Here is a 44,927-nt window from a genome sequence, read left to right as displayed (position 1 = left end):
GTGAGGGGTGAGACGGGTGTTTTGGTGCATGTTCATGTTTCAGTATTCTCCTGGAAATACTGTAAACAACGCTACTAATTTCTACAAATCAGACGATCAACCCAAATAAAAAAGCCCGTCGGGAATGGCGGGTACGAGATTTGGCCGGAGTTGAAAAGGAAAGCCCCACGCAGGAACGTGGGGCAGGGTTGAGGCACGAGGCCTGCAACAAAAGGAGTGAATATGATAGACCAAAAACAGACACAGTGCAAGAAGATAATTAATTGCGCAAAGGTGTATGAAGCACGGTTGAAAGTCTTGGCTTATATGCAAGCAGAAGATGTCAAAAAAACGCAGGAAGCGTTGAATAAGTGGGCTGAAATTGTGAAACCGCCGCCATGCCGTGCAAGATTTGCTGATACGCTGTATCAGGCGGTGCTGGCAAGCGGCCTGTATTGTCCAATACGCGCTTAATCGTCGCCCCATCTATCACTTCAAGAGCGTACAAGTCGCCGCCTAGTGTTTTACGCGGATAAATGCACTGCGCATCAATGACAAACAAATCTTCCAGCAAGATGCGCAGCCAGTCCGCCCATGTATGCTCTTTGTCAGGCGACTGAAAGAACGCAATAGCTTCATCAATCTTTCTGTCTTTGCGCTGCGATTCGTTGTTTGCCGTTGACTCAACGTCGCGCTTTTGGATTATCCATTTCAGGCATTCCATTTGGTCTTTACGTGTCTCGATGACTAAGCGCAACACATCGTAGTTATCGGCAAGGGCGCGTAATTGTGCAAAGCCTATTGCCTCGCGTTCGCGCGGCTTGGAATGCCCAACATTGTAGAACGGCTCATAATCGAACCGCCGCCCCTCTGCCTGCTGTGCAACAGGGGCTAAAGGCTCGCCCACATCAAACCACCCGTCCGCGTTGCCGGTAAAGGCGTAACGGACACCAGCGGCAACGCGGGCAATAAAGCCTTGTGATAAAGGTGTCTTTTTACTCATTTATTTGCCTCGACCTGCGAACGCAGGTAATCAATCATGCCAGTTCGGGTGTCTAGTAGCTCGCCAAACGCGCGGCTTAAACAGTCGATTTGGTCGTCATGCTGACCGTTTGGAAACATTCGCATTTCTGAAATCAGCGCGTCTGTATCCCATGTGCCATCATCCAACACCATCACATTACCGATGTTGACCTGTGCCGCGAATGGCTCGGCTCGTGTTACCTTGTCGCCCGACTCAGGGCTGGCAGATACAGAAAAACCCGCCAATTGACGGGTCAGATATAGTGTTTGCGATTTACCGGCCTGTCCAGGGTCTTGAGGGATAGATATTTTTGTTTTCACGCCGTCTTTTTGCGCCGTGTTTTTCAAAATTCTGTCTCGCTCATCTGCGCCGTACTGACCGCGCACGACGTTGGCGATGATATACCGCCCATCTTCTGTTACGCCAAGCCTGCCGCCTGCCGTATAGTCGCCATCGTTCGCAGTGGACGCTAAGTCCCATCCGCGCACCCATCTGATATTTCCAGCGGGCAGGGCTTTCACAAATTGCAGATTGTCAGGCTTAAACGTGCCACCATCAGGCGGCGCTGGACGTTGCAAATACTGCCCGGCAAAGACATACGGCGCGGCTTGTTCCATTCGGCGCAGTGTTTCAATATCGTGCTTTTCAGGCCACAACGCCGTACCGTCGTCTTGAATAGCTGGCAGACAAAGGTGTTCCCACTCTTCGCCATTACCACCATCAAGCAGCCAACCTGCCAAGTCATTCTCGTGCAACCGTTGCATAATGAGAATAATCGGCGTTTCAGGGCTATTCTTCCGTGATTCGACTGTGTTTTGAAACCAGTCTATGATATTTTGCCGTCTGACCTCGCTTCGTGCTTCGTCTGCTTTATGCGGATCGTCAATGATGATACAACCACCGAAGCCGTCCCGATGTTTGCCAGCACCGAAACCGGTAATCGTACCGCCTGCGCCTATTGCGTACATCACACCACCTTCGGTTGTCTTCCAATGGCTACTGCTTTCGCTTTCAAGCTCCACATTCGGGAAAATTGCCCGATATTCCTCATGCTGCACCAAGTTCCTAATCTGCACGGAGTTATTGACCGCCAGTGTCGCAGAGTAGCTCGCATGAATAAACTCGCAATCAGGCACTCGTCCCATTGCCCATGCAATGAAGTTCACAACCGCAATCTCGGTTTTTGAGTAACGCGGCGGAATATTGATAATCAGGCGTTTCGTTTCGCCGTTGAAAACACGTTCTAGGGCGTTACAGATTAGGGCGTGATGATTCGCTCGCTGCCAAATATAGCCACGTCTTTGATAAAACATCCAGCGTGTAAACATATACAAGCTGCCGTATGATTCCTGGGGTATTTGTCAAAAGCGTGGGTAAGTGGTTTCACACCAACGATGAGAGCTGCACCCAATACATCCTACTGCGCACCATGAAAGAGTTGCCGGTGGGGTTACGCTGGAAAACGATGGAAAACGATTTCATCCTCATGACCCGCGAGCTACTGGATGAGATGACTACGCAGATGGTATTGGATGAGCAGGCCGACTTTGCCAACGCCGAACGCCATAAAGCCGCCATGTTAAAGGCCGAAAATCCGCTGGAATACGATTATTCGGACGGCTGGACAGCTAACTACGAGCAGCCCGCCGCCGAGCTGGAGGAGGCGTAATCATGAAACCACGATACTACCTAGCTCTCTATAAAGGCCATCGGGGCGGCTCCGGCTGGCGCGTATGGTGTGCTCGAGCCACCGACTGGCTGACCCGCATTCTCACTCGTGGCCAATACAGCCACGCCGAGATTGCCTACGGCCCAGTCGAAGGCGGCGGGTACGACTGTATTTCATCTTCCGTGCGCGACGGCGGTGTGCGCGCCAAAACGATGCTGCTGCCCGCTGATAAGTGGTTTTACTCCGAGTGGTACGCCGCCGCATTGGGGCTGCCCGACTGCTGGCGCTGGTCGCCCAATGACCTTGCCGCCATCGTGTCTGTCCTAAAAAGGCAGGCATGAAAAATCTCGCCACGCAGGCGGGGAATAAGAAAGATGAGACGGCGACGCGGCAGGTGCGGGAACACACGCAGCGAACTGCCCGCCTATCTCGACCTCGTGGCCGAACTGCACCTGCCCGGCTGGGAGTGTTTTGCAGACAGCCAAACCTTTACTGTGAGCAGCACCATCAACCGTAATTCGAGCTACGACGACCACCTGATTTATAAGTTCTGTCGACAAGCGGCAAAGCAGTAGAAAACAAACAGGTCAACGAGTATTCCATTAAAGGCTACTCTGGCACCGAAACCAATAAAGAAAACGGCAGCGTGACTGCCAAAGCCAGTATCAAATTCATCGATACACCAAAGACGGTTCAAACGTTGATGTGAATGCCAACCTGAACGTCAACTACGCTGATGAAAACAAAAAAGAATCTACCGCCGTCAAAGGCGATATGAATGCGACCAATGTTGTCATCAACGCCAAAGACTCTGCTGAAATCGCATCCAACATTACTGCCAACAACAACGTCAACATTACCGCAGGCAACGGCGTAACCTTCACCGAGTCAGCCAATACTGCCTCCAACCAAGGTACAGCCGTTAATGTCGGTATCGGCGCTGGTACGACAATCAATGTTGAAACCGGTGTTGCCGTTCCTCACGTCAATGGCTCTGTCGGCGTCAACAAAACCGATAACGCTTCTTCTACCGCCACAGGCGCGAATGTAGCGGCCGGCAATGACATTAAAATCAATGCCAACAACGGTGACGTCAACCTGCACGGTACCAACCTGGTATCCAACAACTCCGTTGAAGTAGAAGGCAACAAAGTCAATACTTCCGGCGCAATCAGCAGCGTTAACGAAAAAAACCTGACCGTCAATGTCAACGGCAGCTACGCTTCAGGTAAACCTGACGGCGGCATCAACGCCAAAGGTAAAAACGAAGCCAACGTAACCAATACGGCAAACACCATCCAAAGCGACAATGTTGTTATTACTACCGGCTCTCCAACCGGTTTGAGCGTCAACAATACGACCATCAACGGTAATAATGTTGCGCACTACTATGACGACAGTAAAGCTCCTGCGGCGAACCGTTATACCTATCGTCCTCGCCAACCAAGCTACGCCAAACGCCGTTTGCGCTACTAAGATGCGCTATTGAAGTCATTTAATAGCCCTTAAGGCATGCCGTCTGAAAACAGAAAGTTTTCAGACGGCATTTTTATCATCAATGCAAAACAACACACTATCTCTGTTATGATAATGCCTCGCTAATATTATTCCGTTCCAACCATGTCTTCCCCCCTTCCTTTTGACGCGCTCACACTTTCCATCGACGGTACCAACCTCATCGAAGCTTCTGCCGGTACGGGTAAAACCTACGGCATTGCCGCGCTCTTTACCCGACTGATTGTTTTAGAAAAAAAAGACATCGAGAAAATTCTGGTCGTTACCTTTACCAAAGCGGCGACGGCAGAACTGAAAACCCGTTTGCGCGCACGTTTGGACGAAGTGTTGCAGGTTTTGAACGAAATTCAAACTTTGGGCGGTAAGCCGGAACATATTTCAGACGGCCTGAACACATATTACGACAAAGAGAAAAAATCTCCCGATGACTTTCTCAATCGTTTGATTCCTTTGGCTTTAGGCGAGCAAGACGGACAGGAAAGCTGCCATCGCCTGATTCTCCGCCTCAAAGCCACGCTGAGCCAGTTTGACAACGCATCGATTTACACTATCCACGGCTTCTGTCAGCGCGTTTTGCGCGATTACGCGTTTTTGTGCGGCGCGCCTTTGGATGTCGAGCTGTCGGACGACTCGCGCGAGAGGCTGCTGATTCCTGCGCAGGACTTTTGGCGGCAGAAAGTGGCAACCGATACCACATTGGCACAATTGGTTTTTGACCGAAAATGCACGCCTGAAGAAATGCTTGCCGAAATCAAAAGCTATACCGGCCGCCCCTATCTGAAATTCAGACGGCCTGAAGGCAGTTTGAAAGAAGCCCAAGCCAACCTTCAAGAAACATGGCAAAAAGTTTGCGGTCAGTTGGAAGACTTGGAAAAAGCGTTTTGGACAATCTTGCCCAAACTTAATGGCCAGACCTACAAAAGAAATACCTTTGAAAATGTTTTTATCGATTTAAAAACAAACGCCGAATCCAGTCATCTGCCCCGCCTGAGCAAACAAACGCTAGGGAAATTAAGCCTCTTCAGTATCGACACGCTCAACAGCAAACTGAAAAAAGAATATAAAGCCGATGCCGATGCGCCGGAAATTGTCCAGCTGCAAGCCTTGGCCAATCTCGGTCGTGATTTGCAAGCAATGGAAAGCGCGGAAGAAGCGGTCTTCATCTGCCTGCAACTCGATCTCCTTTCCTACATCAACCAATCTATTGCCGAACAAAAAAAATCACGCCGCGAGCGCGTGTTTGACGATTTGCTGCTGGATGTCCATCAGGCATTGACCATCCATGAACACGGCAACGCATTGGCAAAAGTGGCGGCGGCAAACTGGGAAATCGCGCTGATTGACGAATTCCAAGATACCGACCCGCTGCAATATGAAATTTTCCGCCAAATTTTTATCGAACAAGGCTGCCCGCTGTTTCTCGTTGGCGACCCCAAACAGGCGATTTACAGCTTTCGCGGTGCGGACATTTACGCCTATCTGCAAGCCGCGCAAGATGCGGACCGGCATTACACCCTCGCCGTCAACTACCGCAGCCATGCCAAGCTGATCAACGGCATCAGCGCCTTGTTCAAACAAAAAAAACATCCATTCGTGTTGGAAAACATCGATTACAGCGATGTCTCCGCCAGCCGCGCCGCAAGCCGGCTGTCGCCACACTGCCCCGCCATCCAAGTGCGCTGGCTCAATACGGACGACCAAACCGGCAAAGAGATTTTGCGCGGCCGTGCCGCCGAATATTGCGCCGATGAAATTGCCTTTGCGCTCAATGAAGCAGCCGAAGGCCGTCTGAACTTCAAAGGCCGCGCGCTGGAATCCGGCGATATTGCCGTCTTGGTGCGCACCAACAACGAAGCAGCAATGATTGCCGGAAAACTGAAACAGCGCCGTATCCAAAGCGTGTTGCTGTCGCGCCAGTCCGTTTTCGATTCCGCCGAGGCAGACTCGCTGTCCGCGCTGATCGGCTTTTGGCTCAACCCAAGGCAAACCGACTGGCTTCGCTTTGTCTTGACCGGAGTTTTGTTCGGCTATACCGCCAAAGAAATTTACGAACTCAACCACAACGAACACCAGCTGCTGAAATGGCTGGAGTCATCTGCCGAGGCCATGGAAAAATGGCGGAAAGGCGGCATTTTTGCCGCCATGCAGCAGTTTGCCACCCTACATGACATTGAAACACGCCTGCTCAAAGGCGGCAACGAACGCAGCCTGACCAACTACTACCAAATTCTGGAGCTTTTGGCCGAAGAAGACAGCCAAAGCCGTAACCCTGCCGCCCTGCATAAATGGTTAAACGAGCAAATCAGCCGTGCGCGCAGCGGCCATTTCCCGTCAGACGCACAAACCATCCGTCTTGAAAGCGACGAAAAATTGGTCAAAATCGTTACCATGCACGCGTCGAAAGGTTTGCAATATCCTTTGGTGTACTGCCCCTTCGCATGGGATACCAAAGACAATTCCAAAGAAAACTGGAAAATCCTACATACTGAAAGCCATGAAACCGAGCTGCTGGCCAAATCACAAACCTCAGAAGCAGAACTAAGCCACCTTGCCGACGAAAAGACGGCAGAAGATTTGCGTCTGCTCTATGTCGCACTTACCCGCGCCGAAGAACAGCTCAACATCTACGCCGCCGCCAACAAAAACTGTACGCCAAACAATCCTTTTGCCTATCTGCTCGAAGGTTTGCCAGATGCCGACCGCGAAAGCGTCAGCCAAAGCTATAAAAGCGCGACAGACGTTGTGGAAATGCTCAAAACCAACTGGCAACGCTTTATCAAGAACGCACCTGAAAATACGGAGTTTGCCTTCACGGAAGAAGCCCCGCCGGAAACCATCTACCAATACAGCCGCCAGCAAGACCAAGCTTTTGGCGCACATAGCATCAAACGCCGCGATTTTGACTTTATCCGCCACACCAGCTTTACCGGTTTGAGCAGACACACCAAGTCAACCGACGAACAACACGAGCCTTTGCAACCTGCCATCGACCCGGCAGAAAGCGCAGACCGTGCCATGCCGTCTGAAAACCTGCCGTCCCCACTTTCAGACGGCCTTGATATCCACCATTTCCCCCGCGGCACCAATGCCGGCGTATGTTTGCATGAAATGTTGGAAAAACTCGACTTCGCCGCCTCTGCCGAGAGCCAATCCGAAATGATTGCCGAAGTTTTACAACGCCACAGCTTTGAAGACAAATGGTTGCCAACGGTAAGTACCATGCTCGACACCTGCCGCCTGACGCCTTTAATCGGCGAGAGCCTGTCGCAGATTCCGCCGACCCGACGCCTGCCCGAAATGGGGTTTACCCTGTACATGGACGATTTCAAACTGGACAACTTGCGCCGTTGGTTTGCCTCAAGCGAAGCAAACCTGCCGACCGAATGCGTCCAAGCCGCGCAACTGCTTGATTTCCATGATTTGCAAGGCTATTTAAACGGCTTTATCGATATGGTTTGTCAAGATTCAGACGGCAATGTCGTTTTAATCGACTACAAATCCAACTATTTGGGCAACGATACAAGCGCGTACACGCAACAAGCGATGAACGAATCCGTGGCGCATCATCACTACTACCTGCAAGCCCTGATCTACGCCGTTGCCATTGCGCGCTACTATGCCCTGCGCGGCAAGCCGTTGACCAAAATCGCCATCCGCTACCTCTTCCTACGCGGCATGGACGGCTCGGAACGAGGCATTTGGAAATGGGACATCGATACCGCCCTGCTTTCCACTTTTGTTGAACGAAAAACAAATTCTTGATAAATCATTTTGTTAAACCGTCAAAAAGGCTGTCTGAAACGTTTTCAGACGGCCTGTTTAAACGGCTGCCGGTATGGTTATGGAACGATATTGTCCTGCGCGCAATCTTCAAACGGAAAGAATGCTTTTCTATTTCTTTATAACCAAAGCGTCTGCTGCTGGTTTTTCGGCAGCAAATGACTCACGCCGATACCGATCAGGCGGAAGGCGTCTTCGCGTTGCGGCGGTATGCGTTGCAACAAAGTATGCGCCGCCTGAAGCAGCGAGGTGCTGTCGGGCAAGACGGAAGAATACGTCAGCGAACGCGTGATAATGCGGAAATCGTGGGTTTTGAGTTTGAGGGTAACGCCTTTGGCTTCGACGTTTTTGCGTTCGATTTGCCGCCAAAGGTCTTCGGCAAGGTGCGGTAAATGGCTAGAAACCTGCGCCAAAGACAAATCTTCGGGCAAGGTGATTTCGGTTGAGATTTGCAGGCGTTCGCGTTCGGCTTTGACCGGCCGCTCGTCGATACCGCGTGCCAAATCGTAAAGGCGGTAGCCGTAACGGCCGAAATGGTTTAAAAGTTCGCCGCGCTCAAAACGGCGTAAATCGCCGGCGGTCTGCATACCGAGGGTATTCATCTTTTTCAGCGTGACTTTGCCAACACCGGGAATCTTACCCAACGGCAGGCTCTCCAAAAACACCATGATTTTTTGCGGCGGCAGCACAAACTGCCCGTTCGGCTTGCGCCAGTCGGAAGCAATTTTGGCCAAAAACTTATTGGGTGCGATGCCTGCGGAGGCTGTCAAACCGGTTTCTTCAAAAATTTCGGCACGAATGCGTTTGGCTACCTCGCTGGCGTACGGGATATTTTCAAAATTTCGGGTAACATCCAAATAGGCTTCATCCAAAGACAAAGGCTCGATCAAATCGGTATAACGCCGAAACACAGCATGAATCTGCGCCGAAACTTGGCGGTACAAATCGAAATGCGGCGGCACAAACACCGCCTGCGGACACAGCCTTTTCGCCGTCGCCACCGACATGGCCGAGTGCAAACCGAATTTGCGTGCTTCATAAGAAGCGGCACAAATAACCGACCGCGTACCGTCCCACGCCACAACGACGGGCAGCCCTTTCAGGTGCGGCTGCTCGCGCAGTTCTACCGAAGCGTAGAATGCGTCCATATCGATATGGATGATTTTGCGTTGAGACATGGGAAAAGGTGGATAAGAAAAAGGCTTATTGTAACAAAAGGCCGTCTGAAGTTTCAGACGGCCTCTATGTTTAAGCCTTATTTTTTACTGGAAAGCTGGTCAAACAATCCACCATCGGCAAAGAATTTTTTCATGATTTCTTCCCACGATCCAAATTTCTCATTCGGATTAAACGTCTCAATTTCAGGGAAGTCGGCTTTGTGTTTCGCCAAGACTTCGGCATTGCGCGGACGCAGGTAAAGATTGGCGGCCAATTCTTGGGCCGGTTCGCTCCAGAGGTTTTGCAGATAGGCTTCGGCAGTGGCGCGTGTGCCTTTTTTGTCGACTACGCTGTCCACGACGGCAACCGGCGCTTCGGAAAGAATGGTGTAGCTTGGATAAACGATTTCAAACTGGTCTTGGGTCAGCTTTTTGCTGACATAGTTGGCTTCATTTTCAAAGGTAACCAAGACATCACCGATATTGCGTTGGCTGAAGGTCGTTGTTGCTGCGCGGCCGCCGTTTTCAAACACAGGCGTGTTTTTCAGCAATGCGGCCACAAAATCTTTGGTTTTGCCTTCATCGCCGTTATTGACTTTCAAACCATAACCGTACGCACCCAAAAATGCGTAGCGGCCGTTGCCGGTGGTTTTCGGGTTGGCCAAAACGATTTGCACGCCGTCTTTAGCCAAATCGCCCCAGTCTTGGATGTGTTTCGGATTACCTTTACGTACCAAGAAAACGACGTTGCTGGTATAAGGTACGGCATTGTCCGGCAGGCGTGTATTCCAATCAGCTTTGACCAAACCTTTTTTCACCAAAAGCTCGATATCGGAAGTCTGGTTCATGGTCACCACATCGGCAGCCAAACCGTTAGCGACAGCCAAAGCCTGCTTGCTGGAGCCGCCGTGCGACTGTTGGACTTCAACCGTCTGCCCGCCGTTTTTTGCGGCAAACTCTTTGACAAATAAAGGATTGTATTCTTTATAAAAATCGCGGGCGACATCGTAGGAGACGTTCAGCAATTTGACTTCGCCCCCCTTACCTCCGGCAGCTTGAGAGGCATTGTCGGCGGATTGTTCGGTTTTTGGCGAGCACGCGCTCAAAGCCAGCGCGGCGGTCAAAGCGGCAAAAGAAAGCGTACGGATATTCATGGTCGGCTCCTGTTAAAAATATGGGAGCACTTTATCGGGATTGGATGCAAACTGGAAATAATGTTTGCTTTCGCGTTTATCAGTTTTGGTTATATACAATCCGGGCGGAAATCGGGAAAAAATGCCCACTCAAATACACATTACAATAAATTTCATATACATCAATCAGATAAAGATTAAAGCAGCTATTTATACAGGATAAACATACGTTGCAAACAGCATTACCCAATACGTCAGGCCGTCTGAAAACCCAATATAAATAATTATTTATAATTAAAAAATCTAATCCTTTTTATTTACAAAAAATACAAATAAGAGTAATGTTTCTACTCGCCAAAATACAAGGCCTTTCATTCAACAACAAAAATGGAGTATAGAAACTATGAAACAATGGATGCTTTTAGGATTGCTGGGATTGGGCGCAGTGGCGCAGGCGCACGATGTTTGGGTGGCCGCACCGACACATCAGCCTGCCGGCCAAATCCTGCATGCGGATTTAGGTTACAGCCATGACTTCCCCAATGTCGAAAAAATCGCCGACGACCGCGTGCATATTTTCAAACCACTGCAATTGACCGGCAGCTCAAAGAAAACCGTTGATTTGGTAAATAAAGGCGAAAACTATCAATACGTTTCCAAAGCCGCATTGCCTGAAGGCTCCTACTGGGTCAGCGCAACCTACAAACCGACTTTCTGGTCGAAAAACCAAGACGGCTGGAAACAGCAAAACTTGAAACAGCTGGCCGGCGCAACCTATTGCGAACAGGCGCAAATGTTCGGCAAAAGCTTTGTCCAAGTGGGCAACGGCGCAGTTGATGAAGCTGTATTGACCCGCCCTATCGGCCAAGATCTGGAACTGGTTCCGCTGAAAAATCCGAACGAAGTCCAAGCCGGCGGTATTTTGCCGGTCAAAGTCCTGTACAAAGGCGAGCCTTTGGTTAAAGCCACCGTTACCGCCAGCTCGGACACTTTGGCCGAAATGGACTTGGAATCAACCCATGACCACCGCGAGCCTCAAGGCTTCTCCGGCAAAACCGATAAAAACGGCGTGGTCAATGTGATTACGTTGATTGACGGCTTGTGGAAAATCAAAGTGGTGAACGAGACCGATTACAGCGATAAAAGCGTATGCCAGCAGGACAAAGCTTATGCAACGCTGATCGTACCTGTCGGCACCAAACGCGCGGCTGCACGCCATGCCCTCCATCATCAACACTAACAGCCATTAACAAAAGGCCGTCTGAACTTTCAGACGGCCTTAATTTATTCCCATTCATAACCCAAATTTCTAAAAAAACGGGAGTATGTTTCCAATCTATCCTCATTCAATTGGGCAAACCGGACACGATTGCAGCCGGTCAAGACCACATTTCCCATCCAGTGCGCCCCAAAGACGCGCTCTAAAGGGACATTCCTCATTTGATTGATAAACGGTACTTCTAAAGAAAATTGCGTAGCAATATTCGGAGGCGCAAATTTCAAACCCAAGTCCTGCAATCTATAACGGTGTTGCGCCGTCAAAAACATATCTTCATGGTGCAGCTTTACCAGCCATTCCATATCGGCAATTTTTTCGTCTTTCGGCGGCAACGGCGGTCGGATTTCTACATTTAAGCCCAATTGTCGCGGCATGGCTAAAAGCCGTCTGCTGCGCAGGCTGAAACCACCGTTCTGCGGCTCGTCCAAATTCGGAGAAGTCTGAATCAGATGTTGTTTGGCCAAATATTGGTCGGTTCCCTTCAGGAAAAACTGCCCGTCGGCTTCGGTTTCCAACAAAATCGGCAAAGGTGCACCGATATAGTCATATTCCCGATAGGCATCCTGCCAGTTTTGACCGTTCAACACCCAGCCGTCATTTTGAACAATCAAACAATAATCCGTATCGATGTAATACATCAGTTGGTACAAAACAAACAAATTGTATTCCAGATAACCGAATTTCCGGCAAGGCTGATGTCGGATATTTTCCGGCAAACCTTGCGGACAGCTCGGGCTGATCAGCAATCCACGGCTGCCGGGCAATTCGGCACAGCTGCGGATAATGGCATACATCGTGCCCTCGGTATAAGAATCTGCGCCGGTAATACCAACCACGGTAATGTCAGTAAAACTCATTAATATATTCCCTTGTTTCAGACGGCCTTTGAGTTATTTACGACGCCTTATTGCAGATATCTTTCAAGCGATATAAGGCATCCAAGGCTTCGCGCGGCGTGAGGTTGTCGGGCTGAATTTGCGCCAAAGCTTCAGCCAATTCATTGTTCTGCAAATTATCGACAGGCTCAACTTCTTGTTCTTTCCCTTCCTCTTCAGTCCCATTTTCAGACGGCATGGCGCTGAAAATATCCAACTGCGGACGGTTGGCGGCAGCTTGGTTTTCCAAATCGTTTAAATGCTTTTGAGCCGCTTTCAAAGCACGGTTGGGCAGACCTGCGAGTTTGGCGACGGCGATACCGTAGCTTTTGCTGGCAGGGCCGGGTTCGATGTGGTGGAGGAAGACGATGTCTTGTCCTTGTTCGAGCGCGGAAAGGTGCATGTTGACTGCCGTTGCGTGGGCTTCGGGCAGTTTGGTCAGTTCGAAATAGTGGGTGGCGAAGAGGCTGAAGGATTTGTTTTTTTGCAGCAGGTGTTCGGCGATGGCGTGCGCGAGGGCGAGGCCGTCGAAGGTGGAGGTGCCGCGTCCGACTTCGTCCATGAGGACGAGGGATTGGTCGGTGGCGTGGTGGAGGATGTAGGCGGTTTCGCTCATTTCGACCATGAAGGTAGAGCGGTTGGAGGCGAGGTCGTCGGAGGCGCCGATGCGGGTGAAGATTTGGTCGATGGGTCCGATTTGGGCGGCATCGGCGGGGACGAAGCTGCCGGTGTGCGCCATGAGGACGATGTGGGCGACTTGGCGCATGTAGGTGGATTTGCCGCCCATGTTGGGGCCGGTCAGGAGCATGAGGCGGTGTTTGTGGTCGAGGCGGGTGTGGTTGGCGGTGAAGTGGCGCACTTGTTGCTCGACGACGGGATGGCGGCCTTTTTCGATATGGATGACGGGGTAGTCGGCGAACTTGGGGCAGACGAAGCCGCGTTCGGCGGCGGTGGAGGCAAAGGTGGAGAGTACGTCGAGGGCGGCGGCGGCTTTGGCGGCTTTTTGAAGCTGAGGCAGGGTCGTCTGAATGTCTTTGAGGAGGGCTTCAAACAGGCGTTTTTCCAATGCCAATGCCTGCTCTTGCGCGGTCAGGACTTTGTCTTCGAAGGTTTTGAGTTCGGGGGTGATGAAGCGTTCGGCGTTTTTCAGGGTCTGGCGGCGTTGGTAGTCGGCAGGGGCTTGTTCGGCCTGGACTTTGGATAACTCGATGTAGAAGCCGTGGACGCGGTTGAACTCGACTTTGAGGGTGGAAAGGCCGGTGCGTTCGCGTTCGCGCGCTTCGAGGTCGAGCAGGAATTCGTCGCCGTGGTTTTGGATGTGGCGCAACTCGTCGAGTTCTGCGGAATAGCCTTGGTTGATGACGCCGCCGTCTTTGAGCCAAACGGCGGGTTCGGGCATCACAGCGGCTTTGAGGGTTTCGGCTACGGGCAGGGTTTCGGGGAAAACGGCTTTGAGGGTTTCTAAGAGGCTGCTGCCCTCGGCAGACAATTCGATTTCGGACAGGGCAAACAGGCTGTCGCGCAGGGCGGCAAGATCGCGCGGGCGGGCGTTGCCGACGGCGATGCGGGCGGCGATGCGTTCGATGTCCGCGATGTTTTTCAGACGGCCTTGCAGGGCTTCGTATTGCGAACCCAGCGCGGCAACGGCTTCTTGGCGGGCGCGGATGTGGGCGCGGCTGCGTAAGGGGTGGTGCAGCCAGAGTGCCAAGAGGCGGCTGCCCATGTGGGTGGCGCAGCCGTCGAGTATGGAAAACAGGGTCGGCGATTTTTTGCCGGAGAGGGTTTGCGTGATTTCAAGATTGCGGCGCGTGGCGGCGTCCATGCCGATATATTGGCTGTCGGTTTCGAGCGAAATGCCGTCTAAGTGTTGCGGCATCAGGTTTTGCGTCAGGCGGATGTAGTTCAACAGCGCGCCCGCCGCGCCGACGGCGGCTTCGTGTTCCTTGCCGTCCAAACCAAAGCCGTGCAAGTCTTGGCAGCCAAAGTATTCGGTCAACAATTTCGCGCCCGCGTCGGCGGCAAACTGCCATGAGTTCAGGCGCGTGATGTTGGCAGAGGTCGTACCACGGGCAGGCTGCGCACTCTGAAAACCATTAGGCAGGCTTTTGCCTTCGGGCAACAGGATTTCCGCCGCCTGCAAACGCGCCAGCTCGTCGGCGAGTTTGTCCGCCGTCGTCAGCTTGGTTTTGAATTCGCCGCTTTGCAAAGATGCCCACGCGATGGCGATGTGTTTTTTATCCGCGTTCACCGCCGCGATGCGGTTGGTTTCCTTGTCTTCCAAAAACGCCGCGTCGGTCAGCGTGCCGGGCGTAACGATGCGCACGACTTTGCGCTCCACCGGCCCTTTGCCCGCGCCGACTTCGCCCACCTGCTCGCACACCGCCACGCTTTTGCCCATCTTCACCAGCCGCGCCAGATACTGCTCCGCCGCGTGAAACGGCACGCCCGCCATCTTAATCGGCACGCCGTCCATCTGCCCGCGCGTGGTCAGGGTGATGTCCAACAGCTTCGCCGCTTCCACCGCGTCATCCAAAAACAACTCGTAAAAATCGCCCATGCGGTAAAACACCAGCTTGTCGGCGTGCTGCGATTTGATGGCGAGATACTGCTGCATCATCGGGGAAACAGTGGGTTTGGACATGGAAAAGCCTTAGAAACGCAAAAGCGTTATTGTAACAAAAGGCCGTCTGAAAACCTAAATAAGCTTTCAGACGGCCTTTTATGTGTGCCAAATAAAATTAGTTATAAACGAAAATAATGTCTAAATCTTTCTTCGGCAGGAAATTTTCTTTGACTGCTTGGAAGCGGTTCGGCCCTACTTTGCGCAGGGATTTGTCCCAGCAGAGTGAAATCACGGTATTGGGCTCGCGGTCTATGGTCAGGGTGAATTTACCGATGGGTTTTGCCCAGTTGGCACCTGTGGTCAGGATATAGCCCAAATGGTGATAGACCTTTTCTTCTTTCACATTTTTAAAGTTTTTAAGGAAGTTTTCATCCATACAGTACTCATCTATGAATGCTTTGCTGTCTTTGGCTTTGAGCGAAGGCAGGAAGCTGCCGCCAACCAACGGGGTGTATTGGTGTTTGATTTCGGTTACAGCGTTGGCTTTAAAGGTTTGCTTCCAGCTGTAAATAATCTGCGCCGACCAATACGTCCAGCCCATCATGTTCAATTCGCTGGCTGGAAGTAAGGATTTGATTTTAGGCGAGCTGCAAGTACGAATTTTCTTATCGAGCTTTTCGGCATCTTTGTTTTGCGTCCATGGGTGCATCAACTCCTGATCGCTCAAACCGCATTTTTTCAAGTCGGCGGTTACATCCACCAACGTTCCGTTACTACGTTCAAAATAGGCACGGACGTGGGCTTGCGGGCGGACAGGTTTGCCGTCGGCGTAAATGCGGAAGCTGTTAACCAAGCCTTTGGTGTCGGCAAAGTCGGAAACTGTGGCCGCAGGAACGATGGGCAAAGGGAAAAGGACAGTTTCGATAATGTCTTGCGAGGAGGTGTTTTTAAACCGGTAATGCACGCGAATCTGGTTTTCGCTGATGTACAAATCTTCGCTCTGCATATCGATATGCGGATTTTTCAGATATTTGATGCCGCTCGTGCTGACTGTACCCGTGCTGTCGTTGGCATGGGCTGCTCCGGCAAGCAGGAGGAGCAAGATTAAAGCTTTTTGTTTCATGATTTAACCCCTTTGAAACAGGCCGTCTGAAAAACAGGTTTCAGACGGCCTTTAATAGCAGCTTGGGTTTAAGCCAAAGCCACTTCCAAATTATCAATCAGTCGCGTTGTACCCAGACGGGCGGCGGCAAGCACCACCAATTCTTTATCGCCAACATGAGCCACTGCCAAGCTGTGTGCATGGCGGATTTCAACGTAATCAACCACCCAGCCGGCATCGGTCAAACGGTGGATACATTCGTCTTCAAGCTGGGCGTAATCCAGATTGCCGTTTTTCAGGGCAGCGGCAATATTTTGCAACTCTTGATAGAGGCGCGGCGCTTCTGCGCGTTCTGCTTCGCTCAAATATTGGTTGCGGCTGGAAAGTGCCAGGCCGTCTGAAGCGCGGCCGGTGTCGACAGGAACAATGTCGATATTGAAGTTCAAATCTTCAACAAAGCCTTTGATAATCGCCAGCTGCTGATAGTCTTTTTTGCCGAAGCAGGCGGTATCAGGTTGAACAATGTTGAACAACTTGGTCACAACAGTCGCCACGCCGCGGAAATGGCCCGGACGGAATTTGCCGCACAATTCGTTTTGCAAGTGCGGAGGCTCGACATTGAAACGCTGTTCCACATTCGGATACAGCTCTCTTTCATCAGGCGCGAACACGACGGCAACGCCCTCGCCTGCCAATTTGTCGGCATCTTGCTGCAAAGTGCGCGGATATTTGTCGAAATCTTCGCCTTGTCCGAATTGCAGGCGGTTGACAAAAATACTGACCACAACGTTATCGGCACGTTTTTTTGCTTCGCGCACCAGCGCAAGATGACCTTCGTGCAAATTGCCCATGGTCGGCACAAATGCCACTTTTCCGGCAGTTTTGCGCCACTCGCGCAATTCTTTAATCGTATGAATGATTTGCATGGTTTGAAAAATCCTTTATCTTTTCCGCCGTTTTATCAACGGAAATCACGCGCCGATTATACGCTTTTATTCATCAAAAAGGCCGTCTGAAATAAGTTTCAGACGGCCTGGATTTTATTTTATCCGACAAACGTATGTTCGACAGATGGGAACGTTTTTGCTTTGACTTCGTCCACATAAGCTTTGACCGCGGCTTGAACGCTGTCTTTGCCCTGCATAAAGTTCTTCACGAATTTGGCGGTTTTACCGGGGAAAATGCCGAGCATATCATGCATCACCAAAACCTGACCGTCGCAATCCACGCCTGCGCCAATACCGATGGTCGGGCAAGAAACTGTCTCGGTCACTTTTTTTGCCAATTCTGCAGGAACGCATTCCATCAACACAATCGCCGCACCTGCCGCATCATGCGCTTTGGCGTCATTGAGCAACGCCTCTGCCTTGTCGCCGCGGCCTTGAACTTTATAGCCGCCGAATGCAAACACGGATTGCGGAGTCAGGCCGATGTGGGCGCAAACAGGGATACCGCGCATTTGCAGAAATTCAGTGGTCTCCGCCATCCAGACACCACCTTCAAGCTTGACCATATGCGCGCCGGCCGCCATCAACTCTGCCGCTGCCGCAAATGCCTGCTCTTTGCTCTGCTGATACGCACCAAACGGCAAGTCGCTGACAATCATGGCATTTTTAGTACCACGAGCCACGCATTCAGTGTGGTAGCACATATCTTGCAAGCTCACCGGCAAAGTAGACTGACGACCTTGCACCGCCATGCCCAAAGAATCGCCAACCAGCAACACATCCACGCCGGCATTGTCCATCAGCGCGGCAAAGCTGGACTCATAAGCGGTCAGCATGGCGATTTTTTCGCCCTCTGCTTTCATTTTTTGCAAAGTGTTTACGGTAATCATGTGTTTTGTGTGTTCCGCCCGACGGGCAGCCCTTTGTTGTAATGGAAACGCGGTATTATAAGGTCTGCTTTTAAAATATCAAAGCATAAGCAAAAAGCCCGACTGCTTTCACAATCGGGCTTTTAATTGGTGCCGGCACCAAGAGTCGAACTCGGGACCCCCTGATTACAAGTCAGGTGCTCTACCAACTGAGCTATACCGGCTTACTGAAATGCCTTGCAGCACCATCAGTCTTTAACTGGTGCCGGCACCAAGAGTCGAACTCGGGACCCCCTGATTACAAGTCAGGTGCTCTACCAACTGAGCTATACCGGCAAGGAAGTCGGCATTATGCCGATAAGTTCCCATCTTGACAAGCATTTTAAAACAAAGTTACTCACGAAATTATAAAAACCAATGATTTTAAAGAAAATTAAATACCTGCCTTATCTTTTCATCCAACACACTCAAAGGCCGTCTGAAAACCACCCCAGCGCAAAACATCATTGTTTCTGTTAAAATAACGCCTTTAATATCTTTTGCCTGCACCCATGCCACCCCGCCATCCTTACCGCCGCCTGCGCCCAGCCAAATCCCATCTGCCCGAAGTCGGCATTTCCGAAGAAGGCAATATCCGTTCCCTGCATTTGGGCAGCGACACCATTCAAAGCTCCATGAATGTCGATCATCCATCCGAGCTGGTGTTGTCGTACAGCCGCGCCATGATGGGTTGGCTGCTGTTTGCAGAAACCCCGCCGAAACACATCACCCAAATCGGCTTGGGTGGCGGCTCGTTTGCCCGTTGGATAGACAGCTATCTGCCCCACACCAAGCAAACCGCCATAGACATCAATCCGCAAGTCATCGCCGTGGCGCGCAGCCTGTTTGAATTGCCGCACGAAGGCGAAAATTTTGAAATTATCGAGGCAGATGGTGCGGAATATATTAAAGTGTTCCGCCACAATACCGATGTAATTTTGGTAGATGGTTTTGACGGCGAACAGATTATCGATGCTTTGGTTGAAGAACCCTTCTTCCAAGACTGCCGCAACGCCCTCTCTCCCGACGGCGTATTTGTCACCAACTGGTGGAGCGGCGACCAGCGTTATCAACGCTTTGTCGAACGCCTGCTCAACGTCTTTGACGGCCGCGTACTCGAGCTGCCTGCCGAAAGCCACGGCAACGTAGCGGTCATGGCGTTCCAAAGCAGCCCTAAAGAACAAAATCTCGACAACCTGAAAAAACGCGCCGAAAAATTAAGCGAAAAATACGGCTTGGACTTCAAACGGATGCTTGCTGATTTGAAAGCCAACAATCAAAACAACGGCAAGAATTTTTATCTGTAAACCGTTTCAGGCCGTCTGAAAATAAACAAGGACACACCCATGCTCAAACCCGACATCATTCAAATCTCCGGCCCGGCCGGTTTGCTGGAAACCATCTATCTGCCAAGCACACAAGAATCCGCCCGCGGCGTTGCCGTCATCAACCACCCCAATCCCTTGCAAGGCGGCACCAACACCAACAAAGTCATCCAAACCGCTGCCAAAGCCCTCAGCCAACTCGGCTTCCATTGCTACCTACCCAATTTGCGTGGCGTAGGCAATAGCGAAGGAGAACACGACTACGGCCGCGGCGAAACGCAAGACTGTATTACCGTTATCGACTACGCCCGCGCGCAACATCCTGATGCGCCGCAATTCGTCCTGGCCGGTTTCTCATTCGGCGGCTACGTTTCCACCTTTGCCGCACAAGCGCGCACGCCTGATTTACTGTTACTAATGGGCGCCGCCGTCCATCACTACACCGACCGCCCGGAGCCATCCAACGTTCCCGATGTCGCCAAAACATTGATGATTCATGGCGCGGAAGACGAAGTCGTCGAAATCAACAAAGCCCTGACATGGGCAGAACCACAAGGCCTGCCTGTTATCACCATTGCCGGCTCGTCCCACTTCTTCCACGGCAAACTCATCGTTTTACGCGATACGATCACACGGTTTGCACCGGCTTTATTAGGCTAAAATCTGGCTACACAATAAAACAAGGCCGTCTGAAAGCTTTTTCAGACGGCCTTGTTTGTATGAAACCTTATTATCTAAATATCAGGCTCAAGTATTCAGAAATCCATCAAGGATTTTCTACTTAACATATCAATTCTGAGTCAACCAATACTGTAAACCAATCAAAGTCTTACCATCTTTGATTTCATCGTTTGCCAATGCATTGCGCACCTCGTCCTTGCTCATCAGGACGGTTTCTGTAATTTCATCCTCATCGTTGCTCAACTCGCTGCCCAAACGCACGCCTTGCGCTTGGTAGAGATACATTTTTTCATCGCAAAAACCGACTGCGGTGTAAAAGGAGTATAACAGTTTGACACTGTCGGCGACATATGGCGTTTCTTCCGCCAACTCACGCAAAGCGCATTCGGCAGGGTCTTCGTCCGCCACATCCAATTTACCCGCCGGCAATTCCAACGTCGCCTGATCGGCGGCATAACGCCATTGGCGTACCAAAACAACTTTGCCGTCTTCTGTTTCCGCCAATACACACGCAGCACCCGGATGACGGATCACAACCCGTTGGCTTTCATTGCCGTTGGGCAGGCGTACCCGATCACGGCTGATGGTAACAAAAGAACCTTCGTAGATTGGCTCGCTGCTTAATTTAGTTTCCTTCAAATCCATTTTTTACCTCATTTTTCCAAATTATTAAATATTAAAGGCCGTCTGAAATCCTTTTTCAGACGGCATAGATAAGCCTTATTCCCGAGTACGTTCAATTTCAATACCGACCTGCGCCACATCAGGCAGGATACCCGGCTTCACAATACGGACGCGCACTTTGGCCGCACCAAAATCATTTAAAATCAATTGGGCGATATATTCCGCCAAAGTTTCCAGCAGTAAAAAATCCTGTTCGGCAAGGCTGCGGCGTACAACTTCGCATACTTCGCCATAATGAATGGTGTCGCCGATATCGTCGCTCGTGCCGGTACGCTCGGGAACACTGATTTCCAAATCCAAAATCAAAGTCTGTTTACGCTCGCGTTCCCAATCATATACGCCGATTAAAGTATCGGCCTTCATGCCGTACAAAAAGATTTTATCCATTTGCCTGTCCGTTTTTTTTGATAGAATAACCGTTCCCATTTTAAGTAAAGCACCCAAAATGTTCAATGTACTCGCCATTATTGCCGCCTATCTTATCGGCTCCCTGTCTTTTGCCGTCATCGTATCAAAATATTACGGCATGGACGATCCGCGCACTTACGGCTCCGGCAACCCCGGTGCCACCAACGTCTTGCGCAGCGGTAAGAAAAAAGCAGCCGCACTGACCCTGCTCGGCGATGCAGTAAAAGGCTTGATTGCCGTCATCTTGGCTCGCTGTCTGCAAGATGCTTTAAATTTGTCTGATGCAACGATAGCACTGGTTGCCATCGCCGCATTGGTCGGTCATATGTGGCCAATATTTTTCAATTTTAAAGGAGGCAAAGGCGTAGCCACCGCATTGGGCGTCTTACTTGCCCTCTCCCCCGTAACCGCCCTGCTCTGCACCTTGGTTTGGCTGGTCATGGCATTCGGTTTCAAAGTCTCCTCACTCGCCGCACTGGTCGCCACCATCTGCGCACCCATCTTCGCCTTCTTCATGATGCCGCACGCCTCTTGGGCATGGGCAACCGTATTCATTGCAGCATTGGTGTTGTACCGCCACAAAAGCAATATTCAAAACCTGATTCAAGGTAAAGAAAGCAAAATCGGAGATAAAGCCGGGAAATCTTAAAAATGTAGATACAATCAATAAAAGGCCGTCTGAAAGTATATTTTTCAGACGGCCTTTTATAGCTTCACTTGCTTTATTCACGCATAATCAATCAATCTTAATATATTCCACCGACAAAATCTCTATAATCTCACGTCCTTCCGGTGTATCCAAGACAACTTCATCGCCTTCGCGTGCTTTAATCAGGCTGCGTGCCAAAGGGGAAATCCATGAGATTTTGTTTTTAGCGGTATCGATTTCATCTACTCCGACGATTTTAACGGTTTGTTCACGACCGTCTCCGCGCAATAAGCCAACGGTGGCGCTGAAGAAAATCTGATCCGTGGCTTCACGCGCTTCAGGGTCGACGACAACGGCTGCTTCCAAGCGTTTGGTTAGGAAGCGGATACGGCGGTCGATTTCGCGCATACGGCGTTTGCCGTAAAGATAGTCGCCATTTTCGCTGCGGTCGCCATTGCTTGCCGCCCAGTTAACGATTTGGACGATTTCCGGGCGTTCTTTGTTAACCAGATGATAAAGTTCGTCTTTCAATGCCTGCCAACCGGTAGGTGTGATGTAATTTTTGGTTTCGGTACTCATGATGTGTCTAAAACATAATTAAAGGCCGTCTGAACGTTAATTTTCAGACGGCCTTTATTGTAAGTCAATTTACTTTATTCTTCATCATCACTATCGCTGATACTGATGCTGTGTTCCATTTTGCTTGGATGTACTTTCAAACCGCCACAACCTGATTTTTCGGTAGAGAGACGGTTTAGATACGCTTCGTCGATATCGCCGGTTTGATAAACACCGTTAAAGCATGAAGAATCGAAGGATTCGATTTTTGGATTGAGTGCTTTGACTACTGCTTCCAAGTCTTCTAAATTTTGGAAGACGATACCGTCCGCGCCAATCTCGGCCGAGATTTCTGCTGCGCTGCGGCCGTTTGCAATCAGTTCTTCACGGGTCGGCATATCGATACCGTACACATTCGGATAGCGCACTTCGGGAGCTGCAGAAGCAATATAGACTTTGCGCGCACCTGCCGCTCGTACCATTTCAACGATTTCACGGCTGGTCGTACCGCGCACGATGGAATCATCCACCAACAAAACGCTTTTGCCATTAAACTCGGTTTCCATCGGACTGAGTTTTTGGCGTACTGATTTTTTACGCGTTGCTTGTCCGGGCATGATGAAAGTGCGGCCGATATAGCGGTTTTTAATCAGACCTTCGCGGTAAGGTTTTTCGAGATGGACGGCAAGCTCCATCGCGCTGGGTCGGCTGGTATCAGGAATCGGCATCACGACATCGATATCGTCGACGGGCAACTCGCGTTTGATTTTTTCCGCCAAAGAAACACCCATATCCAGACGCGCCTGATAGATGGATACGCCGTCGATGACGGAGTCTGGACGCGCGAAATAGACATATTCAAAGAGACAAGGGCTGAGTTTGACTTTATCACTGCATTGACGCGACACGATTGAACCGTCAAAGCTGACAAACACGGCTTCACCCGGCTGGATATCGCGTTCCAAATCATAGGCAAGTGCGTTGAAAGCAACTGATTCAGAGGCAACGGCATACGATTTTTTACCGGATTCATCGGTTTGCGAACCCAATACCAACGGACGGATACCGTGAGGATCGCGGAAGGCAACCATGCCATATCCGGCAATCATGGCTACAACACCGTATGCGCCGCGCACTATGCGGTGTACTTCGGAAACGGCGTTGAAAATATTGTCGATGGTGAGTTGATAAGGGGCTGTATTTTTAGAGACTTCACGGCGTAATTCGTGCGCGAATACATTGAGTAGGACTTCAGAATCGGAGCTGGTATTAACGTGGCGCAGGTGTTTGTTGCATACGTTTTCATACAGCTCTTCGGTATTGGTCAGATTACCGTTGTGTGCCAAAACAATGCCGAATGGGGAGCTGACATAAAACGGCTGGGCTTCTGCACTGCTGCCCGCATTGCCTGCAGTCGGATAGCGGACATGTGCAATGCCGGCATTACCGATCAAGTCGCGCATATTGCGGGTACGGAACACTTCGCGCACCATGCCTTTGCCCTTGTGCATATGAAATATATTGCCTTCGGCAGTAACAATACCTGCTGCGTCCTGACCACGGTGTTGCAACATCTGCAAACCATCATACAACATCTGATTGACCGGCTCATGACTAACCAAACCTAATACACCACACATATCGTGCTTCTCCGAGTTTGAAGATTAAATGGGTAAGCCGTCATTATAAAATAATTTAGATGAGTTTGCTCGAATTGTTAACAATATGATGTCAAATTTACGCAAATAAAAACGGACTCAGACGACCCATAGGCCGTCTGAATCCGTCAAACTCAATCATCCAATTCTTCAACTTCAGCTGCTTTACCCGAAAGATGCGGCATTGCGGTATCTTTTCCAGGCAAATAAGGCATCGCAGCATCGGCAAGTGATTCAAAATACGGAATTGTGTACGAACTTTGCCACTCTTCCGTTTTCGGCAAATCAGTGTGTGAAAAAACCATCACTGCCAGTGTCACCAAAATCACACCTTTCACTGCACCGAATACACCGCCAAGCAAACGGTTAATGCTTCCCAAACCAACGGCAGACATCAAACTGCTCAACAGCGATCGTGCCAGTTTCTGCAACAGCCATGCCAGAAAAAACACAGCGGCAAAACCCATGGCAACCGCCAAAGAATGCGGCTCAACCGATTTAAAGACCACATCGGCAAACGGCACGGCAAGCGTTCTGGCTGCAATGAACGATACCACCCACGCCACCATCGCCCCTGCTTCGGCAATAATACCCCGTGTCAACGAGATAATGATGCAGATGACGATGACGGCGGCAGCCAACAAATCGGCAACAGGCAAATTACTCACTGGTCACCTGACCTGCAATGCCATGTACACGCAATTTGTTCAAATCGCGCTCTGCATCGCGTGCATTTTTATAACTGGCTGATTTCACGCGATACACCTTACCTTTATCGGTCATCACTTCAGTAATGGTTGAATCGATACCTGCGGCTTTCATTTTACGTTGCAGGCTTTGTGCGCGTTCTTTTTCAGCATAACCAGCCTGAATAGCGGCCTTTTTAGCAGGTTTAGCTTCTGCTTTTTCTTTTTCAGCTTTAGGTTTGGCTTTTTCAGACGGCTTCTCGGCAGTTTTTACCTTATCGGCTTTTTCTGCTTTGGCCGTTTCTGGTTTAGCTTTTTCATTTTTTGGTTTTTCAACTTTGGCTTCTGCTTTCTTGGCAGGTTCGGCCTTGTCTTTTACGCTGTCTTTGCTGTTTTTGGCAGATTTACGCTCAGCAATGGCTTTCTCTGCTTTTTCCAATTGTGCCAATTTATTGCGTTCGGCAGCGGCTTCACGCTCTGCTTTTTCAGCACGCGCTTGAAGTGCGCGTTTTTTAGCTGCCAATGCGTTTTCTTTCTCAGCAGCTTCCTGTTGGGCTTGTGTTTTACGGGCCGCAGCAGCACGTTGTTCAGCCTGACGTTGGCGGCGTTCTTCGGCTCGGCGCTCCGCAGCTTCACGTTTGGCGGCCTCGGCTCGTTGAATACGTTCGGACTCTTCCAAACCTTTAATATTGCCGTCATCCAAAGTATCGTTGATCAAAACCAACGGTTCGCCAACATCTTCGGGAGCAGATTCACGGCTTGGCTTCAATACTTCAACCGGCGCATTATCTTCTTCGTCGCCTGCATTTTGCGGTTTATTTGATGCTTCGGCATCCGCATGGCGGGCAGCCTCCTCAGCAGCAGCGACATCTTCTTTATTCGGCTCTAAAACGACGGCCTTGCTCGGCTCGTCAGCCGTTTTGACTTGGCTCTGACCGACAGGCGCTTCTTTAAACGGTGAATTTTTATCGTCGCCGGAAGTCAGCGCCAGACCGAACAGCATACCCGATGCCACCACCAGGCCGGAGGCCAAGACCAAGCGACGGCGGTTGCGACGTTTCAGTCGTTCGTAACCGTCTAAATCGTATCCGTTTGGAGTTTCTTTTTGTTTATTGTCGGACATGATAATTTCCTCGTTAGTGTTCTTTCAAAACAGCCATTACATCGGCAACAGTATGGAATGAGCCGAAAACAACGATTCTATCATTTTCGGTTGCTTTAGCCAAAGCAGCGCGGTAGGCTGCAGCGACAGTTTCAAAAACATTTACATTATCGATGCCGTGTTCAGCCAGTTTAGCCTGCAAAGCCTCCACCGTCATGCCGCGCGGCACATCTAAAGGCGCGATATTCCACTCGTCAAACTGGTCTTTAACGATTTCCAGCACGCCATCAATATCTTTATCGGACAACATACTGAATACGGCGGTACGTTTTTGGGCAAAGGCAAGGTTAATCAGGCTGCGGCGCAAAGCACGGGCTGCGTGCGGATTGTGGCCGACATCCAAAACTACCAGCGGACGACCGGGCAAAACTTGGAAACGTCCAGGATTCTCAACCAACAGCAAACCGCGTTTAATCGCGCCGATATCAACCGGCAATTGTTCGTTCAAACATTCCAGCACCGTCAATGCACACGCGGCATTAGACAACTGATAGGCACCGCGTAAAGCAGGAAACGGCAAGGAATTGCGGTTACGGCTTTGGCCGTCTGAAGATTGCGGATGGAAGCGGTAATTCCACTGTACGCTTTCCATTGACGCAAAATCAAAATCTCGCTGAACCATCAACAGTTTTACGCCAATTTCTTCTGCGTGTTTAACCAATGATTCAGGCGCAGGATTCTGACCGCATACGGCTGGCTTGCCGCTACGGAACACTCCGGCTTTCTCAAAACCAACCTGCTCGACAGTATCACCCAAAAATGCCTGATGGTCCAAATCCACGCTAGTAACGACCGAGCAGTCGCCATCGAATACATTCACGGCATCCAACCGTCCGCCCAAACCGACTTCCAAAATCATTACGTCCACATTTTCACGCATGAAAATATCGACGGCCGCCAAAGCATTAAACTCAAAATACGTCAGCGAAATTTCGCCGCGCGCCGCTTCGATCCGCTCAAATGAGGAAACAATCAATTCATCTGAAACCGACTGAGTGTTGATGGCGATTCGTTCGTTGTAACGCAGAAGATGAGGACTGGTCAGCGTACCGACTTTAAAACCAGCTTCTTTATAAATATGCGACAAATAGGCGCATACGGAGCCTTTGCCATTGGTACCCGCCACCACGACGACAGGACATTGCGGCACCAAATTCATGCGTTTTTTCACTTCTCCCACACGTTCCAAACCCATATCGATAAGGCCGGAACTATGGGCAGTCTCCAAATGAGAAAGCCAGTCTTGTAATGTTTTCATTGTATTTATCGCTTCAAAAGGCCGTCTGAAACAGCCGTTTAATCCATATCTGCCGCAAGTTCTGCTTTGTCTTCTTTTTCACGGCACCAGCGTGCCCACACTTTCAGACGGCGGTAAGCATCACGGCCAGCCATATCGGGCAAGATGCAGTGTTTGACTATTTTTCCGTCAACATTCCATTGTAAAAACAAAGCATAAACCGTCAACATACTGCTGTCTTGCAAAACCGCGCTTCTTCCCTCTTCCTCGCCATTCAAGTAAACCGTCGCACGGTATTGGCGATCGATGATAATTTTTCTGACCGCATTTTGAGTGTGAAAATTAACGTTGCGCCAAGCATAGGCAAAACTGCCGGCCAACGCCGCCAAACCCAGCCACATCATCCAGCCGTAAAACTCGGCAAGGCATAAGGCCAACGCCGAAAGGTGTAAGAAGACAATCAGAATTTTCAAAGAACGCGAGGGCTTTAAGGCCGTCTGAAAACTTCGCACGGCTTTACATCATATTGTCGAAAACAGGCGCAATGTTCAATTCCGCCTCTTCCATATCCAAAACCATATCGTGGATTTCGGTATCGAAAAATTCCCAAAAAGCCTTCAAGCTCATGTCTTGCGGCCATTTGCTTTTATCGATGCCCCAGCCGGCCAATTCGGCTTCAAAAATCTGCTGGTAGCGTTCGTCAAAATAAGAAATGACGGATTCGGGTTCGTCAAATTGCGGCACAAGGAATACGGAGCAGTTGGTGCGCAGTTGCTCGACGGTCAGGTCGGGCATATTTTCATCGGCGGATTTCAGCCATTCCAAAAAACGGGCGGTCGGCTTCAACACAACAGCAGTACGGTCAACAAAATACATTATTTTCAACTTTCAAAATCATTCAAACCGATCATGCCGTCTGAAATTTCAGACGGCCCGAGTTTAATGTGTCATCACCTGTTGCAGGAACTGTTTGGCACGCTCGTGTTTCGGATTGGTAAAAAACTCTTCCGGCGTTTCGTCTTCCAGAATCTGGCCTTTATCGACAAAAATCACACGGTCGGCGACTTCGCGCGCAAAACCCATCTCATGGGTCACACACATCATGGTCATGCCGCTTTCCGCCAAGTCTTTCATCACTTTCAATACTTCGCCAACCATTTCAGGGTCAAGCGCAGAAGTCGGCTCGTCAAACAACATGACGCGCGGCTCCATCGCCAAACCGCGTGCAATCGCCACACGCTGCTGCTGACCGCCGGAAAGCTGACCGGGCAGCGCGTCTTTTTTATGTGCCAAGCCGACGCGTTCCAAAAGCTCCATCGCTTTCTTTTCCGCCTCTTCACGGCTTTGGTTTTTCACTTTCATCGGAGAAAGAATAATATTTTCCAAGACGGTCAAATGCGGATACAGATTGAATCCTTGGAACACAAAACCCACTTCTTCGCGCACTTTGTTCAAATCGGTTTTCGGATCGGCAACATTGATGCCGTCCACCCAAATCTCGCCGCTTTCAATGCGCTCGAGTTGGTTTACCGTACGAATCAGCGTAGATTTGCCACTGCCTGAAGGGCCGCATACAACGACTACTTCGCCTTGTTTGACTTCCAGATTCACGCCGTTGATAACGTGCAAATCTTTAAAATGTTTGTGTACATTTTTGAATTTAATCATGTTTATTTGACATTCTCTAAAATTGACCAGATTTTGGATGGCCTGTTTTTAATCTGTTTGGCATAATGCTCGATTTTCTCACTGTTGTCCTTGGTATAAATGCCGCGACACAATATATCCAATGCATCTTTGTTCAAGTCGCCATAACGGTTGTTGGTATATACCGACAGGATGCAGGCTTTCAGGGGATTGAAGGGAACGCCGTATTTCTGCGCATTGTCCCGATTTCCAAACAGCCATGCGGTATCTGCTAAAGCTGCGTAGTTGCTCAAAGCTGCCGCTTTAAATAATTTTTCTTTGATCAGCGGATAATTTTTCTGCTTCTGATTTTCCAGTTTGAACACTTCATTCATCAATTTTTGTGAACCGTTAGGCGCAAGTTCGTCTTCTAAAGCTGTTTTATCATATTCGGCTTCAATATCATCAAGTAAGTCTTGTGCCGCTCCTTCGCCGTTTTCTGCGGCTTTTTTCAGCCAATAGTAAAACTCGCTTTCTTTGAGGTTTACAGGGTCTGTTGTCATTTCCAACTGCATGGCCAGCAGATATTGCGCTTCAGCATCGCCGGCTTTTGCTTTGCGCCGCAGGCTTTCTTCTCCGCCGGTTCCTAATGCAAATGCCGTACCGGTAATAAGTACAGCCAGCCCACACCAGACATATTTTTTCAACATTAAGTTCCCAACCTTTCAGACGGCCTTTTGAACCAAATAATTGCTCAATTCCACATATTTCTCAGCGGCAATGTGTTCTGCCCTATCCTGCGGATTGATGCCGACTGCCTGCAAATCATCATCGCCGGCAAATTCCTTCAAATTATTGCGTATGGTTTTGCGGCGTTGATGGAAAGCCAGTTTCACCAGTTTGGCAAAATGTTCAAAATCTTCTGCTTTACCGATGCGGTGTTTCACCGGAATCATGCGCACCACGGCCGAATCCACTTTCGGCGCAGGATCAAAGGACTCGGGCGGTACTTCAATCAACATTTCCATATCGAAGAAATATTGCAGCATTACGCCCAGACGGCCATAGTCGTTGGTTTTCGGCTGCGCCACCATGCGTTCGACCACTTCTTTTTGCAGCATAAAGTGCATATCGATCACATCGTCTGCCACTTCGCTCAATCGGAACAAAAGCGGCGTAGAAATATTGTACGGCAGATTGCCGACAATTTTTTTCTTGCCTTCAATGCTATTGAAATCAAACTGTAATACATCGCCTTCGTGTATCACCAATTTATCTGTAAACGGCAAGGTTTTCAGACGGCGTACGATGTCGCGGTCGATTTCGATAACGTGCAGGCGATTGAGTTTCTTCACCAAAGGCTCAGTAATGGCAGCCAAGCCCGGGCCGATTTCAATCACGATATCATCAGGCTGCGGTCTGACCGCGTTGACAATATCGCTAATAATCCGCGTATCCTGCAAAAAATTCTGCCCGAAGCGTTTCCGGGCCTTATGTTCTTTCATATCTTTCTTCAAGCAAGCTGTTTAAGGCAGTATTGTAACTGAAACAGGCGTTTTTGTCGGCACGCTTTCAGACGGCATTTGCCTAATTTTAAGCAAACGGCGGCGCTTCCAAACCCAAAGATTTCAGTAGTTGCGCGGTCTCATAAACCGGCAAACCCATCACGCCGGTAAAACTGCCCTGCAAATGCTCGACAAATACGCCGCCCAAGCCCTGAATCCCATACGCACCGGCTTTATCCATCGGCTCACCGCTGGCAACATAGGCTGCAATCTCCTCAGCCGTCAACGTTTTAAAGCGCACTTCACTCGCCTGCACCACATCATGGCGCACGCCTTGCCAGTAAACGCATACAGCCGTCAGCACTTGATGCGTCCGTCCGGACAAGCGTTCCAGCATATCGACAGCATCCGCCTCGAATTCCGGTTTGCCCAAAATAACTGCACCATCCGCCACCGTCGTATCCGCCGTCAATACAGCAAACTCAGGCTCTTGATCATGAGCAGCAAACCATTGCGCCACCGCCGCCTGATTTTTCTCGCAGGCCATACGGCGCACATACTCTACTGCGGCTTCGCCTTCTTTAGGGGTTTCATCAATATCCGCAGGAAGGCGGCGTACTGTGAAACCCAAATTTTCCAAAATCTCACGACGGCGCGGACTGCTCGAAGCCAGATAAATTGCGTTCATTGTATTGATTTTCCTTATTTTGAAATTTTATGCTGGCCGGACAGGCGGACATAATGCGCAGAGGAATACGTCAAAAATTCCTTTTCCTCATCCGTCAGCGGCCGCACTTGTCTCACAGGCGAGCCGACGTATAAAAAACCGCTTTCCAAACGTTTGCGCGGCGGCACCAAACTGCCTGCTCCTATCATCACATCATCTTCGACAACCGTATCATCCAAAATAATCGAGCCCATGCCCACCAACACACGATTCCCAATTCGGCAGCCATGCAGCATGACCTTATGCCCAATCGTCACATCATCGCCGATAATCAAAGGCGAACCGTCAGGCTTCACCGCATTCTTATGCGACACATGCAAAACGCTACCGTCCTGCACATTGCTGCGCTTGCCGATAGAAATACTGTTCACATCGCCGCGCAATACGGCATAAGGCCATATCGATACATCTTCCGCCAGCGACACTTCACCAATCACTACCGAAGTCTCATCTACAAAACAAGACTCATCAACCGACGGCACATAATCCAAAAACGCACGAATAGGGTTTGCCATTTCCAATATCCTTTTCTCAAAACCAAAACTGATCAGGCCGTCTAAAAACACGGCGTAAAACGATTTTATACTACAACAATACGAAATCAAGCTAGAAAATCATCAAAAGGCCGTCTGAAACAGTTTTCAGACGGCCTTTCATCATAAACCCTTTATCTTGGCTTACCACTATTTATCATTAGCGCCCCAGCTATATTTTATGGAATAATCGTCTTCATTTCATTCTTGGAGAAGCCGATGGAGACACGTTCGGGAAATTATGCAGCACCCCTGCTGGTCGTCGGCTGCGTCGTCTTCGGCTTGGGCAGTTTGATCGTCAAATTTGTCGATGTCGGCTCTTACGCCATCGCATTTTGGCGCTTGCTGATCGCCGCCCCTATATTCTTCCTACTCGGGCGTTTTTTCAGACAAAAAATGCCCACGAAAAGAAAAACGGTTGGCTACGCAATCTTATCCGGCGTTTTCCTCGCATTCGACCTCGCACTTTGGCACGAAAGCATTCACGCCGTAGGCCCCGGCATTTCAACCTTGCTCAACAGCCTGCAGATTTTCTTTTTAGCCGCCATCGGCTTCTTTTTTTATTCAGAACGTTTAAGCGTCCTGCAAATTTTAAGTTTGATATTGGCCACCATAGGCGTCGCCTTAATCGGCAGTCCAGAGTTCAGCCATAACAACAATGCTGCATGGGGATTTGTCAGCGGCGTAGTGTCCGGTGCCATGCTGGCCCTGTCTATGGTTTTCGTACGCAAAACCCATGAGCAGGAAAAAGTTGGTTTGTTTCCGCTGATGATGATTTTAAGCTTCGGCGGCGCAATGGCGCTGGTCATCCCATCTCTGCTATTCGATGCCACCCATCTTTACCCCAGAACTTTAAACGATGTGATTCTAGTTTCCATCTACGGCATCGTCATGCAATGCTTCGCTTGGGCATTGATTGCTTACGCCATCCCGCTTTTATCCTTATCACTGACCGGCCTGCTACTGCTCTCCGAACCAGTCGCCGCCATGTTGATCGATTATTTCTGGCTGGATAAACCGATTAATACCGTCCAATGGAGCGGCGCCACTTTGACTTTATTGGCGATTTATTTAGGTTCGTTAAAAGACAAAAAATAGATACAAAAAGGCCGTCTGAAAAATTTCAGACGGCCTTTTAATCTGTTATTGCTTATTGGATACTGGTACCAATACGGCTGAGTTCGCCAAAGTTCATCCAAACAAAAAAGGCTTTACCAACGATCAGTTTATCATCAACAAACCCCCAATAACGGGAATCGGCGCTGTTGTCGCGGTTATCGCCCATCGCGAAATAACGGCCTTCAGGAACTTTACAGATAAAGCCATTGCCGTCTTCTGCGTATTCGCAATTTTCCAAACCGCTTGTTTCAAGCGAATAATTGCTTTCAGGCATCACTTCAGAGATGTATTTGTTCAATACGGCAATAGATACGGAAGGTTGACCGGCCTCTTTGACCACATCAAAGTTTTTGCCGTTTAAGGCCGTATGAAAACGCTCAAGCGTATGAATCATAGACGGATCGGTATCATCTGCGTATTGATAATTGCCGTTTGGTTTTTCGGAAATAATTTCACCGTTAACAGTCAAAACCTTATCACGGTATTCCACAACGTCGCCCGGAATACCGACGATACGTTTGATGTAATTCATCTCAGGCTGAAGTGGGTAATTGAACACCACGACATCGCCTCGTGCAATGTTGCCGACAGGGATAATAACCTTATTCAAAATCGGCAGGCGGATACCGTAAGAAAATTTGTTCACCAAGATAAAATCGCCTTTGACCAAGCCCGGACGCATGGAGCTGGACGGAATTTGGAATGGCTCGGCAATAAAGCTGCGCAACACAAAGATAACCAAGATGATGGGGAAAAAGCCGCCCATATAGTCGGTAAAATGCGCATTGTCTTCGCCGGTCTCGCTTTTTTTCAGACGGCCTTTATGGATTGCCCAAACAATACAGGTGAACACGACAAACACCAGCAATACGGCGGTAAAGCTCATAAATTCGGACAAAATGCCGAATACGCCGATCATGCACAAGAGATAACTCCATTGCAGGCCGGAGCTCCATTCGCCGTTTTCCTGACGCTCTTTACTGCTTTTGAAGTTGAGGACCAAGCCGGCTAACAGTACAACGATTGCGCCTAAAGTCAGATTTATACTCATTATTTATCACTCACTTGCAGAATCGCCAAGAACGCGCTTTGCGGGATTTCCACGTTGCCCACTTGTTTCATGCGGCGTTTGCCTGCTTTTTGTTTTTCAAGAAGTTTTTTCTTACGCGTAATATCACCGCCGTAACATTTCGCCAAAACGTTTTTACGCAAAGCTTTGACGTTTTCACGGGCGATAATCTGACTGCCGATGGCGGCCTGTACGGCAATATCAAACATTTGGCGCGGAATCAGTTCGCGCATTTTTGCTGCCAGTTCGCGGCCTCGGTGAACCGCGCTTTGGCGGTGCACAATCAGACTTAGAGCATCGACTTTTTCGCCGTTAACCATAATGTCGAGCTTAATCAAATCAGACGGTTGGAACTCTTTGAAATGGTAGTCCAACGAGGCATAGCCGCGCGAAGTGGATTTGAGTTTGTCAAAAAAGTCCATCACGACTTCGTTCATGGGCAAGTCGTAAGTCAGCATGACTTGGCGGCCCATGTATTGCATATTGACCTGAACGCCGCGCTTTTGGTTACACAGAGTCATGACGTTGCCGACATATTCCTGCGGCACAAGAATGGTCGCAGTGATAATCGGCTCAAGAATGGTTTCGATGGTGCTGATTTCAGGCAGTTTGGACGGGTTTTCAACTTCGATTTTCTCGCCGTTTTTCAACACAACTTCATAAACCACCGTCGGCGCAGTGGTAATCAAATCCATGTCGAACTCGCGCTCCAAGCGTTCCTGCACGATTTCCAAATGCAACAGGCCCAAGAAGCCGCAACGGAAGCCGAAGCCCAATGCTTGGGAAACCTCAGGCTCAAATTTCAACGAAGCATCGTTCAGCTGCAATTTTTCCAACGCATCGCGCAAAGCTTCGTAGTCGTGGCTTTCCACCGGATAAAGGCCTGCAAATACCTGGCTTTGTACTTCTTGGAAGCCGGGCAACGGCTCAGAGGCAGGGTTGGCAACCAAAGTAACCGTATCGCCGACTTTTGCCTGACCCAATTCTTTTACGCCGGTAATCAAAAAGCCTACTTCGCCGGCTTTGAGTTCTTGTTTCTGAACCGATTTCGGTGTGAATACGCCCAGTTGCTCGACCTGCGTTTCCGCCTTGGTGCTCATAAAGCGCACTTTGTCTTTCAGCTTGATGGTGCCGTTTTTCACACGGATCAACATGACCACGCCGACGTAGTTGTCAAACCACGAATCGACGATAACCGCTTGCAGCGGCGCGTTTTCGTCGCCGGTCGGCGCGGGGATTTTGGCAACGATTTCTTCCAAAACGTCTTCCACGCCGATGCCGCTTTTGGCTGAACATTGCACCGCGCCGACGGCATCGATGCCGATGATGTCTTCGATTTCCTGTTCCACGCGTTCGGGGTCAGCGGCGGGCAGGTCGATTTTGTTCAAAACAGGCACAACTTCCACGCCCAAATCAATCGCGGTATAACAGTTCGCCACGGTTTGCGCTTCTACACCTTGAGACGCATCGACCACCAAAAGCGCGCCTTCGCAAGCCGACAGCGAACGGGATACTTCATAAGAGAAGTCGACGTGTCCCGGAGTATCAATCAGATTGAGCTGATACACCTGCCCATCGCGTGCTTTATAGTTGAGCGCGGCGGTTTGTGCTTTAATGGTAATGCCGCGCTCTTTTTCGATGTCCATGGAGTCGAGCACCTGCGTACTCATTTCGCGCAAATCCAAACCGCCGCAGTATTGGATAAAACGGTCGGCAAGCGTCGATTTACCATGGTCGATGTGGGCAATAATGGAGAAATTCCGTATGTTTTTCATATTGTTATTAAGATAAATGCAATTAAAGTCGGAAAGGCCGTCTGAAAAAACAGGGATTCGGTTTTCAGACGGCCTTAGAATAAGGTTGAATCGTTCCGTATTCTAACGGAAATTCAACGTTTCTGCATGATTTTATAGCGATTTGACAATCTCGGTTACCATCTTCGCCGAGCTGACGGCCGCCGTTTTCAAAAACTCTTCAAAGCTGATGTCCGCTTTCTCATCTGCCGAATCGGATACGGCGCGAATAATCACAAACGGCACTTCTAACTGGTGACAAGTCTGCGCAATCGCCGCAGCTTCCATTTCCACTGCTTTGACCTCAGGGAAATGGCTGCGGATTTCCGCGACACCTTCGCTGCTGTGCACAAAACGGTCGCCACTAACAATCAAGCCTTGCGTTACAGCCGCACCTTCAAACACTTGCGCCGCCTTTTCTGCTTGGCGAATCAAGTTCTCATCCGATGCAAACGCAGCAGGAAGTTGCGGTACTTGCCCCCAAACATAACCAAAAGCCGTTACGTCAACATCGTGATGCGCCACAGTTTCGCCGATAACCACATCGCCAACCTTCAGGCCCTTGCCCAAACCGCCTGCACTGCCGGTATTAATAACACAATCCGGTACAAACTGATGAATGACCCAAGAAGTCGAAACCGCTGCATTAACCTTACCGATACCGCTTAAAACCAATACCATGCGTTTTCCGGCCAACTCGCCTTCATACGCAGAGAATTTACCGAAGGATACATGCTTGACATTGGCCATGCTTTCACGCAAAAGCTCGATTTCCTGTTCCATTGCGCCGACCACGGCAATTGTTTGTACTGACATCTCGTTACCTTTCCATTCACTAATTGGGCAACATTATAACAGCAGAATTTAAAATCACAGGGATACTGAAAAATCTGCTATATTCCCAGAACGACACTCAATTTAAAACAGATTGACGCTCGAGCTGGCAAACAGCAAATAATGGTTGCTTCTGTTATAATTATTCTCAATGAAATAACTTAATATTAACTATCTGAATTCTTATGTTTGACGAAAATACTCCGGGTGCAAAAGAAGAATTGTTCGCTTGGCTACACCATATGAACACATACAAAGGCTCCGACCTTTTCATTACCACCAATTTCCCGCCGGCCATAAAAGTGGACGGCAAAATTACGCGACTGAATGATGAGCCGTTGAGTGCTGAAAAATGTATGGAAATCGCTTTTTCGATTATGTCTTCCAAACAAATCGAAGAATTTTCTTCCACCAACGAATGCAACTTCGCCATCAGCCTGCCCGATACCAGTCGCTTCCGTGTCAATGCCATGGTTCAACGCGGTGCAACAGCTTTAGTGTTCCGCTCCATTACCAGCAATATCCCGAAATTTGAAACGCTCAATCTGCCCCCTATTCTGAAAGACATCGCCCTCAGAAAACGCGGCCTGATTATTTTTGTCGGTGGTACAGGTTCGGGCAAGTCCACTTCTCTCGCCTCCCTTATCGACTATCGAAACGAAAACAGCTTCGACCACATTATCACCATCGAAGACCCGATTGAGTTTATCCACCAACACAAAAACTGCATCATCACCCAACGAGAAATCGGCGTAGATACCGAAAATTGGCCGATTGCGCTGAAAAACACCCTGCGCCAAGCACCGGATGTTATCTTGATTGGCGAAATCCGCGACCGCGAGACCATGGACTACGCTATTTCCTTCGCGGAAACCGGCCATTTGTGTATGGCGACACTACATGCCAACAATACCAACCAAGCGCTCGACCGCATCATCAACTTCTTCCCCGAAGAGCGCCGTACCCAGTTGCTGACAGACTTGTCGCTCAACCTGCAAGCCTTTATTTCACAAAGACTGATTCCCCGTGAAAGCGGACGGGGTCGTGTGGCGGCGGTCGAAGTTTTGCTCAATTCGCCGATTATTGCCGACTTGATTCAAAAAGGCGAAGTCCACAACATCAAAGAAATGATGAAAAAATCAACCGGCATGGGCATGATCACTTTTGACCAAGCCTTGTATGATTTGTATGAAAACGGCGATATCAGCTATAAAGACGCTATTAAAAATGCCGACTCCCCCCATGACTTGCGCCTAGACATTCAATTACGAAGCCGTCGTGCGCAAAATGCCGGTCCGGATTTAGAATTGATTTAACAGCTTCAAAGCATAGAAAAGGCCGTCTAAAACCTTACTACGAGTTTCAGACGGCCTTTATTCCATCAAATAATCAAGCCTGTTTCAGTTTTGCATCGGCATCACGCAATGCAGTACGCAGACCTTCCTCGATAACCGGATGGTAGAACGGCATATCCAGCATTTGCGGAATCGTCATCTTCATTTGATGTGCCCAAGCCATCAAGTGTGCCAAATGTTCGGCAGCAGGGCCGACAACTTCCGCACCAATGAAACGGCCGGTCGCTTTCTCAGCATACAAACGCATATGGCCTTTGTTGACCAACATAACGCGGCTGCGGCCTTGATTTCGGAAGGAAACCTCGCCGATGACAAACTCATCAGGCTGATATTTCGCCGTAACTTGCGCGTATTTCAAGCCGATAGTGGCAATTTGCGGACTGGTGAATACCACGCCGATTACGCTACGGCGCAAACCGCCCTCAATATTCGGGAAAATAGCGGCATTGTGGCCGGCAATTTTGCCTTGGTCGGAAGCTTCATGCAGCAGAGGCAATTGATTGGACGCATCGCCTGCGATAAAGATATGCGGAATGCTGGTTTGCATGGTCAACGGATCAGCAACAGGCACGCCACGCGCATCTTTTTCGATATTCAGGTTTTCCAAACCGATATTGTCCACGTTCGGACGGCGACCGGCGGCAGCCAAAGCATATTCGGCATGGAACACACCTTTTTCGCCATCTTGTTCCCAATGAACTTCAACATTACCTTCTGCATCCAATTTGACTTCGGTTTTGGCATCCAAATGCAAAGTCAACTCTTCACCAAAAACGGTTTTGGCTTCTTCAGCGACAACAGGATCGGAAATACCGCCAATCGCACCGGCTACGCCAAAAATCTCAACTTTTACGCCCAAACGGTGCAAAGCCTGACCCAACTCTAAGCCGATTACGCCAGGGCCGAACACGGCCACACTCTTAGGCAAGGTATCCCAAGAAAAAACATCATCGTTCACAATCAAGCGATCGCCTAAAACTTCCCACTGTGGGAAAATCACAGGGCGCGAACCGGTGGCAATCACAAAACTTTTTGCAGTAATTTGAGTGTGGTCATCAATTTGGACGGTGTGTTCATCAACAAATTTTGCCGTACCCATAATACGCTTGTCGGCAGGCCACTCTTCTACATCGCTGACTACAAAACCGACAAAACGGTCGCGTTCGGACTTCACGCGGTGCATGACTTCTTCGCCGTTTACCGTTACGCTGTCTTTATCCAAATGTACGCCAAACGGATCGGTATGCAGAGCATGATGGCGCGCTTCCGCAGCCGCAATCAGCAATTTGGACGGCATGCAGCCGACACGTGCACAAGTTGTTCCGAATACATTGTTTTCAATCAGGTAAACATTGTCTGTATGAAGTCGGGCATTGCGAAATGCGCCCATACCGGCTGTACCGCCACCCAGTACTACCACATCTGCTTGAATCTTTTTCATATTTTATCCTTACTGTCTATATCCAAACCGATATTGCCATCAGGTTATCTGTTTTCAGACGGCCTAAACTTCATAAACTATCAAAATCTAAAAATTAATAGCCAATACCTAAATATCGATTTAAAACAATAATCTCAAATTCTACTTGTAAATATAGAGTTATTCAGAACGCCGATTTGCAAACGTCGTTTGAATAACTCTATATTTGGGTCTTTCAGACGGCCTTTTCAAGCCGTCTTAAGCATACAGGCAATTAGTTTTTAGCCAAGTAAGCTTCCAAGTCTTCGCTGCCGCCGATGTATTTGCCGCCGATGAATACTTGAGGAGCAGTCATCTTGCCGGTAATAGCGCGTACGGAAGTAACAGTTGCATCTTTGCCCAATACGATTTCTTCGTAAGACAAACCTTTGTCTTGCAGAGCTTTTTTAGCTTTAGCACAGAATTGGCAGCCAGGTTTGGTGAAGATGGCAACAGACTCTTGAGCTTTCCACTCGGGAGCAATAAATTTCAACATAGTGTCAGCGTCAGACACTTTGAAAGGATCGCCTGGTTCTTCAGGTTCGATAAACATTTTTTCAACCACGCCGTCGTTAACCAGCATGGAGTAACGCCAAGAGCGTTTACCGAAGCCCAAGTCTTCTTTGCCAACCAACATGCCCATGCCTTCAGTGAATTCACCGTTGCCATCAGGAATCATGTAGATGTTGTCAGCTTCTTCTTCAGCAGCCCAAGCGTTCATCACGAAAGTGTCGTTTACAGATACGCAGTAGATTGCGTCAACACCGTTTTCTTTGAACGCGCCAAACAATTCGTTGTAGCGTGGCAGATGAGAAGAAGAGCAAGTTGGAGTAAATGCGCCAGGCAGAGAGAACACGACTACTTTTTTGCCTTTGAACAAATCATCAGTAGAAACATCTTTCCAAGTGTCGCCAACGCGAGTGCGGAATACTACGGAAGGTACTTTTTGACCGGTACGATCTTGCAAAGCCATTTTTAAGCTCCTTAAAAATTCGGGTTTGAGAAATGAATCAATGCTTGCATTCTAATGCAGGCCTATCGATTTGTATAATTTATAGTTCAAATAATATTAATTACATTAAACTATCAATTCAATTAAACCGAAAACAGCTGTTTCTTTAAATGGAGGCCGTCTGAAATAAAACAAGTACCTGACTGAAATTATTTTTTAGGTAAGGGCTGAACGGGAGAATCCGAAGCCACAATTTCACCGATGGCTGTTTCCGCAATATCCTTCAAAACATAGCGGTCTTTATCCGGCATGTCTGTCGGTTTGTATTGAGGCGAGAAATCCAAACGGATACGGATTTTCTTCATAGAAACAATACGCCATAAAGACTGAAACAGGTTTACCTCCGCATAGGATGGCAGATCCGTCCGTTGTCCTTCGCCATCATAATATCGCAAAGTTACTGCCTGAATCGGCGCTTTCGCATCAATAGCCGATTGAAACAGGGCTGCTTTAAACGGCAAAATACCCAAGCCAGAAGAAGTGCGTGCCTCGGGAAAGAAACTGACATTTTGCCCTGCTTTCAATGCCGCACAAATCGCCTGATTAATCGGCTCGATATCACGGCGGGAATTGCGCTTAATAAACACCGTGCCGGCATTTTTACCCATTTTCCCCAAAACCGGCCAGCCGCTAATTTCCTGTTTCGCAATAAAACTGCTCGGATAAACGGCACTCATGGCAAAAATATCCAACCAAGACACATGATTGGCCACCACCAAAGTACCGCTCACATTTCCTTGCGGCGGTACGCCGATTTCCAATTCGATATCCAAAGCATCCAACGCACCTTTTCCCAAAACAACCACAGCGTGATTGCGTTCCTCTGCATTGTTGCCATCGATGGCACGCAAATCCCGACCGGTTCTGAATAACCAAGCTGCCAAACGGCAAAGTCTGCCCAGTCGTTTAAAAAAAGGAGCTTTTTGTTTAGACATAAAATTTCTTCTGTATTGTGTTCATTATTTTCAGACGGCCTCTGACATTTAAGGCCGTCTGAAACTATTTCTGGCAATTTGGACAATAAAATGTTCCACGCTGCCCCAAAGTTTCTTTAAAAATCAGCCCGCCACATTGGACACAAGGCTCATTGTGACGGCTATAGACCGTATACTCCTGCTGAAAGTAGCCGCTTTTTCCATCGCTATTAACGAAGTCTCGCAGCGTACTGCCGCCGGTTTCAATCGCCCTTTGCAGAACCGCTTTAACGGTTTCCACCAATAATGCGCATTCTTTTTTGGTCAGCTTATTCGCCGGACGCAATGGCGAAATACCTGCCTTAAACAGACTTTCATTCGCATAAATATTGCCAACGCCAACCACCACCGCATTATCCATCAGCGCTAATTTAACTGCTCGCTTTTGGTTTTTCAATTTCTGATACAGGTAATTTGCATCAAAATCGTCCGAGAGCGGCTCCGGCCCCAGTTTTTCCAACAGCGGATGATGCTCGGCAATACCCTCATACCACAATACCGCACCAAATTTACGCGGATCGTGATAACGCAATACGGTACCGTCATTAAATACAAAATCTAAATGATCATGTTTATCCGGCGTGGCGATACGCTCATCATCGGCGGTAAAAATCCGCAAACTGCCGGACATACCCAAATGAATAAGTAAAATACCCGTTTCAAAAGTAATAATCAAATACTTCGCACGACGGTTGCATGCCAAAATTTTGCGCCCGGCCAAAATTTGCGCCAAGTTTGGATGGATAGGCCATCTCAATTTAGACTGGCGAATAATGACTTTTTCTATCTTCTTGCCATCAATATGCGGCGCGATTCCGCGTAAAGTCGTCTCCACTTCAGGTAATTCAGGCATCATTATTCTCCAAATTCGTCATTATATATAGGCCGTCTGAAAACTATTCGGCCAAACGTGCCGTACTTAAAGCAACCGTATTGCCATCGAATGCAGATTCCAATTCAGGCAAAGGATGGACACCAATCAGATGTTTCGTCAAAACTACACCATACACCGCTGCACACTGAGGCCACCACCTATCCCCGGCCTTTTCCATAAACCGCCAGAACTTCAAAGCAGATGGCGAATTTACCGCTGGCAGATAATCCATAAATTGCCCATATTCCATTTCAAAACCAATATCCGCAATTCTTCGTTTCAACTCAGCCAGCGCCAAGCATTGAGATTTCATAGGCAATCTTTTGCCATCAAACCACGAGCTCAATCCCCACAAAGATTTAGGGTTAAACCCCGTCAAAATCAACCTGCCCTCAGGTTTTAATATCCTAAATGCCTCTTGCAACACCAAATCGGCAGATGAAATTTCCAAAAGATGGGGCATCAATAACACATCCACTGAATGCGTTTCAAATGCCAACATTTCAGCATCCATCCGCACATCGCGCGGCACCACAATCATATTTTCAGACGGCCTCTGCCATATACCGCCTAATTGAACCGCCACTTGGCCATTCAAATATTGCAAATGCCGTCTGAAAAAATCCGCCTCTTTTTGAGCAAGATATTGTCCCATTGGCGTTTGCATAAAAAAAACTTCCATTAAAGACTCCCCTATGCATTCTGGCTTGTGTGACAGAATTTTAACACCACGGCCACATCATACAAGCAAATTCCCTGCTCGACTTGACGTTTGAATGCTGAAACGATACCATCGAAAAGACGAAATTTTATTATATATTTGATAACTCTATTTACTATGGCAAAACTAAAAACCATCGCTCTGACCGTTTCAAGCCTGTCGGCAGTTTCCGCCACAGCCTACGCGCAAAACGCCACGCCCAACCAAGTCGGCATGGCCATGATGCGCCTCAACTCCTCCCTGCTCGACCAAGCCAAAGCACAAACCTTCGGCTCTGGTAGCTTGTGGGCATCGTTGCGTAAAGACTTCCGCATCAACGAAGTCAACACAGAACTGGTTCGCCGCCATGAAAACAAATTTGCTGCAAACAGTGCATATTTCGACCGCACCATCTCCCGCAGCAAACCTTATATGTACCATATTGCCAATGAAGTTAAAAAACGCAATATGCCTGCTGAAATCGCTTTGCTGCCTTTCATTGAAAGCGCATTCGTAACCAAAGCCAAATCACACGTCGGCGCATCCGGCCTGTGGCAATTTATGCCGGCTACTGGCCGCCACTTCGGCTTGGAAAAAACGCCTTTATATGACGGCCGCCACGACGTTTACGCCGCTACCGATGCCGCACTGAACTACCTGCAATACTTGCACGGTATGTTCGGCGACTGGTCTTTGGCCCTTGCCGCTTACAACTGGGGCGAAGGTAACGTCGGCCGCGCCGTAAACCGTGCCCGTGCGCAAGGTTTGGAGCCGACATACGAAAACCTGCGTATGCCGAATGAAACACGCAACTACGTTCCAAAACTTTTGGCCGTCCGCAACATCGTTGCCAACCCGCAAACTTTCGGCATGAATATCAGCGAAATCAGCAATCAACCGTATTTCAAATCTGTCAGCATCGACAAACCTATTGATAACAGCACAATCGCTCGCTTTGCAAACATCAGCGAAAGCGAACTGTTGGCACTCAACCCAGGTTTCAATGCCCCAGTATTTATCCCTAAAAACAACCGTCGTCTGTTGTTACCGGTTTCTGCGGTTTCTGCATTTGAAAAGAACTACCGCAATGCCAATCCAGATACCCTGATATCTTGGGATATTTATACCTCTTTGGGCAACAAAAAACTTAATGCCATCGCCAACGATACCGGCATGAGCGTAGCCGAACTCAAACGCCTCAATGGCCTGAGCGGCAGTGCCATTTCTGAAGGCCGCAGCATTTTGGTGGCTAAAAACTCAGCTACCCAAAGTCAAGACATTATTAACTTTATTGACAAAGACAATACGCCGGATACTTACCAATCCAATATGCCGGCCATGTCTCCGATTATTGCTTCCAACGTAGCAGAACCGGTTAAAGTCGCTCAAAATACCGTGACCAATATTGTTTCTCCTATTGTTCCACAGTCCAGCAAACCGGTTGACTTTATTGCACGCAGCAAAGCTGAAAACGTTACTTCCGTAGCGGTAACAGAAACCAAGGCGCAGCCTCAAGTTGCAAATGCGGATGTAGCCGCCCCTGTTGTAGCCATGCCCCATACTACTTCTGATCCTGCTGCTACAAATGTTGCAGAAGCACCCAAAGCAGCTATCCCTGCCGACTTGACTGCACCGACTGTTGCCGCAAACGATGTAGCCCCTGCTCTAGCAGTTGAATCTGTTGCTGCTGCGCCGGTTCAAGAAGAGCATGATGACCTGATGGCTTTGGTACAAAGCCGACCTGCAGAGGAACCTGCAGCGACTGTCGCTGAAGCAACTCCTGAAGCCAAACAAGTTCAAACTGTTGTCACTGCCGAAAGTGCTCGTGCCGCACGTATCGCAGCCAATACCGCTAAACAACAACGCCGCATCAATGCGCGTCTTGCCCGTGTAAACGGTCAACAAAACACACAAACTGCAGCACTTGAAGCAGGCACACACCGCGTGGCAGATGGCGATACGCTGTTTAACATCTCCAAACGTTACAACTTGAGCGTAGCTGATTTGATTATTGCCAACAACATCAAAGGTAACAATATCAAAAAAGGCCAAATCCTTCGGGTCACAGCTGCTCCTGCAAAAGTCCGCAGCAACCCGATTCAAAACGTTTCCTACACTGTACGCAAAGGCGATACTTTGAACACCATCGCCAACCGTTTCAATGTTGATGTTAATGATATCCGCCGTTGGAACCGCAATACCCGTACTGTGACTCCTGGTCAACGTTTGAAACTGATCGGTAGCTAATACTTGCTTCAAAACAAAGGCCGTCTGAAACATTCAGACGGCCTTTGAACTGGCCCCCAAATCTTGGACACTCATAAAAGCCTATTCAGGCGCTCTGTGCAAGCTGGGTTCTGTATGCGAC

Annotated in this window: 43 protein-coding genes and 2 tRNA genes; 12 read left to right on the top strand and 33 right to left on the bottom strand. The window is 49.2% G+C overall.

What is annotated here, in order from left to right; translation table 11 throughout:
* Positions 1-322: 322 nt before the first annotated feature.
* Positions 323-982 (bottom strand): hypothetical protein, encoded by a 660-nt coding sequence (locus tag ACTHSQ_RS10225; protein WP_003685322.1) that lies wholly within the window; start codon positions 980-982, stop codon positions 323-325.
* A complete protein-coding gene (gene terL / locus ACTHSQ_RS10220) occupies positions 979-2,331 on the bottom strand; it encodes a phage terminase large subunit (RefSeq protein ID WP_440371930.1) in 1,353 nt (450 codons plus the stop codon). The genes ACTHSQ_RS10225 and terL overlap by 4 nt, the downstream gene beginning before the upstream one ends.
* Before the next feature lie 14 nt (positions 2,332-2,345).
* Here terL and ACTHSQ_RS10215 point away from each other — a divergent pair, with 14 nt between their 5' ends.
* The 5 genes from ACTHSQ_RS10215 to recB all read left to right on the top strand — a co-directional run bounded on the left by ACTHSQ_RS10215 (position 2,346) and on the right by recB (position 7,949).
* Positions 2,346-2,672: a DUF4376 domain-containing protein gene (locus tag ACTHSQ_RS10215; protein ID WP_050770518.1), complete on the top strand. Its 327-nt coding sequence runs from the start codon at positions 2,346-2,348 to the stop codon at positions 2,670-2,672.
* 2 nt (positions 2,673-2,674) lie between these two features.
* Positions 2,675-3,013, top strand: a complete 339-nt coding sequence (locus tag ACTHSQ_RS10210; protein WP_003685272.1) for a hypothetical protein — start codon at positions 2,675-2,677, stop codon at positions 3,011-3,013.
* Between the two features lie 33 nt (positions 3,014-3,046).
* Entirely contained in the window at positions 3,047-3,247 is a 201-nt protein-coding gene (locus tag ACTHSQ_RS10205) for a hypothetical protein (RefSeq protein ID WP_003685104.1), read from the top strand.
* Positions 3,248-3,377: 130 nt separating this feature from the next.
* Positions 3,378-4,148, top strand: a complete 771-nt coding sequence (locus ACTHSQ_RS10200) for a hemagglutinin repeat-containing protein (RefSeq protein ID WP_440371929.1) — start codon at positions 3,378-3,380, stop codon at positions 4,146-4,148.
* A 144-nt stretch (positions 4,149-4,292) separates the two neighbouring features.
* Positions 4,293-7,949, top strand: a complete 3,657-nt coding sequence (gene recB / locus ACTHSQ_RS10195) for an exodeoxyribonuclease V subunit beta (RefSeq protein WP_440371928.1) — start codon at positions 4,293-4,295, stop codon at positions 7,947-7,949.
* Positions 7,950-8,086: 137 nt separating this feature from the next.
* On the opposite strand, the gene dinB is transcribed toward recB, so the two are convergent.
* Both dinB and ACTHSQ_RS10185 read right to left on the bottom strand, forming a co-directional pair.
* A complete protein-coding gene (dinB, locus tag ACTHSQ_RS10190; RefSeq protein ID WP_440371927.1) occupies positions 8,087-9,145 on the bottom strand; it encodes a DNA polymerase IV in 1,059 nt (352 codons plus the stop codon).
* 77 nt (positions 9,146-9,222) lie between these two features.
* On the bottom strand, positions 9,223-10,272 hold the full coding sequence (locus ACTHSQ_RS10185) for a sulfate ABC transporter substrate-binding protein (RefSeq protein ID WP_440363756.1): 1,050 nt from the start codon (positions 10,270-10,272) through the stop codon (positions 9,223-9,225).
* A gap of 388 nt (positions 10,273-10,660) precedes the next feature.
* Here ACTHSQ_RS10185 and ACTHSQ_RS10180 point away from each other — a divergent pair, with 388 nt between their 5' ends.
* Positions 10,661-11,497, top strand: a complete 837-nt coding sequence (locus tag ACTHSQ_RS10180; RefSeq protein WP_440371926.1) for a DUF4198 domain-containing protein — start codon at positions 10,661-10,663, stop codon at positions 11,495-11,497.
* Between the two features lie 44 nt (positions 11,498-11,541).
* Here ACTHSQ_RS10180 and ACTHSQ_RS10175 read toward each other — a convergent pair whose 3' ends face one another.
* From ACTHSQ_RS10175 to ACTHSQ_RS10145, 7 genes are all read right to left on the bottom strand, one after another.
* Complete coding sequence (locus tag ACTHSQ_RS10175) at positions 11,542-12,393, bottom strand: DUF5672 family protein (protein ID WP_137040933.1); 852 nt, start codon at positions 12,391-12,393, stop codon at positions 11,542-11,544.
* A gap of 37 nt (positions 12,394-12,430) precedes the next feature.
* Positions 12,431-15,052 carry a DNA mismatch repair protein MutS gene (gene mutS / locus ACTHSQ_RS10170; RefSeq protein ID WP_440371925.1) on the bottom strand — a complete coding sequence of 874 codons (2,622 nt, stop codon included), beginning with the start codon at positions 15,050-15,052 and terminating at the stop codon, positions 12,431-12,433.
* Between the two features lie 97 nt (positions 15,053-15,149).
* Positions 15,150-16,097 (bottom strand): DUF4424 family protein, encoded by a 948-nt coding sequence (locus ACTHSQ_RS10165; protein ID WP_440371924.1) that lies wholly within the window; start codon positions 16,095-16,097, stop codon positions 15,150-15,152.
* Positions 16,098-16,165: 68 nt separating this feature from the next.
* Positions 16,166-17,002 carry a pantoate--beta-alanine ligase gene (panC, locus tag ACTHSQ_RS10160; RefSeq protein ID WP_440371923.1) on the bottom strand — a complete coding sequence of 279 codons (837 nt, stop codon included), beginning with the start codon at positions 17,000-17,002 and terminating at the stop codon, positions 16,166-16,168.
* Between the two features lie 119 nt (positions 17,003-17,121).
* Positions 17,122-17,913 (bottom strand): 3-methyl-2-oxobutanoate hydroxymethyltransferase, encoded by a 792-nt coding sequence (gene panB / locus ACTHSQ_RS10155; RefSeq protein WP_440371922.1) that lies wholly within the window; start codon positions 17,911-17,913, stop codon positions 17,122-17,124.
* A 127-nt stretch (positions 17,914-18,040) separates the two neighbouring features.
* A tRNA-Thr gene (locus ACTHSQ_RS10150) sits at positions 18,041-18,116 on the bottom strand.
* Positions 18,117-18,152: 36 nt separating this feature from the next.
* Positions 18,153-18,228 (bottom strand) — tRNA-Thr (locus ACTHSQ_RS10145).
* Positions 18,229-18,443: 215 nt separating this feature from the next.
* Between ACTHSQ_RS10145 and ACTHSQ_RS10140 the strand changes: the two genes are divergently transcribed.
* Together ACTHSQ_RS10140 and ACTHSQ_RS10135 are read left to right on the top strand one after the other, a co-directional pair.
* Positions 18,444-19,238, top strand: coding sequence for a polyamine aminopropyltransferase (locus tag ACTHSQ_RS10140; protein ID WP_003685283.1), 795 nt, complete (start codon positions 18,444-18,446; stop codon positions 19,236-19,238).
* Between the two features lie 39 nt (positions 19,239-19,277).
* Complete coding sequence (locus ACTHSQ_RS10135) at positions 19,278-19,916, top strand: alpha/beta hydrolase (RefSeq protein ID WP_440371921.1); 639 nt, start codon at positions 19,278-19,280, stop codon at positions 19,914-19,916.
* A gap of 129 nt (positions 19,917-20,045) precedes the next feature.
* On the opposite strand, the gene ACTHSQ_RS10130 is transcribed toward ACTHSQ_RS10135, so the two are convergent.
* A complete protein-coding gene (locus tag ACTHSQ_RS10130) occupies positions 20,046-20,582 on the bottom strand; it encodes an NUDIX hydrolase (RefSeq protein ID WP_049329396.1) in 537 nt (178 codons plus the stop codon).
* Positions 20,583-20,657: 75 nt separating this feature from the next.
* The gene (gene folB, locus ACTHSQ_RS10125; RefSeq protein ID WP_049329397.1) at positions 20,658-21,008 is read right to left on the bottom strand and encodes a dihydroneopterin aldolase; all 351 of its coding nucleotides are present in this window, start codon (positions 21,006-21,008) and stop codon (positions 20,658-20,660) included.
* A gap of 58 nt (positions 21,009-21,066) precedes the next feature.
* On the opposite strand from folB, the gene plsY reads away from it, so the two are divergent.
* Complete coding sequence (plsY, locus tag ACTHSQ_RS10120; protein ID WP_440371920.1) at positions 21,067-21,678, top strand: glycerol-3-phosphate 1-O-acyltransferase PlsY; 612 nt, start codon at positions 21,067-21,069, stop codon at positions 21,676-21,678.
* A gap of 87 nt (positions 21,679-21,765) precedes the next feature.
* Here the strand turns inward: plsY and greB are convergent, their stop codons facing one another.
* The 12 genes from greB to ACTHSQ_RS10060 form a co-directional block, all read right to left on the bottom strand.
* Positions 21,766-22,257: a transcription elongation factor GreB gene (gene greB, locus ACTHSQ_RS10115; RefSeq protein WP_070608176.1), complete on the bottom strand. Its 492-nt coding sequence runs from the start codon at positions 22,255-22,257 to the stop codon at positions 21,766-21,768.
* Between the two features lie 74 nt (positions 22,258-22,331).
* On the bottom strand, positions 22,332-23,876 hold the full coding sequence (gene purF / locus ACTHSQ_RS10110; RefSeq protein ID WP_295708940.1) for an amidophosphoribosyltransferase: 1,545 nt from the start codon (positions 23,874-23,876) through the stop codon (positions 22,332-22,334).
* A gap of 152 nt (positions 23,877-24,028) precedes the next feature.
* Positions 24,029-24,562 carry a CvpA family protein gene (locus ACTHSQ_RS10105; protein ID WP_154953945.1) on the bottom strand — a complete coding sequence of 178 codons (534 nt, stop codon included), beginning with the start codon at positions 24,560-24,562 and terminating at the stop codon, positions 24,029-24,031.
* Entirely contained in the window at positions 24,555-25,703 is a 1,149-nt protein-coding gene (ftsN, locus tag ACTHSQ_RS10100; protein WP_440371919.1) for a cell division protein FtsN, read from the bottom strand. The genes ACTHSQ_RS10105 and ftsN overlap by 8 nt, the downstream gene beginning before the upstream one ends.
* A 13-nt stretch (positions 25,704-25,716) precedes the next feature.
* A complete protein-coding gene (gene folC / locus ACTHSQ_RS10095; protein ID WP_440371918.1) occupies positions 25,717-27,000 on the bottom strand; it encodes a bifunctional tetrahydrofolate synthase/dihydrofolate synthase in 1,284 nt (427 codons plus the stop codon).
* Positions 27,001-27,038: 38 nt separating this feature from the next.
* Complete coding sequence (locus ACTHSQ_RS10090; RefSeq protein WP_440371917.1) at positions 27,039-27,491, bottom strand: protein YgfX; 453 nt, start codon at positions 27,489-27,491, stop codon at positions 27,039-27,041.
* 4 nt (positions 27,492-27,495) lie between these two features.
* Positions 27,496-27,855, bottom strand: a complete 360-nt coding sequence (locus ACTHSQ_RS10085) for a hypothetical protein (RefSeq protein ID WP_440371916.1) — start codon at positions 27,853-27,855, stop codon at positions 27,496-27,498.
* Between the two features lie 63 nt (positions 27,856-27,918).
* Complete coding sequence (locus tag ACTHSQ_RS10080) at positions 27,919-28,647, bottom strand: amino acid ABC transporter ATP-binding protein (protein WP_003747231.1); 729 nt, start codon at positions 28,645-28,647, stop codon at positions 27,919-27,921.
* A 2-nt stretch (positions 28,648-28,649) separates the two neighbouring features.
* Entirely contained in the window at positions 28,650-29,315 is a 666-nt protein-coding gene (locus ACTHSQ_RS10075; protein ID WP_440371915.1) for a sel1 repeat family protein, read from the bottom strand.
* Between the two features lie 15 nt (positions 29,316-29,330).
* On the bottom strand, positions 29,331-30,110 hold the full coding sequence (rsmA, locus tag ACTHSQ_RS10070) for a 16S rRNA (adenine(1518)-N(6)/adenine(1519)-N(6))-dimethyltransferase RsmA (protein ID WP_440371914.1): 780 nt from the start codon (positions 30,108-30,110) through the stop codon (positions 29,331-29,333).
* 88 nt (positions 30,111-30,198) lie between these two features.
* Positions 30,199-30,798: a Maf family protein gene (locus tag ACTHSQ_RS10065; protein ID WP_440371913.1), complete on the bottom strand. Its 600-nt coding sequence runs from the start codon at positions 30,796-30,798 to the stop codon at positions 30,199-30,201.
* Between the two features lie 14 nt (positions 30,799-30,812).
* On the bottom strand, positions 30,813-31,352 hold the full coding sequence (locus ACTHSQ_RS10060) for a gamma carbonic anhydrase family protein (protein WP_440371912.1): 540 nt from the start codon (positions 31,350-31,352) through the stop codon (positions 30,813-30,815).
* 237 nt (positions 31,353-31,589) lie between these two features.
* On the opposite strand from ACTHSQ_RS10060, the gene ACTHSQ_RS10055 reads away from it, so the two are divergent.
* A complete protein-coding gene (locus ACTHSQ_RS10055) occupies positions 31,590-32,468 on the top strand; it encodes a DMT family transporter (RefSeq protein WP_003685130.1) in 879 nt (292 codons plus the stop codon).
* Positions 32,469-32,520: 52 nt separating this feature from the next.
* Here the strand turns inward: ACTHSQ_RS10055 and lepB are convergent, their stop codons facing one another.
* The 3 genes from lepB to ACTHSQ_RS10040 form a co-directional block, all read right to left on the bottom strand.
* On the bottom strand, positions 32,521-33,540 hold the full coding sequence (lepB, locus tag ACTHSQ_RS10050) for a signal peptidase I (protein WP_440371911.1): 1,020 nt from the start codon (positions 33,538-33,540) through the stop codon (positions 32,521-32,523).
* On the bottom strand, positions 33,540-35,333 hold the full coding sequence (gene lepA / locus ACTHSQ_RS10045; protein WP_440371910.1) for a translation elongation factor 4: 1,794 nt from the start codon (positions 35,331-35,333) through the stop codon (positions 33,540-33,542). The genes lepB and lepA overlap by 1 nt, the downstream gene beginning before the upstream one ends.
* Before the next feature lie 132 nt (positions 35,334-35,465).
* Complete coding sequence (locus ACTHSQ_RS10040) at positions 35,466-36,167, bottom strand: 5'-methylthioadenosine/adenosylhomocysteine nucleosidase (protein ID WP_440371909.1); 702 nt, start codon at positions 36,165-36,167, stop codon at positions 35,466-35,468.
* Between the two features lie 203 nt (positions 36,168-36,370).
* Between ACTHSQ_RS10040 and ACTHSQ_RS10035 the strand changes: the two genes are divergently transcribed.
* Entirely contained in the window at positions 36,371-37,501 is a 1,131-nt protein-coding gene (locus ACTHSQ_RS10035) for a PilT/PilU family type 4a pilus ATPase (protein WP_440371908.1), read from the top strand.
* 73 nt (positions 37,502-37,574) lie between these two features.
* Here the strand turns inward: ACTHSQ_RS10035 and ACTHSQ_RS10030 are convergent, their stop codons facing one another.
* From ACTHSQ_RS10030 to ACTHSQ_RS10010, 5 genes are all read right to left on the bottom strand, one after another.
* Entirely contained in the window at positions 37,575-38,981 is a 1,407-nt protein-coding gene (locus ACTHSQ_RS10030) for a dihydrolipoyl dehydrogenase (protein ID WP_003685068.1), read from the bottom strand.
* A 253-nt stretch (positions 38,982-39,234) separates the two neighbouring features.
* A complete protein-coding gene (locus ACTHSQ_RS10025) occupies positions 39,235-39,972 on the bottom strand; it encodes a redoxin family protein (protein ID WP_003685261.1) in 738 nt (245 codons plus the stop codon).
* A 188-nt stretch (positions 39,973-40,160) separates the two neighbouring features.
* Positions 40,161-40,946: a 1-acylglycerol-3-phosphate O-acyltransferase gene (locus ACTHSQ_RS10020; RefSeq protein WP_003685330.1), complete on the bottom strand. Its 786-nt coding sequence runs from the start codon at positions 40,944-40,946 to the stop codon at positions 40,161-40,163.
* Between the two features lie 64 nt (positions 40,947-41,010).
* A complete protein-coding gene (mutM, locus tag ACTHSQ_RS10015) occupies positions 41,011-41,838 on the bottom strand; it encodes a bifunctional DNA-formamidopyrimidine glycosylase/DNA-(apurinic or apyrimidinic site) lyase (protein WP_440371931.1) in 828 nt (275 codons plus the stop codon).
* Between the two features lie 43 nt (positions 41,839-41,881).
* On the bottom strand, positions 41,882-42,541 hold the full coding sequence (locus ACTHSQ_RS10010; protein WP_003685013.1) for a class I SAM-dependent methyltransferase: 660 nt from the start codon (positions 42,539-42,541) through the stop codon (positions 41,882-41,884).
* Positions 42,542-42,697: 156 nt separating this feature from the next.
* Here ACTHSQ_RS10010 and ACTHSQ_RS10005 point away from each other — a divergent pair, with 156 nt between their 5' ends.
* A complete protein-coding gene (locus tag ACTHSQ_RS10005) occupies positions 42,698-44,806 on the top strand; it encodes a LysM peptidoglycan-binding domain-containing protein (protein ID WP_003685128.1) in 2,109 nt (702 codons plus the stop codon).
* Positions 44,807-44,927 lie beyond the last annotated feature (121 nt).

The sequence above is a fragment of the Neisseria sp. P0009.S008 genome, assembly GCF_051958615.1.
GTDB classification, from domain to species: Bacteria; Pseudomonadota; Gammaproteobacteria; order Burkholderiales; family Neisseriaceae; genus Neisseria; species Neisseria subflava.
Note: the sequence above shows the minus strand (reverse complement) of the source record. Positions and strands in the feature narration are given on the sequence as shown.

Excerpts from the sequence above, each read along its gene's own strand:
- ACTHSQ_RS10225 (WP_003685322.1), bottom strand. The coding sequence starts at position 982 with ATGAGTAAAAAGACACCTTTATCACAAGGCTTTATTGCCCGCGTTGCC.
- terL (WP_440371930.1), bottom strand. The coding sequence starts at position 2,331 with ATGTTTACACGCTGGATGTTTTATCAAAGACGTGGCTATATTTGGCAG.
- ACTHSQ_RS10215 (WP_050770518.1), top strand. The coding sequence starts at position 2,346 with ATGATTCCTGGGGTATTTGTCAAAAGCGTGGGTAAGTGGTTTCACACC.
- ACTHSQ_RS10210 (WP_003685272.1), top strand. The coding sequence starts at position 2,675 with ATGAAACCACGATACTACCTAGCTCTCTATAAAGGCCATCGGGGCGGC.
- ACTHSQ_RS10205 (WP_003685104.1), top strand. The coding sequence starts at position 3,047 with ATGAGACGGCGACGCGGCAGGTGCGGGAACACACGCAGCGAACTGCCC.
- recB (WP_440371928.1), top strand. The coding sequence starts at position 4,293 with ATGTCTTCCCCCCTTCCTTTTGACGCGCTCACACTTTCCATCGACGGT.
- dinB (WP_440371927.1), bottom strand. The coding sequence starts at position 9,145 with ATGTCTCAACGCAAAATCATCCATATCGATATGGACGCATTCTACGCT.
- ACTHSQ_RS10180 (WP_440371926.1), top strand. The coding sequence starts at position 10,661 with ATGAAACAATGGATGCTTTTAGGATTGCTGGGATTGGGCGCAGTGGCG.
- ACTHSQ_RS10175 (WP_137040933.1), bottom strand. The coding sequence starts at position 12,393 with ATGAGTTTTACTGACATTACCGTGGTTGGTATTACCGGCGCAGATTCT.
- mutS (WP_440371925.1), bottom strand. The coding sequence starts at position 15,052 with ATGTCCAAACCCACTGTTTCCCCGATGATGCAGCAGTATCTCGCCATC.
- ACTHSQ_RS10165 (WP_440371924.1), bottom strand. The coding sequence starts at position 16,097 with ATGAAACAAAAAGCTTTAATCTTGCTCCTCCTGCTTGCCGGAGCAGCC.
- panC (WP_440371923.1), bottom strand. The coding sequence starts at position 17,002 with ATGCAAATCATTCATACGATTAAAGAATTGCGCGAGTGGCGCAAAACT.
- panB (WP_440371922.1), bottom strand. The coding sequence starts at position 17,913 with ATGATTACCGTAAACACTTTGCAAAAAATGAAAGCAGAGGGCGAAAAA.
- ACTHSQ_RS10140 (WP_003685283.1), top strand. The coding sequence starts at position 18,444 with ATGCCACCCCGCCATCCTTACCGCCGCCTGCGCCCAGCCAAATCCCAT.
- ACTHSQ_RS10135 (WP_440371921.1), top strand. The coding sequence starts at position 19,278 with ATGCTCAAACCCGACATCATTCAAATCTCCGGCCCGGCCGGTTTGCTG.
- ACTHSQ_RS10130 (WP_049329396.1), bottom strand. The coding sequence starts at position 20,582 with ATGGATTTGAAGGAAACTAAATTAAGCAGCGAGCCAATCTACGAAGGT.
- folB (WP_049329397.1), bottom strand. The coding sequence starts at position 21,008 with ATGGATAAAATCTTTTTGTACGGCATGAAGGCCGATACTTTAATCGGC.
- plsY (WP_440371920.1), top strand. The coding sequence starts at position 21,067 with ATGTTCAATGTACTCGCCATTATTGCCGCCTATCTTATCGGCTCCCTG.
- greB (WP_070608176.1), bottom strand. The coding sequence starts at position 22,257 with ATGAGTACCGAAACCAAAAATTACATCACACCTACCGGTTGGCAGGCA.
- purF (WP_295708940.1), bottom strand. The coding sequence starts at position 23,876 with ATGTGTGGTGTATTAGGTTTGGTTAGTCATGAGCCGGTCAATCAGATG.
- ftsN (WP_440371919.1), bottom strand. The coding sequence starts at position 25,703 with ATGTCCGACAATAAACAAAAAGAAACTCCAAACGGATACGATTTAGAC.
- folC (WP_440371918.1), bottom strand. The coding sequence starts at position 27,000 with ATGAAAACATTACAAGACTGGCTTTCTCATTTGGAGACTGCCCATAGT.
- ACTHSQ_RS10085 (WP_440371916.1), bottom strand. The coding sequence starts at position 27,855 with ATGTATTTTGTTGACCGTACTGCTGTTGTGTTGAAGCCGACCGCCCGT.
- ACTHSQ_RS10080 (WP_003747231.1), bottom strand. The coding sequence starts at position 28,647 with ATGATTAAATTCAAAAATGTACACAAACATTTTAAAGATTTGCACGTT.
- ACTHSQ_RS10075 (WP_440371915.1), bottom strand. The coding sequence starts at position 29,315 with ATGTTGAAAAAATATGTCTGGTGTGGGCTGGCTGTACTTATTACCGGT.
- rsmA (WP_440371914.1), bottom strand. The coding sequence starts at position 30,110 with ATGAAAGAACATAAGGCCCGGAAACGCTTCGGGCAGAATTTTTTGCAG.
- ACTHSQ_RS10065 (WP_440371913.1), bottom strand. The coding sequence starts at position 30,798 with ATGAACGCAATTTATCTGGCTTCGAGCAGTCCGCGCCGTCGTGAGATT.
- ACTHSQ_RS10060 (WP_440371912.1), bottom strand. The coding sequence starts at position 31,352 with ATGGCAAACCCTATTCGTGCGTTTTTGGATTATGTGCCGTCGGTTGAT.
- ACTHSQ_RS10055 (WP_003685130.1), top strand. The coding sequence starts at position 31,590 with ATGGAGACACGTTCGGGAAATTATGCAGCACCCCTGCTGGTCGTCGGC.
- lepB (WP_440371911.1), bottom strand. The coding sequence starts at position 33,540 with ATGAGTATAAATCTGACTTTAGGCGCAATCGTTGTACTGTTAGCCGGC.
- lepA (WP_440371910.1), bottom strand. The coding sequence starts at position 35,333 with ATGAAAAACATACGGAATTTCTCCATTATTGCCCACATCGACCATGGT.
- ACTHSQ_RS10040 (WP_440371909.1), bottom strand. The coding sequence starts at position 36,167 with ATGTCAGTACAAACAATTGCCGTGGTCGGCGCAATGGAACAGGAAATC.
- ACTHSQ_RS10035 (WP_440371908.1), top strand. The coding sequence starts at position 36,371 with ATGTTTGACGAAAATACTCCGGGTGCAAAAGAAGAATTGTTCGCTTGG.
- ACTHSQ_RS10030 (WP_003685068.1), bottom strand. The coding sequence starts at position 38,981 with ATGAAAAAGATTCAAGCAGATGTGGTAGTACTGGGTGGCGGTACAGCC.
- ACTHSQ_RS10025 (WP_003685261.1), bottom strand. The coding sequence starts at position 39,972 with ATGGCTTTGCAAGATCGTACCGGTCAAAAAGTACCTTCCGTAGTATTC.
- ACTHSQ_RS10020 (WP_003685330.1), bottom strand. The coding sequence starts at position 40,946 with ATGTCTAAACAAAAAGCTCCTTTTTTTAAACGACTGGGCAGACTTTGC.
- mutM (WP_440371931.1), bottom strand. The coding sequence starts at position 41,838 with ATGCCTGAATTACCTGAAGTGGAGACGACTTTACGCGGAATCGCGCCG.
- ACTHSQ_RS10010 (WP_003685013.1), bottom strand. The coding sequence starts at position 42,541 with ATGGAAGTTTTTTTTATGCAAACGCCAATGGGACAATATCTTGCTCAA.
- ACTHSQ_RS10005 (WP_003685128.1), top strand. The coding sequence starts at position 42,698 with ATGGCAAAACTAAAAACCATCGCTCTGACCGTTTCAAGCCTGTCGGCA.